Genomic DNA, 56,135 nt, shown 5'->3' on the forward strand with positions numbered 1-56,135 from the left:
TCTAATAAAATGTTTACCCCGAAAATAGGCAAATGTGCCTAGATTCGGGGTATTTTATTTGCCTTTTCCTAAGCTAATTTATTGAAAGTTAATCACCTAGAATTTACAGGGATGGCCGATGTAGTCATTTCCAATATAATTATAGCCCTTTAGATCTTCTTCTTCTATTATCGAGGCAGGGACTTCAATAAACGCATTGACATAGTTTGCAAAATGCCGCCCATTATTCCTCGCATAGATGTGTAATGTATAAGAAGTTTTGGTCTTTTTTATAGGCGATCTTCTTGATAGAGGATCAAAAGTTGGCGGAGTTAAAGGATTATATGGTTCATAGGTATAGACTTGAACTTCAAACTCTAAGTCTATCTTTGGATAGGTGCCTCTATTCATAATATCTCTTATCTCATAATCATTCATTGGAACAGACACGAAATTAAATCTCTTATAATATCTTAAATCAGAAGCTTGATGAGCAGTTTCACTTTTGGGAATATCGATGACATAGACCACATTGTTTTGATTGGTCGACAACTGCACCGAAAATATTTTCACACCATTGATTCTGGGTGAAATATTACTATTTATCACCTGTTCAATCCATTCCTTGGAGAACTCATTTCTATCTATCGGTGTAATTTTCTCCGGTAGGTGATTCCTTTCTTTATCATCAAATTCCTTTATTCCATAAATAATCCTTCCCCCATCTGAGTTAGCCATTGCTGAGATATCTTTCGATATTTCTTTTTTCTTTCCATCAGATTTACCTAAGGCATCAGCTGCTTTATAGTCGAGATGCAAGTTTTCCTCAATTTGGTTCCGGATCATTTCATTCAAGACGTTTTCGTTTATTTCCATTTGAGGTAGGAGTTAATCTATCAAATTCGTTTTTAACTGATCACAAACAACCTGCAATTCAGTCGTCAATTCCAAAATAGTATCCTGGTCAGAATCTTTAGATAGGCAATTAGATAGTTGTACCTGGAGCTCTTGTATACGCTCCGCGAGAGTCGTCGAATTATTCATGAGGATAGTTTTGCTATTTGGTCGATCAAATTAAAACAAAGTGTTTGTTTTAATAGCAAAAACTATACCAATTGTTTTGTATTTAAATTGATCTTGCACCAACAATTTGGACATGACCACTTTTCCTAAGTGCTTCTTTCAGACTCAATTGAATTCTATAAGTTCTATCAGCACCTGGTCTAATTGGACCAGATAAAGTTTCCTTTTTTTGATCCACTAGTTCATTTCTTGAATCGAAAAATTTGAAAAGTAATTCTATATCGTCATAAGTAGAGAATTGAGCATAGTTTTTTAAAGTTAGAGTATAACCTATTTCGATTTCTCCTATATCAAAATAAGGATCCTGATCATTTAACTTGATATACTCTTGAGGTTTTTCTGTTTCTCGACTACTGACTCTACTTTTTTTTAGGTACTCATTCACGAAAAGAGCACCCAAAAATGTGAAAACTACCGGCAGTACGATAGCAAAATATGATCTCATTATGAGTTATAGTTTGACTATTTGAACAATAGGGTTTATTAAAGTTCTTTCTAAATGTTTACTTGTTCTCAATCTTCAAATACTTTCCCAATTCCGGAGCCTTCTCCAAAATGGCCCGTTTCAAATTTTCAATCTGTTGTTTCTGCAAGGCGATGATCTCATCTTTCATCGCCACTATGTCTTCTGGTGTTAAAGGAACATCGCGCTGTGCCGGCACATCTGGTTTCCACATCTCGCCCTTGCCAGCGATAAACCAATCTAAATTCAAATTAGGGTATGCTTCAGCTATGGCTACAATGGTTTCTCCGTTCAATCCAGAACCTTGATTTATGATTCTGTTGACTGCTTGTTTCGACAAACCAACCTTTCGACAAAACTTAGCCTGGGTTCCTTCATATTCTACCAAGTTCTTAACTCGTTCGGAATAAGACATATACGTAGTAAAGCTAAAAAAATACGTAAATAAAGTACTCAATTGTTGACTTAAATTGATGTATTGAGTACTTTTGTTGAATCAGAATTTACTTTTTCTTATAAAAGAAACTTAAAATTCTGTCAACACAAATGTACAAAATGTAAGGTAAAGAATCCGCACATTCTTGCCAGGGGAATTGAATGGCCTAAAATAGGGCCAAAAGGGCTGGAGGGAATAGGTGTTTGCATGCTGTAGAATTGTGTTGTTGAAGGCCCCAAAATAGAGACATTTACTCAATATCATATTAAAAAACATCAGCTATGAATGAAGAATTCTGGGAATACGTCAAAGTGAATCTATCGGCTAAAGAATACGAGGAACTACCCCGTTTGATTGGCTGCGCTCCCAAACGCCTGGCATGGCTGAAAAGCGGTAGTACGGAGTTTGCCCTGGAGGAGATCCAAAAACTGGCCCAGCTCCTTAAGCGCAACCCACTCGATCTGATTATGGAATACCTGCTCGGCGAAGGCAACATCTCTTTCAAAGAGCTCCGCCAGCTAGCCGCTGCTCAGGGTTACGAGATCAAACTATTGGCCCACGCCGCCTAAACTGACTATCATGGAAAACGACGCCCTCATCACTGCCATTAAAGAAAACACCGCCGTCATGCGCGAGCTGCTGAAGCTTGAGCGGGCCAGGATCACCCGGTCCGAGTGGATGACGCCCGAGGAAGTCGCTCAACTTATCGGATTAGATACCAACACGACCACCAAGTATTACCGCCGTCAGGTCAGCCGGGCTGCCGATCGTTACGGCCTGCGGGTTACCGGTAATAAAAAACCCCGGTATTGGCGAGCGGATATCATAGAGTACAATCGAAAGCTATTAGCGGGCACCGCCGTCATACCCGGCGGCAACCGCTAGCAAAGAGACACCGCCAAAAGCGGCGGCAACCGTGTAACCAATGTACCTGCTGTTTGTATCCGACGTGGCCTGGAGGTCTGGCTATTTCGTAGCCAAGGTAGAGCGAAACCCTGCGTCGGACTGGCTATAATTCTCCATAAGAGAGCTATTTGTTGATGCGCCCGGCTTTGAGCGGTCGGGCGCCTTTTTAAGCAGACAGCAATGATTTTCTCATAGTATGTGCTGACCGATAGCGTCAGCAGAACAGGTCGTCCAGGCCGGTCCGCGTTCATGAGAGCGGGCCGGCCGATCTGCCGGGCCATTACTACATACCAGATAACAACAGAAATCCGGGAGCTATTACCCTTCGGTGGTTCCCTTTCCTGAAACTACATCAAGAATTCCCGCTGCGGCTCTATTGGGGTTGAGCGAACGAAGCGGGGGCTATACTGCGAAGCGTGGCGGGGAGATCTCCGGATCTTCCCGACCACCTTCCGGTCACCGTCGTGCACGTGGTGCCCGGTCAGGATCCGTTCCTGCCGGCAGTCACCCGAACGCGTGCAGGCTATTCCGACCGTTGCTTCGCAGGCAGCCCGAAAAGAACCCCCAGACAACAATCGAATCTTATGAACCAGATTACCATCAAGTACGAACTGAATTTGTGGCGCCAGCACGAAGTCACCCTGATCCATCCGGCCCTGTCCGGGCCGATCAGTGTGATTGGCGATGCGCCCGGAGCCCTCACCCGGGAGCTGGAAAAGAAGCTCGCGAAGGCCACCAAGCAGATCCTCTTCAAATTTCTGACGAAGGTCAACCACGGCAAAGGCGCCTACCTGGTGGGAACGGACCGCCAGTATCTGCGCGATCTGGAAGAACTCCGGAGGCGCCTGTCGAAGCGAATGCGCCTGGTCACCCTGCAGGAAGCCCTGTCGGCACAGCTGCACAAGATCCCGGTCATGATCCCCAACCGGGCCAGCCGGAACTACCCCTCGCAGCTGCTGAAGTATCAGTTCTTCCAGGCAGTCACCGCCTTCCGGCTGGAACAGATCGATCACCTGATCAGCAGTACCGTTTAAACCGCGCGCTAATGTATAATTATAGTCCCTTCCTAGATAGTAAAGAAACGGTCGGAATGATCACCGCCGAACCCACCATCGGGTTCACCGGAAATTTCGATCCCCAGGGCGTTCCCGGCGAGTCCGTACCGCCCCACCGGCAGCGGGCCAACTACAATCGACGCCGTTGCCTGGCCATGCGCCGGCAATTGAGCCAGAACCAGCGCAATTACACCGATCTGCACGAATGGCTGAAGGAAAAGCGGCGTCAGGGGCAGATGGTAATGGGGCCGGGCTTTGAATACCTCATGGACTTCCGGTACAAGATCAATACCTGCTGTCACCACGCCCTTTTCCGCGAGCATCTGAACAGCAACTCGAAGGAATTCATCGGCGCGCACACCTGCAAACACAAGCTTTGCGCGGTTTGCAACGCCCAGCGGGCCAAGAAAGTCCGCCGTACCTGGTGGAACTTCTTCGAAGCCTACCCGGATCTGATCCGTCAGTACGACTTCATGCACCTGACGCTGACGGTCCCGCACGATGAGGCCAACAGCTTTCGCGGCCGGCGCTGGTACGCCGACGAGCTGATGAAGGAATTCAACTACATGCGGAAGAAGGCCTTCTGGAAGAAAATGGTCTACGCCGGTGAGTTCGGCGTGGAGGTCACCAAGAATGAAAACGGGCTGCACATCCACATTCACGCCCTGTTGCTGGTGCACAAAAGCCTCCAGAACCGCAATTCCCTTCACCGTCAGATACTTCTGGCCTGGAATATGCAGACTGCCGGCTCCGGACAGCGAAACGCGCTCACAGCGGCTGAAAAAGCCTCCATTTTGAAAGGCAACAGCCTGATGACCCAAGCCGATGTGAATGGCCTGTCTCCGGACGGTGCCACGCTGATCGGTCTGGAGAGCCTGTATCTGCGCTCCGATCAGGAAAAGCGCGGCTATCGGTACGACGAGCGCTCCGGAAGCTGGAAAAGATACGTCCGGCCCGAAGACGGCTTTGACACCTTCCTGGGTGGGATCATGGAGTGCATCAAATACCATTTTCAGCCCATGGCCATGTACGAAGACGGCACCCTGGACTTTGAACTGATCACGGAGATCCTGCCGGCCATTAAGGGCAAACCGCTCTACCGGAAGTTTGGCGCTTTTCACGCCGGTACCAAAAACGCCCATCCGGGGGCTAAAACGCTCAATGTCAACTACAAACCCGACGAATCTGGAGCGGAAATGGCCGAAGATATGGCCAATCTCGGCCACGAAGAAGTGATCGATCCGGAAAGCGGAGAACCCGTACTGCGCGAAGAATACCGCTACCTGGTGGTCAGTCTGGCCAAGGTCCGGGTAGATCCCAACGATGATCTCCGGATCAAATTCGATAAGAACGTAGCGCCTAAATACCTGGATAACGCCTACACCGCTTTCGATGCCCTGGTCGAAATGGACATGATGGCAAGGGCCAGGCAGCGGGCGATCAAGAATAAATTCATTAAACCAAAAAAAGCGAGATCATGCTTAAAGCAGAAATCATCGGCAACCTCGGCGCTGACGCCGTAGTCCGCAACGTAAATGGTACCACCGCTATCGGTTTTTCCGTAGCTCACAACGAGAAGTACAAGGATTCCAATGGGGTCACCCACGAAAAGACCCTCTGGATCAATTGCACCTTCTGGCGCACCAAAGAGACCCGGCTGATTGAATACCTCAAAAAAGGCCAGATGGTGTTTGTGGAAGGCACCCCGTCGGTCGGTGTCTACAAGAACCGGGACGGCCAGCATGTCGCCGATTTTCAATTGCGGGTCAACCGCATCGAGCTCATCGGCAGCCGATCCGACAACGATCAGCAACCGACCGCCGGCCAGCAAAATGGCCAGCACCAGCAAAGACCACAGAACGGCCGGCAGCAGCGCCCGCAGGCCCACACCAACGGCAACGCTCAGCAACACGCCAACACTCAACAGCCGCAACAAAACGGCAACGGTCAACAACGACCCATTCAGCCCCTGCAGCCCGTACGAGTCGACGACGTAGATACCTCCTGGATCGACGATTAACCTTCACCGTTCGCGCCCCCCAGCGATAACCCCAATCAGGTCTGGCGGCAAAGGCCGCCGCCCTGATTAGGGAAAACTACACAAAACATTTTCCATGAACAAAATGAAAAAACCGGACCTCCGCTTTCGGCTTTTTTCCTGGCTCGGTAGGATCTTCTACCGCTTCCGGATGGAGCTGGAAGAGTGGCAATTCTGGATTGATGGAATAGCCAGTCGGTATGATCCGGATGAAAACTAAAAGGGTCCCACTTTTCAATCGCCCAAAAAAGTGTGGCGCCCGCCCAACGAGCCACCGGCAACCTTGAATTATCAAAAGCGCAAACCGTTGCCGGTGTGGTCCCGCCTTAGCGAAAAGCCGTTAAGAAATTTCAAGCTCGGAGGCGATCGGAGCGATCGACGAGTGACGACGCAGGAGGAACGGCTTGGGTCGTGACAGCCGAAGAGCTTGAAATTTCAGGCTTTTCGGTATAGCCTGGGAACGCTTGGTGCAGTGCACCAAAGAGTGAAAGCAGCACTTTTTTTGCCAACTTTTTTTGTTGCTGCAGACAAAAAAAGTGGGTCCATTGAGAAACCGAAATGATCATCACAAACCAAAGCAATGAAGATCCACAAAACACTACCCGAAGAAAACATCCAATGGAAAGCCGATTCCCCCAGCGTCCGCGGCATGCGTCTGATCCTCCCCATCGCCGCCCTCTTATCCGCCGTCAGTCTGGCCGGAGGCATTGCCGCCTTTCTCGAGATCGAGCTCAGTTCCACGCTGGGGATCCTCGCGGTGATCCTGTTCGCCGTTGGCGCCTGGTACTTCGATTCCCTGGCGGTCAGTAGTGGCCAGAGCGTCGTCCGGGATTTCATCCTCGGCAAAGGCGAGCAGATTGAAATGGGCACCCTCTTCTGGATCAACGTCGCCTTCGCGGCGATCATTTCCCTGGCGATGGTCTACGGATCCTTTCAGATGTCCCGCAACGGCATTGCCTATCTGGTCCTCGAAGTGCGATCCGCCCGGGCCATCGCCACCCAGACCGACACCGTGCTGACCGAAAGCGTCACCGGTGCCGCTGCGCAGAACGACGCCATCCTGCAGGCCAAGCAAAAAGCCTACGACGCCCGGGTAGCTGCCGTCCAGGCCACCTATGCCGGCCGGATCGAAGCCCTGGAAGCCGAGATCGACCGCCGCCGCCGGCAGCGCAACCAGGAGAACCGCTACCACATCGACAATCAGGTCCAGAAGTTAAAGAAGCAGATCGGCGAAGTCAAAGCGGAGCAGGGCGCGGAGCTGGCCAAACTCGCCACCGCCTTCGCCGCCGAGCAGGACCGTTTACTCGCCGGCAACGAAGATCTGCAGGAAGTCGCCGTAGAAGACGCCAAAGCCGCCAGTATGCGCCAGAAAGAGCAGCAGGCGGTCAAAGACCGGATGGATCGATCCCTATCCACCCTGGTCAGTTCCATCTTCAGCTGGTCCGTCGTCCTGATGCTGATCATCGGCCTGCGGCTCACGATGCTGGAGACCCGCAACGGGATCCTCCCCAATCCCATCCTTACCAACGCCGACGTCTCCGGCCAGGCGATGCTGTTCCGCTTTCTGCTGGCCGTGCCGCACTTCATCTTTTCCTGTCTGGCCTGGTTAAGCGAATGGCTCTACCGGAAAGCCCCCAAGCACCGCACCCCGGTGGTGGACAATGACCTGGTCGATTTCAAGAGCGCCCAGGCGAAGGTGGTAGCCATCCGGAAGGAGAGCAAGGCGAAGCCGAAAAAGGCCGCTGCCGCCTTAACGGAAATTGGTTTCAAACGATCCGGCGAGCTGGCCGCCCAGGGCCCGGAAGTTGGTTCCGGAAAAGTTGGTTCCGGAATGGTAGAACAAGAAAAGTTGGGGTCAGCAAAAGTTGGTTCCAGTGCTGCGGAACCAGAAAAAGTTGGTTCCAAAAAACCTGGTTCCGACCCAAAAAAGTTGGCGAATAAAGGGTCCAGGTTTTTTTCTGGTACCAAAACCCCAAAAAGTGAAACCGGCACTCCGGCGAAAGTTGGTTCCGAAACCAACTTATCCGAAGCGGAAAAAGAACTGATCCGCCAGATCAGGTACTCGAAAAAGGAATTGACCAAGTACAAGAAACGGGTCGCCTCTTCCTACCAGAAGATCAAGGCCGATGAAAGAGCCGGCAAGACCCCGAAGACCCAGACCCTGAACGCCTACGAAAACCGCAAAAGCAAAGTAGACGAACTCACCGCCGAGATCGAGCAACTGGAAGCCAAACTAAAATCAATGTCTTGAAGATCTACGCGATGGGCCTGCAGATCACCTTTCGCCTGCCCGTAGGTCGAAAGCGGAGGCCGATAGGATTCTATCAGAAGCCGGCGCCCTGGGTGCTGCGGTGGCCCATCGTCATCCGACGGACGAGATAATACTATCTAAAATGAAAGACAAGAAACTAGAAGACCTCTTAAGAAGCTGGGAAGACCGGCAAGAGCGTCCGGAGCCCCGCCGGCTCCTGGCCCAGCTCGGGCAGATCGCCCTCATTCTCCTGCTGATCCTACTGGTCGCCTGGGTCTACGAACGCATAGACGAAATAGAAGACGGTCTTAAGACCAGAGAAAGACCCATCGAGCGGATCTCCTAAAGCATTATCCTGCTGTTTTTGTCCTCGCCCGGCCGGCACTATTCAGGTGAACCTTCGCCGGTCGGGCTTTTAAAACCCCGGTCCCATGATCTACATCATCCATTTTGACGAACCCCTGGCCCACGCCCGGCACTATGTCGGGTATTACAAACGCGGCAATCTGAAGAAACGTCTGAAGGAGCACCGAAGTGGGAGAGGGGCGAGGATCCTGCAGGTGTGCAATGAACGTGGCATTAGCTACCGGGTGGTCCGCTTAATGCCCGGCGACCGGAATCGGGAGCGGCAGATCAAGAATGCGAAGTGTACGCCGCGGTACTGCCCGGAGTGTAGTAAAATCAAAAAACGTAATGATATGAAAGTTGTAAGGTTCGCAGAAACCATTGGTAAAAAGAAGATCTCATTTACCTACAAATTAGCTGATCACCGGAAGGGTACCTCCTGGCCGATTTACGGCCGGGTAGTTTTTCAGGGAAAGAACACCGAGTTCCGGAGCTGGGCCATGCCGGATCGCTATCTATCCTTTGCCGACCTGGAAAGGGAGCAGGAGAAATTGTTCAAGGAAGCGCAGGCAATCACCGACCTGGTACGAAACCATCCTGATAAAGACTTGAAATGGGGCGTGAATCAGTATTTGAATGATGAGAATGTCATAAGGCACAAGTTGAAAGATATCCGGGCGTTGAATCAGAAGCTTTGTGATAATCTGAAGAAAGGAATGTCGACGAGTGAGGCACTAACAAGTTTCGTTAAGCAAGCGGAAAGTATTTTAAAATGAGTACAATAACAATTTTCAACTGCTTTGGCGAGCCGGAACAAATTAACCTTGAATCTAAACCTAAAATTCGACCCGTCAATGATTACATTCCTACAGACCTTAAGACGGTCAATTCTATGTCCGGTGGTAAGACATCGGCTTATGTCGCTGCCCACTATCCAGCAGGCTATAATGTTTTTTCACTGGTCCGCATTGAAGATTCAAATTGTCGATTTAAGGATGAAAAGATCCGACGTCTGGTAGAGGATCGCATTCAAGCACCTTTTATCGGTACTGCAGAAGATGATACGATTATCTATACTATACTGGATCTGGAACAATACCTGGGAACGCCTATCCATTGGGTTACCGGACCCACCTTCGATTGGATCGTAAAAAACGCCGGCGGTTGGCTTCCGAATAAACTTCATCGTTATTGCACTACCGAAATGAAGATTCGACCTATTTTCGAGTGGGTCTGGCGCACGATCGGAGAGCCAGTGACCGTCCGGATTGGGTATCGAGCGAATGAGACGAAACGAGCCCGCAAAATGATCGATCGCCTTAACGAAAATGGACTGTTGACTATAAAACACAGCTTCCGGAAATGGGAAACCGGTATACACAAAGGCAAAAATCGTTGGGAGCATTTTCAGTGGCAGCGACCTGAATTTCCATTGATTAGAGATCGGATATACAAATGTCAGATTGAAAATTATTGGGAGTTGAAGCCAGTGCGCTTTGCTCCTTTTAATAATTGTGTGGGCTGTTTTCATCGTAACCCGGTCCTCTTAAGAAAACAATTTGACTGGCATCCGGAGAAGATGAATTGGTTTCAAAGTCAGGAGGGGGGTAAAAATGGGTATTGGCGGTCTGATCTGAGTTATGAGACCATTGGTAAGCATAATTTGCAGGTAGAACTGGATGTGTCGGCTTTTTCGGAGTGCGATTCTGGGTTTTGTGAGGGGTAGATTAAAACATACGATCCGCAGTTGAAATAATAAAGCATATTTCGAATTTACTAAAACTATCAGATTAAGTCGTAACTACTTCACTTTAGCTAAGAGGCCCTATTTCTAAAGGGGGATCATCCTGCTTTGGATTAGAGCGACTAGCTTCTAATCTTCTTTCTTTTTCTTCACGGATGCTTTTTCTAATATTAAAAACGTTAGCAACTGCTCCCAAAACCAATGCTACGATTGAGACGAGTACAAAAGCAATCACCTTGAATGGAGTATCTTTTTTCCCTCCATTGGTACTCTGTTTGACCTCTGCTAATTTCCCTTCAAGATTTTTTATCCTTTCTTCTAAATGGTCTATTCGATTATGCAGGGCAGCTTTTTTAATAGTTTTAATTTTATATTTACTACTTGATTCTCCAACCACGATATAAACTAGGCTTGTATCACTTAAGGCCTTAATACCTTTTGTTAAGTTTTCGCTGCTACTTTTGTCAATTATCACGGTGGAATCCAATAATAACTTATTAGTATATCTCCTTGTGTTAGAAGTCATTTTTAGAAGTGCAATTCCATCTTTTTTAAACAAGGGATCTTGTCCCCAGTACCTGAGTTCGTCTTCAATTGATGCTATCTCTGCATTGATTAAAGAGATTTTAGGATCATCATTTATCATTTTTTCAGAAACAGTAATTGTTCCGTGGAGAAACATAAAAGCTAGGATTATAAAATATTGAAGTGGACTTAACCTTTTGTAAGAGGAATTTCTTTGATAGAAAAACAGGATTAGTAGAAATACTGTTAGAGTATAAAAAGAAAATTCTATCAGATTCATATTTAGATGATTTAGTTGATCTATTTCGATAATATAGATGATTTGTAGGTTTTTTTTCCAATATTTTTGACTAATGGGGTAAATGATTCTATGAATATATTTCTTCGCTGTCCGGAGCTTACCTCAAGGCCCATAACTCCCGCTATTCGGCGTTTGCAACGCCTAATCCCTATCCTACGGCTGCACCAACCGAAAGATCCCATACTGACTCCCATCATTCCGCTGCTGCGCTTCCCGAAACTCCCGGTTAACGGCCCGCTGAGCCTCGATAATCCGCTGGTAGCTATCAATTTCCTTCGTATTGAGCAGGGCATCCGTAGCGCCAATAAAAGCATTGCTGTAAAATGTCCAGACCTGTTTCGGCAGCTGGGTAGGGGAGTGCGCGATAAAGTAGACATCCAGCATCAGGTGCCGGAAATCGATTAGCAGCCGCTTCAGGTATTTATCGTGATCGATGTTCGAGGAGATATAAGAGCGGCAATCATCCAGCACCAGGTTACCTTTGCGGAAGTGCCAGTAAATGTGGCGGAAGGTCTCCTTTTCGTGTTGCATGTAGACCACCTGGCGGATCCCCTTTTCAAATTTCCAGCTGTCTTTCCTGGCGGGATCGATGATCGGGTAGGGCTCCCAGATCTCCGGGATCCCGTTCATGGTCACGGCGATGGTGCGCCCGCCTACGCCCTTAATGATCTTTTCCACCAGGGTACTTTTCCCGGTACCGTTCTTACCCAGGATGATGGTCACCTGCGACTGTCGGACCGTTTGCGGTTGGTATTTCCTTCTTTTAGCCATCAGACAATTCTTGCAGAGCGTTCACGATTGCGGATCTTTTCTTCCATTTCTTTTTCCTTAAGGATCTTCCGGTCCTGTTGGATTGTCGCAACGGTCGGGCCGTAGACCATGCCCAGGGCCGTGAGGAACATCATCTCCAGACTCATCCGGGCGTGGTATTTCTTAACCATGGCCGCGGCGCTATCCACGTAGAAATCCGGTGGATTGCTGTTGGCAAACTTCTGGTAGCGTTCCGGTTCCTGCCCGGTGGCGTACATGCCCAGCCAGCCCATGGCGCTATCCAGCAGGCCGATAAAGAACAGGGCCGTGTTGCGATGATCCGGACTGTAGTTCAAATGCTCGAGGTTCGCCTCATCGTCATCGGTGATCGGCTCGCCGTCATCTTCCGGATCTTCCGCTTCGGCCATGGCAAACGCGCGCTTATTTTCCTTGCGGGGTGCGCTCATCCGCTGGATAAAAGCGTCAATATCATTACCGGCATCCGGAGCAGGATCGGTCTTGACGGTCTTAGAGGGCTCTTCTTCGGGTAAAGACCCGGTCTTAGCCTCCGCTTCTTCGACCTGGGGATCGGTGATCGGCGGCTTTTCCGCCGTAGCAACATTACTTTCCATCGGTCAGCTTGTTAAAATCGCTCATGGGAATAAAACGGGACACGATCATCTGATCCCCTTCCAGCCGGTAGGTGATGATATCGATCCGGATCCGGTCCTTCATGGGGTTCAGGCTCAGCATGGCGTGGGCTTCACCTTCCTCCAGTACGCCGCCTTCACATTCCGGCTTGTTCAGTCCTTTGACCTTTTCCATCAGACCCGGGAGCATCGGTTTGGCCATTTTCAGGATGGCGTTCATGGGACTCAGCTGGCTGGCCATTTCCCTTAAGTAACTTTTCCCTTTCATCGCTTGCGTTTTGATTGATGATAAATGAGTATTTCCAGCAAAAAAGATTGTTGCCCGTACGCTGTTTTTCCTTAAGGACAATGCCGTCGAAGACGAGCTGGTCGGCCGCACGGCGGACACGTTCCCGCAGATTGGTGATATTGCGGGTATCCATGGAATCATCGCTTAACAGACCAGTGATTTCCTTAACGGAAAGCGGGGAGATTTGGCCTTTAATGGTTTCCTTGACCAAATGGTCGAGATATGTTCCGTATTTGACCAAAATATTTATATTTGTAGCAAATATAACTAATTTGATTACATAAAGAAACAGGACTATGGCCCTTAAGATCGAATCCATAAAGGAGAGTCCCACCGGCAAGCGCGTTGATGCGGTGGTTCGGAAAACCAGTTTCTGGGGAAGCGATGAGCGTTTCGAGATCCGGATCATCTCCGGAAAAGAGATGAAAGATCCGGAAGATCTCCTTAAGGAAATTGTGGAGCAACGGGAAGACTGGCAGCAGGGCAAAAAGAACCGTTATCTGAAGCTCTACGGCATCAACGGAACGGCCTATATCCTTAAGGAAGAAACCATCGAATCATGAATGCAGAAACGATAAAAAATTTTTTCAACGGCCAGTTTTTTTCTGACGGTAAGGCCCGGGAGGTCCAAATGTCCTTAAGGTTCACCACGGCCGACGGCAAGATCTGCGAGGTTCCCGGGGTGAGTATCTGGGAAAAGACCACGATCGGAGAGATCTTCCATACCTACCACGATTTCCTTAAGGAAAGAGTAGGGGAGGAGCCGGCATTCAAAACGGATCCGGCGGTCGACCGGGTCAGCACGGTAGACTACCGCAACAACGAATACCTGGTGCAGTACTACACGGACGGCACGCAGCAGATCCGCAAATCCGACGGTAATTTCCTTAACCTGGACAGCCCCACCGCCAAGGCCATTCTGAAGAAGGCCGCCGGCGAAAAAGAATAGGTAGTCTTTAGGAGACTATTTGGTATGTAGTTGAGCTTCGGTCAGATGATGGCCGGAGCTTTTTTTGTGGGTATTCGGGTCAACCTTAACGTTAAGGTCGGCCTTAACGTTAAGGCAGATCCCAACGTTGGGGTCTGTCCGAATACCTTTTCCGCCTTTCCGATTTGGTCTAAAATTGTGCTCAACGAATTTTTCAACAAGCAAACTTTTTGACCAAAAATGGAAGCAAATGGTTAATAAAAGACTACAGCAGCGCCGCCTGAAAATCAATTCTCCGAAGATGCACGGCGCGCCCACGGTCAATGTGATCTCCGGACCGGACGGTGCGGGTCAGACGGACGTGGAGACGGCTCCGTATTTTTCCCTTAAGGTCGACACCACGGCCCGGGCCGCTGCTACCGAGATCATCCTGCTGGATGCCGAGCAGGGCTATCAGCTGCACAACAACAAGCTGAATCCGGTCGATGTGGTGATCGAAGGACTGACGGACAACTACCAGTTCCTGCTTAACGACCTGGCGCACATTGCGGCCGTGATCGATATCGTAAAGGTAACGGTCAGCGACAAGGCCAAGGCCCTGGCGCAGTACGCCCGTAAGATCGAGATCTACGACTCCGTTCGCGGATCCGGTTCCCACAAGGTGAAGACCATTCACCCGGAGATGGGCGTGCACGAAGGGCAGCAGTTGATCGAGATCAACACCTTCCCGTTTAACGCCAAGTTGACCGGCCGTTCTGCGATCGTGTACGTGCAGGAGCCCGGCATCATTATGACCTGGGGCTTTTACCAGAAGGCCGAGCTGGGGCGCAAAGCTTAAGCGGCTATGGCACTGGATCAGTTTAATACTTCACCAACCGATCGCTGGCTGTCGCTGGGTCCGATGACGGACTACGGCACGGCGGAAGATTCGGCACCCGGAGCCCGGCAGGGCAAAGGCTGGGATTGGGTACTCGAGCATGGCGATGACGTCATCGGCGGGATCCATTCGGCCCTTTGCCTGGCCAATCCCCGGCGGCCGGGTTGCCCCGGAGATCCCAACCGGCAACCGGTGGTGGTCAACCAGGGCGTTCCGCTGTGGGTCATCATCGGCCTGCTGGTCCTGTTCCTGCTGATCCTATTATTCATTTTCAAACCAAGCAAGTAATGGACGCAGCTACGTACAAGAACCGGGCGGTCAGCCGGCTGGTCAGCCTTAAGGACGGGTTCCAGTCGACCATGTCGCGGCCCAAGCTGACCGTTGACCAGGTGGCCGCCATGAGTGCCTTACGCGGCGGGGATGCGAAAGCAATTGAGCAAACGCTGCCGCAGAAGGAAAGCGAGCACAAGATGCTCCTCAAGAGTGCCGGCATTGCGCTGGCCCTGATCCTGCTGTTCGTACTGGCAGTTAAATACAAATTCATCAAACTCTAATACACATGAAAGTATCCGGTGTACAATGGTGGATCTTCGCCCTGATCATGATAGCTGCCGTAGCCGGCGGGTTCATCCTGGGTGATCTCTACCTCGAGCAAAGGGCTAAGAAAGCCATCAACGAATAAGTTATGGAAAGCTCCATTTTCGAAATTGGCGAAGGCGGGGTTAAGGCCACGGTTTACGTGGGCATATCTCCCCTGAACGCTTTTTATCTCAGCATGGCCATTTTTGTCGGGATCTTCCTGGCATTGGTCCTTTCAAAACGATTTTAGCAATGGCACAAGCAGTGATTTCCAGTGTATTGGCCAGCGCCCACCAGACGATGGTCCAGCGCGATGACGATTCGGTTGTCAGTCTGGGGGAGCACATGCGCGCACCCGGCGGAACGGCGATCGTCGGTGTCCTTCAGGGCGCCCACGCTGCCGTGGTCCGCAATAGTGCCGGCGATGTAAAGGCCCTGGCCGATCACATCCGGGCTGCCGGCGGCGAAACGGTCGACCTGGTATTATCTGGAGCCTACGCGGGCCTGGTCCAGACGGATCAGGGGATCCTCAGTGTGGGCGATTACCAGGTCAACGACGAGGCCAATCCTTAACCAGTAAGCTATGAATTTTAAGAAGATACTACCGTACGCGGTCCTGGCGATCGCGCTGATAGGATTGTGGTTTCAGTACCAGTCCTATTCCAAGAGCAAAGGGTGCAATTGTGGTGGCCACGCTAGTGGAATGATCGACTAGCAATGGTTGATCGTTCCATTTTTTACAGTGCCGGTACGGTGTTGGTCCTGATCCTGCTGATCCGGATCTCGGGCCGGTTGCACGCCGGGAAATGGTGGCTGATCGATCTGCGCACGAAACTGCCAGTCCATCCGGAGCGGAAATTCAGTCGAAGATCCTTAAGCCAAATCGACACCATAGTGGTGCACCATACGGCCGGACCGGTCACCCAGACACCGGCGGACATTGCCCGTTACCATACCGGTCCGGGCAATCACATCTGCGCTGAGGGCTGCCCGGGGATCTCCTATCACTTTTTGATCGACCGTGCGGGACTGGTCTACCAGGTCAATGATCTGGAGGCGGTCAGTTTTCACGTATCGGGCGCCAATACGCGCAGTGTCGGGATCTGCCTGATCGGTAACTACAGTCAGATCGAGCCGACGGCCACCCAGCTCCGGCGCCTCCGGCAGACCATCCGGCTGGTGGAGCGAAAAGCCGGCCGCCAATTAAACCTAACTGCCCATCGGGACTATAAAGCCACGGATTGCCCCGGTGACAACATCGTATTACATCAGGTATGAAGATACTGACGCAAATATTCCTGGATCCTTTTTACGACTGCGATGACCGGCCCGAAAGTGCTGTATGCAAGGCTGCAGAAGGCGGGATCTACGCCGCGGAGGCCAGACGGGCGGAAGCGGGAATGGAATCCGCATTTGCCGGTCTGCAGACCCTGGAGTTCCATCCGCAGGGAAGCATGGAGCAGCAGCTCGGTATTGGCCAAACGCCGACTCTGGTATTTTTCGATGCCACCGGCAGTACGGCCCTGACCCGCTTAAGCAAAGGGCAGATCACGAAGACCAGGGTAGAGCAGATCTACACTTTCCTGGCGGATCTGGAACCGGCCGGCGACGGCAGTGGCGGCTTTGTCACTTCCGACGGCGATACGGTCTTTCAAAGAGATCTGTGGGAGCAGACGGAAGGCAGCTGGTTTGGTATGGGCCTGGGGCCCGCCCTGGGCGGATGTCCCGGTTGGCTACCGAAGATCATCTGCAATTTCCCCGTCTGGGTAGTGCTCCTGGTCGTCCTCCTGATGGTCCTGATGATCTTTAACAGCTTAAGAAAATAGCATAGGTATGGCCTGGTGCTTCAACAATAAAAAATGTCAAGCGAAGGATGCCTGCAGGAAGCGTTGTAAGAGCTTTTTTCCGGGCCAGAAGACGCTGCGCAAAGGCTGCGAGAGCCTCTGTAAGACCGGTTTTACCGATTTCGGTAAGGAAGAGTACCTGTGTAGTGGAAAATACGTCGATGAGGCCGCAGTGATGCTGGAATTCGGTTACGATCCCTGCTTAACGAGCGGACCGACTATCCCGGATATACTGGACCCCACCGATACCGCCGGGCAGGCCGAACGGAATTACGAGCGGCTGGAGCCGGTATACATCGGTCTTGGCCTGCTGATTGTAATCGCCCTGGGCGTATTGTTTTTCAAAAAATAAGGTATGGATCCGGTTAGTGCCATAGCAAATGCAGTCGGGCAGGTATTCGGCCCAATTTTTAGCCGGAAGCGGCGCGGCGATGTGCCGGACTGGTTATCCCCGAAAGATTTCCAGGTAGAGGACAACACACCGGTAATCATCCTGGGTGCCGGCAGTCTGATCCTGATCATCATCATTATTGCCATCATGTTCAAAAAATAGAAAGATGCCTGGTCTTAATGACTTACAGAATATCAACATCTCGGGGCGCCTCTACGGTGCTTACCAGGACGAGCCATCTTTTCAGATCGCGGGCCTGGACGGCCTCACCGGTCTGACCGAACTACTGCAATACATCCTCGATACGCTGGCCGGCGGCGGTGCGGCGATCGCCGTGTATACCACCTACCAGGAAGACTTCACCGGTACCGATTTTGCTCTCCCGCTGGCCGTCAACAACGGCAAATTACCCGCGGACAACGATAAGATCTTTGTGTTCATCAACGGCGGTCTGGCCTATCCGGACCTGGACTACGGCATCATCCGCAACGGTGCCGGCATCGCCGATCAGATCCAATTCTCAGTAGCCCTGGATACGGAAGATATTCTAATCCGCTTTATCGCATAAGCCCATGAAAAAACTACTTATCCTATCGATCTTTTTTTTCGGACTCCTGAGCTCCTTAAGCGCCCAGCGCCGGATGAATCCGGCCAAACAGCTCTACCGGGCTCCGGATAGTCTGATGGTGCTCTATTCCGATCAAAACGGCGAGCTCCAGTTTGCCTACCTGGCGGACCTGGTGCCACCCTTTGCCGCCGATCAGGATACCATCCAGGTCTTACCCGATGGGCAATACGTGATCATCGATGAAGGCCGGCGGGATACCATCGATACCCGGGCCGATCATTCCCAGATCACCACCACGATCAACGTCGACGGCCAGACTTTCAATGCCGGCGATGTGGTGCAGGATGTGCTGATCGCCTTAAGTCGCAACAAGGGAAGTAGCTGCAATACGACCATCAACCAGGCTGATCACGGATTTTCGGTCGGTGACCAGCTCGCTCAGGATACCACCGGTATTTACTTTATAGCCTCCTCGGCCGTTGCCGATTCCTTTCCGGTAGCGGTAGTCTGTAGCGTGATTGATCAGAATACTTTTCAGACCAGCATCGACGGCCGCATGGCCTGGACCCACGGCCTTCCGCTGTATCGCGACTACTGGCTGCAGGACGACGGCAGTATTGGCGTTACCCCGGCGGATAACCCGGTTTTCGCCTTTCGTACGGTCAAAGCGGATAGTGTCGATATCGATGTCCCGGAAAACGTCACGGTCGGTGCCGGCATTGGTGCGGGGGATGACTGGGGCAATCAGACCGTTGTTTCGGATGAAACCCTGACCGGTGATGGTACGCCCGCCAGTCCTCTGGGTGTAGTTCACGATGCCGACTGGCTCACCTCCGGCGGGGATCCTGCTCTGGATATCAACGAAAATATCTACACCAATGGCTATGTGGCCATCGGCAGTATTCCCCGGCCGCACAATCTTTTTGTGTCCCTGGCCAGCGGTGGCAATGATGTCCGCTTCGGGGATTCCAACAAAGAGAACGACCTGAACTTTGTCAAAAATATTAGTGGGGTCTGGATCAAGAACGGCAATGATTTTGGCTCCAACTACGCCGGCATTTTCTTCGGCGGCAGTGCCGGATCGGTCGCTCCGACCAACGGCTATCTCAGCTTCTTTTCCGGCGGTATTCAAACCTTGCGCCTGAACGACGGTCGGCTGGTATTGGACAATGTTCCGGATTACGCCTCCGATGCGGCCGCTGATGCCGACGGTGGACTGATCACCGGTTCGGTCTACACCGTGACGGCCGAAGATCGAACCTTAAGAATTAAGCCATGAGTATGAAGAAGCAACTGCTATTTTTTTTGGTGCTGATCCTAAGTTTACCGCTTTGGGGACAGCGGCGGTTAAATCGCTTATCTGAGGATACCACTACGCAGAAAAAGACTTTAAATTATTCTGTAGTAGCTGATACCTCCCTGAGCGCAACTACCGACAATAGGAATTACAGCATTGACCTTAAGTATCGTCGGACAATTGCTGACCGATTTTCTACAAATGGTATTTACTCGGTCAGGAACATCAATTCATTCTACAATGGGCCGGTTTTCGATGTAGTCAATGATAGTGATTCGACCGGAACTATTTACTACCGGAACGGAACCGTAGATACCGCCGCCATCATGGGCTTTGCTGTAAATCCTAACGAAAATGTATACATCTCCAAATGGTACGACTCTTCCGGTAATGGCTTGCACGTCAGGCAGTCGGACAAAAATAAGATGCCTAAAATTGTCATCAATTCTACCCTGCAAACCCAGAACGCAAAACCTAGCGTTCGGTTTGATGGTGGAGATATCCTGCTGCGAACAAACACGACATTTGAAACGGACACCCTTAGCCTAATGCTCGTAATGCGGGTTTCCGCTACTTTTAATATGCCGCTTGCAACCGGCGACCTTTCGAGCACACTGGGAGCCGGTATGCGCTACACATCAACCGTTATTCAATTGTCCGGCAACTCCGGTTACGGTGGTGCACAGGGATCCACACTATTGGCATCCACCGATTCATTGGACGTAGGTGAGTTGGTAGATGTTCACTTCACCATGTCGGCCGATACCGGTGCACTGTTCATCAACAACAGCTTTATTTCACCCACTACCCTAAACAAGGGTGATTACAACGGACAAACATTCCACATTGGTGGACGCGTAACCGGGGGCGTTGAAACCCCGACATTCAATGGGTATATATCCGAGATCATATTATTCAAGAATGATCTAATCGCAGAGCGCAATAGTCTGCACCAGGATGTAAATGGATATTTTAACATTGATTCTGAAGCCAAAAATACCGTCCTCAATGATGGCCATTCCGTCACTTTGCCTCCGCTCAATACGCTCGAATTAGGCGTGCAGGTAGTTATAAACACGACCAGTAACGGCAAAAATGCCTCCGTAATATCTTCAGATTCTATTTATGCAAAAGGCAATCTTTATGGCTCCATATCTACCGTTGGTAATAACAGTTATACTTTCCAGGTGGTGAAAGATAGCCGTGATAGTTTGTCCTGGAAACTGATCGGTTCGACTGACATTGCTTACACGGACGCAGATACGGTCGGAGTGATCAACTTATTGAGCGGAAAACACCTGAGTTCTAAAAACTATGAAACCGGGAAAATTATAAAACTGTCCAACGGAGCAGAGTATGAGGTTGTCGAAGGACTCATCGATGGTACCAAGGCTGACGGGATTGGACAGGTCTCACTATCCAACAATAAATACGCACGGATCAGGCCAGACGGTAGAATGATCCGGTTTTCCTGGTTTGAACAGACAACTTCGGATGCTGACTCCAACCATTTAGTCGGACAGGCTGCACTGGACTATGCAAGATCAGCGCCGGATATTGACGAAGTATTATTCGACTATGATACCGCCACTTTTAAGAATACAATGTACATTCCTCCACACGTTACCGTGATTGGTTTGAGTAATACGGGTGCTGCATTTGATAACGATCAGCCACAAACCACTTTTGTGGATATGCAGGATTCAACCAAATTTCTTTTCACTCTGGAGCAAACCGGGGATTTCTATGTAATGGGCGGCGGGATAAAAGATTTCTATATCAGGGGAGTCAGTGCTTCATCCGGCATATTCATGGATTCCGGTTGGGGCAATCATGCGGAAAACATCTACATCGATGGCACCGGCAATACCTACATTTATGAAGGATTCGCCGTAAAGGGTGGCTTGCATTTTAGAGGTGAGAACATCTATGTTGCCGATTGTCGGCGGGGCTTCTCCGGACTGCCTGGGGCTACAAACGGGGGAACCGGCAGCAATAATACATTTACCCGTTGTGGTGCGCAAGGTGGCGATTTTGGCATCTGGAATATGCCGCGCTCAACTTTTCTTGAGATCAATTTGGAAAACCAGGACACCGTATCGATCTATATGGATAACGGGAATCGACTGAATATTTACAAAATTGAAGGGGAGAGGAACCGGCAGTTGTTCGATATCAGGAACGGCGAACTGGTGGTGTACGGAGGTAAGTATTCACCCGGGAACGTTTCTACTGATCTTAACCTTTACCATCCCATTGCGCTGGGAACTGTTGACACCGGTAAAGTGATTTTGGAAGAGGTTTATTTAGGTGCATTTAGGTTATCCAAAAACACGACAACGGCGAATACCTCCAAATTTGAACTTAGCGGCGAATTGTACTTCGATCAATTGAGTCATATAGAAAACTATTTCTACGACATGTCGGACGTGAAGATCGAAGCCACTGGTTTTGATGGGGACGGAGGCAGCGATGACCTTTGGCAGTACGATAGATCTTCCCAACTGGAAGAATCCAGGATTGACAACAGCCACATTACCAATAGCAATCTATCGGGGTCTTTGACGGTGAATAATGTAACAATCAGGAGGGAGGCAGTTAACCTCATGACGCTCTCCAATTACTTTACTACTCCAGGGAGTCTTGACGGAGGGAATGTTATTCTCTCGGATACCGTTCTGACCGATATCAACGGGGATACTACATCGGCATTGATCATTCATTATGTAGATGACATCTCTGAAGGTCTTGAGTTTATTGCCAACCTGAATGTAGATTCAAGCATTCTGGCAGGGACGACCTACAATGTGAGTTTTTACGCGAAGAAATTAAATGACAGCGATGGCACAGCATCGGTAAAGTTCAATTTGTCAAGTGACACGGAGCAGATGACTTTCGCCCCCATCATAAATACGGAATGGGCTCGATACCAAAACAGCGCAACGGCAACTACCGGGGCCGGTGCAATGGCGTTCAGGATTACCAATGGGGCAGTTGCGGGCGATTCTATTGCAATCTATGGCCTTCAGTACTCCGTTGGCCGATGGGCAAAGACTTACCAGAAAAAGCCGGCCACGGAAACGGATAACCCCAGGTTTATAGTCGAACAAAACAGAAAATTAATTTTTGATGGTTCGATAGAGGTAACCGGTACCCTTACGGCACAGCAGTATCGGCAGTTTCATCCGCTGCTTTACAATGCGGTAGATACTTTGCCGATTGAGCGCCTGGAAAGCGGCTATGAAGCCCTTTTCATCAGTGATGAGCTGAATGGCCTGGATATCCAGCTGATTACTTACGGGACCGCCCGCAACGTGACGGCGGATACCCAGGTTCGGCTCAGCTATTTTGATGTATCGGCCGGCACCTATTCCAGTTTTGGTAGTGCTACGATCCCGAATGGCAGTAATCAGGTCACCGTGCAGGGACTGAGCCAGACTGTAGAGCAGGGCGACTGGATCTACGCCGAAGTCATCACCGGTGGCGCAGAAGCCAATGGCCTGTCCGTTACCCTTCGCCTCCAGTAGTGACGAAATGAAAGGCATCCTTTGGGGAGCCTTTGAAAACAGATGTTCAGGTTAGGCGGGCGAGGAAGCGGGCCATTCGGTGGGTGCGGGAGCCAGCCTCGAGTTGGGCATTGAATGGTCCGGCGTTTTTGGTCCTTTTTGAGCGCCAAAAAGGACATTAAGATTTGAGAAAACTAAAAGAGCCCCCAAATCATAATCCATGAACAATGAAAGAAATCCTACTAGCCATCATGGGCTCCGGGGCCTTAATGTTTACCCTCAAATGGGCCAAAGAGATCTGGCAGGCACGCCGGGTAAGATTGCATCCGACCAGCGCTGCCGCTGAATTTGAGCTCGGTATCGAGCAGTTATTGGAAGAAGCGCTGAGCAGCACCAATGCCGACCGGGTGTTGCTGCTCCGGACCACCAACGGCGGTGGACCGATCAAGCCTGGTAAACCGATTTATATTGAGGTCTACCGGGAAAAGCACACCTACGCGGTCCGGTCGGTGAAAGCCGACTTTCAGGGCGTGGAAATGGATACGGCCTACGCCGAGATGATCCAGCAGCTGATCCGCGAGCAAAAGATCAGCTACCGGACCGAGGAAATGAGCAAGGGCAATATCCTGCACGACACCTATTTAGCCGATCGGATCCAGGAGAGCAAGATCCGCTATGTCTGGGAAGCCGATAACTTTTGGTTCCTCAGCTTTTCAACGGTGACGGCCTTTAATTCCCACGACCGGCATCGCTTCGAAGTGATCACCCGGCGGATGCGGACCCTGTTCCGCCGCAAACTATGACTACTATTTTTTCAAACATAAAACATTAGCGAAATCATGAGCAATGAAGAAAAGTACGGCATTCAGGAAACCGAAGATCTTTTTGATCTGGCGGTAAGTCTGAAGGAAGCCGTAGCCAAAGCCAAGGAAGGCGATGGAAAGATCGACATCAAAACCGATTTTATCCACTTCTTCCAACCGGTAACGCGCATTCCGCGGGCCTTCGAGGGTGCCGGCAACATTCCCAAAGAATGGAGCGATCTGAGCGAAGCGGAGATCATCCGCCTACACGATCGCTTCGGCGATATCGTCAACGACGAGCGCTGGCAGCGGGCCTTCATCGGCCTGGCCATCGCCGGCGATGCGATCTACGAGATCGTAAGCGAAGAAAAGGCGGCTTAAAAAGCGCCCTTAGATACTGAGAAAACCAGAAAGACCGGACCCCATGGTTGTTCGGTCTTTCTTACACCCCCTTACCATGAACTATGAGACGCTAAGAATGAAGCTTGGTCAGATCCTCCTGGACGAAGGGCGATTTCAGAACCGGGCCGAGCTGAACCAAGCCATTGTCAACGAGATCGCCGAAAACTTCGATCCCAACCAATTTGATCCGGTAGTGATTTGGAAAGATCCCAAAGATGGAAAGATCTACTTGCTCGCCGGCCATCATCGCTACGCCGGCATTAAAAAAGCCGGGCGAAAGAAAATAAAGGTCCGCTGGTTCAAGGGAAGCGAAGCTGAAGCCATCACTTATGCAAAGGAACTATCCAACGCCAACCGCACCCTGGAAACGCCCCTCGAGCGCGCCGCTATCTACCGCGAAAAGCTGAAACGCGGCGAAGATCCAAAGCAGGTAAGAAAGCAGGCCGAAAAGCTGGAGGGCAAAAACTGGCGCTACATCCTGAACCTTGCCCGCCTTAATCCGGACGGGAAAACCGTCAACGCCCTGCTCGCCCTGGTCGACAATTCCGATAAAGTCACCCAACAGAACCTGGAAAAGATCGCCGACTGGATCGGCGAGGCCCGCCGACAGTTTGATCAGCTGACCAATACCCACGAAAATGAAATGTACGACTTCCTGCTGGACAACTTCAAAGCTAAAAAGCCGGCCATCAGCCGGAAGGACGTCTGGATCGAGCGGGTACGGGCTATTGTGCAGGCCCTGGACTTCAACGCCGCCAATCCGCTGAATCTGAAACGAATCCAATACAAAACGCAGGGAGAAAGCGAATATGAGGCCCAAATGCGGGAGATCGATCAAAAGATTGACCAGGCAGAGAAGAAGAAGCAGGAGCTGCGCGATCGCTTCAATAAGCCCTCCCACAAATAATACGTCTCTCCGGATCTTCCGGACTACGATAATCTGCAAAAACGGGCAGACGACCAGGTCGATAAGCTGGACCAGGATCTAAAGGCCCTTCGAAAACAAAAACTGGAACTGGCCCAGAAAAAAGGCAAAATGGCCAGTGGCGGACTTGCTCAAATGGATATCTTTTCAGCTGCAGCCCAGGCCGTCAATAAAAAGGTCGATGAGATCCGCACCAAGCAAAATAAGCCGGAGCGCAAAAGAACCCTCCAGCGGGCGGATGATCTGGCCGACACCTATGAAAAAATCTACACCGAAGCGGAGTATATCGGCTCTATCCGAAAAAAACTGGATCTGGCCCGCCAGGATAAGCTGAAACTAACCGAGGCTGAGATCATCGAGTTGGGTATCCTGATCCGGCCCCTGGTGCAAAGTTTCCGGGGCGCTCTGATTGATATCGGCAGTACGAATAAGCGCGTATTAGCGCCTACTTTGAATAACCTCTTACGCTGGGCGCAAAAGCCCGGCCATTATGACCTGGTCGGCGTGGATATTGCCGGTGGGGTAAAACCTACGGTACTGGCCCGAAAGGTCAAACGAGCACGAATTTTTAATTTACTTGGATTAAAATAAAATCATCATGGAAAATCAGACGAACATCAACAATTTTCAGGCATCTATTGGACCAGCTTTGCTGGTTATTGCGGCGGGAGTGGCTTTGGGGGTTTGGATGGCTAATCGGCTGGTGTGAAATTTACTCACAGGTTTGTAAATTTCACTACAAACTGCTTGATTATTAGAATATTTATAGAAACCACTAGTTAGATTGATGATAATTCGAAGTATTGGGTAAGTGTTACCATCAGCAGAACTACTGCTCCATACCATGAAATTCGTGAAGCTGGATCCTTAAATCGGCCAGTTCTTAAATCAACAATGATTGCAAATATTAATGAACTAACTACTTGGATAAATGGTTCGGATTTTCCATCCAGTAGGTTGAAATTAGAACCTGAATTGATCGATAGATAAAACACAAACATTACGAGTAGGGAATAAATAATTGAAATTCCTATTAGGTTATATGTAACTCTATTAAATTCAGATAGAAGACTCGTTCTCTGGTCGGTGTCTACTAATTTACTCTTGTTGATATTTTCATCATTAGGCCTAAGTACAAGAAGGAAAATGACGACTGCTATAATAAGTGCAAAAAAACCGGCAAAAGAATTAAATTGATTCGGATTCGATAAGACTTGAAAAACCGCCAAATTGTGAGCCCAAATAAGCAGTGCGAAAACAAAACCTACAGCAACGATTTTAAAATATTTCATTACAGATAACCGATTTTTTGTTTTTTAGGAAAAAATTCGGCGCAATTTAAAAGCTTTATAGTTTAATAACATACTCTAAATTAAAATTTATCTACATGTATTATATTTTGAATTCGAACTGATATTCAAATACTTATTTATGATAATCAACTAAAGAAATCAAGGTCCACAGCCACCTGCGCCGTATCCAACCCACTAGCTCGCAAATAAGTCCGTAAACTTTGCAGATCCTTCCATCCTCCCAGATCCCCAATCATTTTCAAACTCACGCCTTCCAAATACAAATTAGTTGCTGCACTGCGCCGAGCGGTATGCGTAGTCACAAACATACTTTTCGGACCACTTTTGCCATCCTGGGAGGTAGGCGTGTTAATGCCGGCCATGGCCGCAATAGTTTTCAGTTCTCGGTTCCCCTGAACATTCCCGGAAAATGAAAAGTCGTATAGGTGCTTTCCCATTAGAGCCAGCGCACTGGCCTTTATCGGAAGTGTAGCCTCCACTTTTGTCTTGGTACTGGTATATCGCAAAAACTGTTTGCCTTGCAAATTAAACAGCCATTCCCGTTTCACCCGACACACATCCGAAAATCGCATTACGAACCAGTAAGCCAGCAAAAAGCGATCCCTTTCCCGTTCCATATTCGGTTGGCTGGACAGATCCAACTGCTCCAGCTGATCGATTTCATCAGTAGTAAGATAAATCTTCGAAGAAGCCTTCATTCGCGGCTGTTTGAACGCCGGATCCCGATGCGACAGGTTAGAGTGGAGTTTTTCCTCCAGCCCCATATTCATCAGTCTTTTAGTGATCTTGATGTGTTTGCCGAGGCCCGGAAGACCGCAGCCGGCATGCGTGGTGAGGTAGTCCGAGAATTTCCGATAAAAGGCCATATCGATATCCTCAAAATAAATATCCTGGAGGCCGTAGAATTGGCAATATTCCTTCATCCTGCGCAGTAGACCGCGGTAGCCTTTCAGTGTCCCTTCTGCTAAATTGTACTGACCATTATCCGCCCGCTGGAGGACTTCTTCGCAAAAACTAAGGAGGCTTGCTTTCTGCTCTTCCTGACCGAAATTGTCAAAGTTGCCGCCGCTAAAAAAGTGTTCTTCCAGCTCGAGGTATAACTTTCGGATGCGCGTATTGTAGACCTTATGGTTTGGATGACTTCTTTTTACGATGCCGTTGCGCTCATCCCATTCTTTAGGCAGGACGGCCAGGCCGGTGGAGTAATGGCGCTGCTTGCCTTTCTGGTATACGTAGATCTTGATATCGCAGCGACCGTCTTTATGTGGGTCATACTTCCAGAGGATTTTCTTTAGCGACATGGAGGGCGTTTTTTCTAAAGAGTTGATAAAGAAAAGTGACGCCTTAAAGCTACTTAATGCAACAAAAAAGTGCAAATAAAACAATGAGTTTCTGTCGCTGAATCCCTTGGAATACAAAGAAAAAAGCCTTGACAGCTGACCGTCAAGGCTTTTTAAGAAACATTATGTTTTATAATCGGTGGTCTCGCTAGGAATCGAACCTAGATCCCAGGCTCCGGAAACCTGTATACTATCCGTTGTACTACGAGACCGGAATTTAGTGGTCAATCGCGGGCGGGGCACTGCTGCCTTTTGGATGGCGAATGACGAACTGTATCCATAACGTTTCGGGCATGCAAAAAAGTTCCTTCGCCCGAAAGCGGGGCAAATCTAAGGGCTTTCTCTCATTTATCCAAGTCTTTTTTTGGAGGAAACCGGAGAAAATGAAAATTGTAGCGTTGGGGTGGTACAGTTGAATAGGGGAGGAGAAGGGCTAAAATGAGCTTTCGGACCATAAATACCGCATGCCGAAAGCTGCGGTTGGGCGCGCCGCGGGCCATTTGTCGGGTAATTTGTCGGCTGGCTTAGGAATCGTAAAAAAGAATGAAAATAAACTTGATTTTAAGGCAATGTGGGAACAAATTGAAGCGTTCGACCATTATATTTATTAGCCTAACACGCTTTTTACAACACGTTTCTTTATTTTTTTAACACACGTAAGTAGACGACCACTATTTACACCCAAAAACATAAGTGAATCATGAGTTGGATAGAGAGATTCAGATCCTGGCGCGGCCAGGACAATGCAACCGACAAGCCTAAATCCGATAATCTGAAAGTGGCCGAGGCCGCCAAAAAGAAAATCGAAAAGGTAATTGATCAACCAATCGTAAAAGAATTGTTCCAGACGGACGACGATCTGGGATATTGCTAGCGCAGTCGCAAATCTGTAAGTCATAAGTGTGGAGCTTATGGCTTACGGATAAACGACTTTTTCGTTTACCAGAACAAACGCAGCGCCGCTATGAAGGTCATGATGATCACGAAGTAGCGGAATTCTTTTTCCGGCAGATGCCGGATGACTATAATGCCCAGCCAGATGCCCAAAGCGATGGCGGGCACAGCGAAAAGATTGATTTTCAGACTTTCCCAACTGATCGTTTTCCAAACCCAAAGGTGAAAAGGAAATTTAAAGAGGTTAATGATCAGAAAATACCAGGCTCCGGTGCCGATGAAATTATTTTTGGGCAGTCCCACTGCCAGTAGATACACAGCCATTACCGGACCGGCCGCATTCCCGATCATCGTACTAAAACCACCCAGGAGGCCGAACAGGGCCCCGAATACGTAGCTTTGCGTAATGGCCTGCGGTAATGCTTTCCTTTCCTGTGCGACCATCAGGATCAGCCCACCGATCACAATGATCCCCATAACTACTTTAAACGTATCGTCATTGATGTAGAGGCCGACGAACAGGCCGATCAGAACGCCCGCCATGGCGGCGGGTAACAATTTCCAGATGTAGGACCAATCGGCGTCGCGGTTGTAATATAACACGGCGAAGACGTCCGCCACGATGAGCATAGGCAACACCAGACCGGCGGAAACCATGCCGCCGAAAATGGCTGCCATAATGGGTACGGCCAGCATTCCCAATCCCCGCAGACCGGCTTTGGCGCCACCGATCATGATGGCACTGAACATGAGCCAAAGCCAGTCGCTGGTCGTGAGGGTAGGGAGGGTGTCCAGTAGCATTTTTAGGCAAAGAAAGGGTATTTTTCCCTATTCCCCGCCTCCTTCCTTCTCCGTCTTTTTCTTTTTCTTGAACGGGTTGAACTTATCAAGCTGGTCCTTAATCTGATCCGTCGTTTTGGTAGTATCTTTTTTCAGCAGATTGTCCAGCAGCTTCTGGGCCGCCGTGTCCGCTTTTTCGCCCACCTGGTTCTTCACCTGATCGATAGCTTTGTCTTTCGCCTTGTCCAGCTCTTTCTGGGCCGCAGTTTTGGCCGAATCAACGGCAGCATCTACTTTTGACTGTACCTCCGCTTTCGCGGCTTCTTTCTGCTTCTCGATCTCGGCTTCCAGTTTTTCCTTTTGCTCGGCGATCTCATTTTTCACCGTCTCTTTGGCGGCGTCTTCCAGCGTTTGGTTGCCTTCGCTACCCAGCAGACTGTATTTCACGCTCGGATCGGTCATGGAACCGCCCAGATTGATACCGACGTTCACAAATTCACTTTTCTTGATATCAAATCCGATCTTATTCGCCTCTGCGGTCAGTCGGTCCAGGGCGCTACCGGCGGCCCGGCCGATGCCACTTTTCTCGAGCATTTCCCGCGGGATCTTGGCTTTGATACTGTAATCCATCGACTGGTTCAGTCCGTGGCTACCGGCGATGGTCATGCCGATACCCTTGATATTTATATCGAAGGGTTTAACGGCGATTACGCCATCCTCGATGGTGAACCAGGTCTTGATATCGTCCAGCTGGATCTTGTTTTTCAGTTCTTCGATGTTCAGGGCATTACCGATGGCATCGAAAGGCTGGAAGTCCGCCAGGAAACTGTTGATGGTCTCCAGGAATCCCTGCGCGTTGATAGTCTCCAATTTGGGCATCAGGTCCTGACCGAGTTCGCCCTCCATGATCAGCGAGGAGGTCAGGTTACCGGTAATGTATTTCCCGATCGGCGCCAGTTTGGCGTAGCTGTTAAAGGTCTTGAAGGTTTCCGCAAAGCTGAGTTGGTTGAGGTTGTATTTCAGCGTGAAATACGGTTTTGCGGGATCTTCCGTACTGTAACTGCCGCTCAGCCCGATATCGCCGCCCAGCCCTTTAGCCGTAGCGTCTTCCAGTACGGCCACGCCGTTCTCCATATACAGTTTGCCCACTACATCCCGCAGTACCAGGTTGGTGTATTGTACCTGGTTGACTTCGGAAAGGATGGTCATATTGATATTCTTGGGAATGACGATCACTTCGTAGGCTGCGGCTTCTCCACTACTTGCGGTGGTGGCGGTAGCATCTTCGTCACCCATGAAAGAGTTCAGGTTGAACAGGTTCGATTTTACCTGAATGTCTCCACCCAGCGTGCCGCCGTTGAAAACGTAGTCGAACATATTGGTGATGGTACCGGAACCGGCCATATCACTGTCTTCGATCACGGTGCTGAAACTGGTAGCTTCCAGGCGGTTGGGCATCATTCGGCCTTTGGCCTTGGTGTCTTTCAGTTCGTATACATCGTAGAGAATGGAACCGACTTCCGCATCGATGTTGAAATCAAAGCGGTCGAAAACCTCGTAAGCGGCGTTTTCGTCGGCTGTATTGGCGGCCAGACTGACCGTATCCACCTCTTCTTCGGCGATCCATTCGTTGGCGTCAAAAGTATTGGAACGCAGCACTACGTCACCCTTCATGGTCTTATCCGGTGAAAAGTAGGCCATGATATTGGTAATGTTACCCTGGGCGCGAATATCACTTTTACCCAGTTGGGCGTCAAAATCCTCGATCACTACCCGCTGGGGCGTGAAAGTCGCTTCGGCCTTGCTGATGGTGGTAGGCGGTAATCCGGCGGTCTCGTAACGAAAACCGCTCATACTGACATCGCCGCTCATATTGATGCGATCGTACTGCTCGCTCTCCACAAAGGAATAGCGGGTATCCACGTCCATATCCGCTTTGATCAGCCCGGTCAGTACGTCGATACCTTCCATCGGGTAGGCTCTCACCAGATCCGCCAGATCAATCGTACCTTTGGCGCTGGCCTTTACGGCCGGATCCGACATGGGCGTCCGCAGTGAAAAACTGCCGCGGAAAGGATTATCCCCCAACTGCAGGCTGAATCTCGGAAGATCAACTTTCAGCTGATCCAGATCGCTGCTGGGACTTTGTACATTCGCCTGGGCGAAAATATTGTCGATGGACAGGGGCAGGTCCGGGTATTTTACCCGTCCGTCCGATACGTCGAGATTGATGGTAAAGGTAGGCAGTTGCTCCCGCTCGGCGTTGTAGGTACCCTTAACTTCTCCGTTCAGCACAAAGCCACCATCCACCTGCACATCCTCGTATCCGGCGATGTAAGCGTTAGGGATCAGGGAAAACAGGTTTTTGAATTCGTTCTGCGGAGAATTGAAACTCAGGTCCAGCAGAATATCTTCCTCCTGTAGTTGGATCGTACCGTCGGCGTTGACGATCAGGTCGTTCACTTTCAGTTCGTTGTCCTTTAGGGTATACAGGCTTTCCGTTTGCTTGATGTTGAAGATCGCATCCAGGGTAGTATGGGCAGACTTCAGGTACGGGATGCCGGCCTGACTGACGGTCAGGGCCGCAATGTCCGTTTCCGTATCGAGGTCGAATTCTTCCAGTGTGAAGTTACCCGAACCGCTGTGGTTGATGTTTTCCGCAAACACGTAGGTATCCGCGCTGCGGTCGTCGTAGGTGAACGTACCATTGGTGATGCTGTATTCATCCAGTTCGATCACCATGCCGCTGTAGTCGGTTTCGCTGGCCGTTTCCTGGATGCGCTCGTCCGTCGGTACGGCGATATCGTAATTGGCGCTGCCGTCGGACAGCACCAGGATGTTTACGTTGGGATCTTCCAGGTGCACCGAATTGATCCCGATGGTGCCTTTCCCTTTGATCACGGACATGAGGTCGAGTCCGAAATCGAGCGTTTTACCGCTGGCCAGTGGAATGCCTTCGAATTGTTCGATGCCTTCTACTGTGAAATTACCCAGACTCATATTCAGGTCCGGAAAACTGCGCAGCAGGGAAAGATCCAGGGTCTCAAAATCGACCTTGGCGCGCACGTTCTTATTGATCTCTTCTTTGGTCAGTGCGACCAGTTCATCTTTAAAGATCATCGGTAGGGTAATAGCGGCCGCTACCAACAGCACCACCAGTACCAGAATTCCTATCAAAATGCGTTTTACGATTTTCATGCTTATTCGCTTTGTATCTTATGTAACCCCCTGCGGAGGGGTATTTGTTTTGTTTTAGATCTTGCGTGTTGTCTATGGTGTTCCGTATCGAATGCGATATTAGTGTTTTCTTTTATATCGCACCCCCGGTTCGTTTGTTTTAAAACGCAACTTGCGTCAATTTATGCAGAAGTTGCGCTCCGGCGGTACAAAATGTTTTTCCCGGAAGGATTTTTCCCTCCCGGCGGCCCGCAGGTACCGGTCGGAATGTTCCGCTGCGGTACCTCTATGTAAACGTTTATTCGGGTGCAATTGATTTTTAGTCCTCATTCTTTCTTTGGTATCGATCAATACTTTTATTTTTGTCCGGTATAAAACTCCCCTTGTAGCTGTTTGAATTTGGCTTTTAAGCTCTTTTTGGGATCATTTTTGACTCCCGGATGTTTAAAAACCGTGCTAAACGAAAGGTCTAAAGACAAACAGCAGGTAGTCTCTTACTTATGGATGATTGACAGCACATACTTACATAAATAAAGAGGCATATTAAATATTCTTTAACTATTAATGACATATGCCATCAATTGATGCATCGTACCAGCTACTGGAAGATCTGGATCGTTTAGAAGACTTTTACCAACAAAACAAACACACTTCCTGGCTTGCCTTTGACACCGAATTCGTGGGAGAAAAACGCTATTACACCCTCTTGTGCCTGATCCAGGTGACTACTGAGTTTGGGGTGTATCTGATCGACCCCATTAAAATTAAGGATCTTCGGCCATTTTTACGACTTATAGAGGACCCAAATATCGTAAAGATCACCCACGCGGGGGATAACGATTACCGCCTGCTCAATACGGCCTTCGGAACGGTACCCCAAAATGTTTTTGATACGCAGATCGCGGCCGGATTTATCGGCTACCGCTATCCGATCTCTTTTCAGAATCTGGTGGAGGGTGAACTAGGCTTACGCCTTAAAAAAGGGTACGCCGTGGCCGACTGGGAATCCAGACCTTTTCAGCAAAGACAACTGACCTACGCCCTGGATGACGTTATTCCCCTGCACGATCTGTGGACGCATATCCGCAAAAAGCTCAGCTCCCTGAATCGGGAACACTGGGTAAGCGAGGAACTAAGCGCCTGGGAAACGCCCGAATTCTACGAGCGGGATCCCCACCACGAATTACTGACCAGCAACCTGGTGCGCTCCCTGAAAATGCGGGAACGGGTCTTTTTACTCCGCCTGCTGGCCTGGCGCCGAGAAACGGCCAGGCAAAAGGATTACTCCAAGGAAATGATCCTGCCGGGTAAACTGATCAGCCACATCGTTCGCGGTATCGCCTCCGGTAAGGACGCGCTGAAGAAGAACCGCCGCATTCCCGACCGGTATACCGATCGCTACGGGAAAATGTTTCTTCAGATGTACCAGGATGGTCCCACCCCCGAAGAAAAGGAAGTACTGAGCCGCCTGCCCTCCAAGAAGAACGGGGAAGTAAGTGATACGGACAATATCATCCGTGATCTGCTGTACCTGCTGATCCAGCACAAGGCGCAGTCCAAAAATGTAGCGCCGTCCCTGGTAATGCCCAAAAATATGCTGGATAAAATGAAGTCGGATCCGGAACTCAAGTCCGTGATCACGGATGCCGGCTGGCGGCAGGAACTTTTGGGCGATACCTTCGTACACTGGATTGAAAATATCAATAATCTGGAGTTGGAAATAGAAGGTGGAAAAATTGAGCTCAATGTCGAATCCCAAGGATAAAGTCCTGTCGGTTGACGGCCTGCGCACTTATTTTAATACAGATAACGGTTTTGTAAAAGCCGTGGACGGGATCAGCTTCGACCTAATCCGCGGCGAGACCCTCGGCATTGTCGGAGAATCCGGTTCGGGCAAGTCGATCACGGCCCTGTCCCTGATGCGACTGGTGCCCGCACCCGGCGAGATTGTCGAGGGGCGAATACTCTTTTTCCCGGCCGACCCGGATCAGTCCGTCGATCTGGTGGCACTACCGGAGGCCCGGATGCGTACTTTCCGTGGCAAACGCCTTTCCATGATCTTCCAGGAGCCGATGAGTTCGCTCAATCCCTTGCTGCGCTGCGGGGAACAGATCGCCGAAAACCTCGGCATGCATACCGCCGGCAGCGGAAAAGACCTGCGGGAGGAGGTGATCGGCTGGCTTCGGAAGGTGCAGCTCAGCGATCCCGAAAGGATTTACCGTTCCTACCCGCATCAGTTATCGGGCGGACAGAAACAGCGGGTTATGATCGCCATGGCGATGTGCACCCATCCGGATATTCTCATCGCCGATGAGCCCACCACTGCTTTGGACGTTACGGTCCAGAAGGCTATACTGGAATTAATCGCTTCCCTGCAACAGGAAATGGGCACGGCCGTGATCTTCATTACCCACGATCTGGGGGTGATCGGACAGATCGCCGATCGCAGCCTGGTGATGCACCGGGGGCAGATCGTAGAGCAGGGTAGTGTGCAGCAACTTTTCGAAAATCCCCAACATCCCTATACCAAAGGATTGCTGGCTTGCCGGCCGCCGCTGGACTATCGCCTGACGCGCCTGCCCGTAGTGGCCGACTTCTGGGCCGGGGAGGACGCCGAACCGCCGGTGCCGCCCCAACTGGAAAAAATTGACCGGACGGCTACCCGGCAGCGACTGGAAGAGTTGGAGGCCCAGTCACCGCTTCTGGAGGTCCGGAATTTAAAGACCTGGTTTACCGGTACTACCTCTTTCTGGGGGCAACCCAGATCTTATGTAAAAGCCGTGGATGATGTCAGTTTTGTTGTTTATCCCGGCGAAACTTTGGGGCTGGTGGGGGAATCGGGCTGCGGAAAAACGACCCTCGGACGGAGTATCCTGCGCCTGGAAGAACCCAGTGCCGGACGGGTGGACTTCAACGGTCAATCGGTGACGGATGCCGATGAACGTGAGCTGAAAGCACTGCGCAAAGAAATACAGATCATCTTCCAGGATCCCTACGCTTCACTGAATCCCCGCATGATGGTCGGGGCGGCGATCATTGAACCCATGCTGGTCTACGGCATCGGCGAAAATGAAAAAGATCGAAAAGACCGCACCCGGCAGTTGTTGGAGCAGGTCGGATTATTACCCGAGCATTTCCACCGGTATCCTCACGAGTTTTCCGGCGGTCAGCGCCAAAGGGTTTGCATCGCCCGGGCCCTGGCGGTCAATCCGCGCTTTATCGTTTGCGATGAGGCGGTTTCAGCCCTGGATGTTTCGGTGCAGGCGCAGGTACTCAACCTGCTTCAATCCCTGCGGGAACAGCACGGACTTACCTATATTTTTATATCGCACGATCTGTCGGTAGTCAAATTCATGAGTGACCGGATACTGGTGATGAAGGACGGAAAGATCGTTGAATCGGGACCGGCCGATGAGATCTATTTTCACCCCCAGGCGGACTATACACGGGAGTTAATTGCGGCCATTCCAAAATAATTTGAAAAAAAGTGACTTTATTTGCAACCGCTCGAAAAAAAATCGCGTCTATACTGTTGAATTCGTCCGGTAAAATCGGCTGAAAGTCGAAAAATCGGCGGAGTATTTAGAATTTAACGTAACTTTAAGGAGTTATCGACCCATCATCGATGAAGATGATTCGAAAAGAAGACTGTAATGAAAAAACAAACTGCCCGTACCGTTCTCGTCGCTCTAGTAGTTCTCGCTAGCCTGGTTTCTTACATTTATCTGAATACGGTGGAACTGAATACTTCCTCAGAGAAGGCCACTCAGTACCAGCTTATGGAAAATGAAGAACAACTGGATGAAGAAACCGTCACTAACACTAAATTGTACTTACCGGAAGTAGCACTGATCAAAAAAGTGATCGAAACCGGAAAGAGTCTGATTCCCGGTAGTTAAACGGTTCTCCTTCGGAACAAAAAAAGCCCCCCGAATTTCGGGGGGCTTTTTTTGTTTATAGGCTTTCCGCTGCCGGATCATTTAATGGAAACCCGACTACCCTGGGAATGACTCGTGAATTCCGGCGCATACATACACTGGATACTCGTGATGCCATTTGAGAACTCGCCTTTGTAGGTTACCCGCAACGGATATTCAAATACATAAGTACCGGCCGGGAGGTAGTCAAAGAAAAAGTTGGTAGCGGCATCACCGGGGCTTTCGTAATAGCCGAGGCCGTCCTGCCAGCGGTAGCGGCTGAGGATGTTAATCGGTTCCAGGCCCGCCGCGCGGGTATCCTTCATGTGTACGTATTCCATAGCCCGGTCGACCCTCAGTTCCAATCTGACCACAAGTTTGTCGCCGGGATGCAGGGCCGCGTTGGCCCCAAGGGCTTCCAGCACCGGTCCGCGATCGCCGGACCTTTCGATGAATAAACCTTTTTTCAACGTGAGGGGCGTTTCTTCAAAAATATCGATCTTGTCAAGGTCCTCGAAATACTGCCAGTAGGCTGCTCCCCAGGCCGGTCCCTTGTTGGGATTCCTCACCTTGATCCGGCTGATACTTTCATCTACTTCCGATCCGTCCCATTTCACCTGGAAATATCCGGTACCCGCTTCGGCACTAGCCTGAGCGGCTTCGATCTTGTCGTCATAGTTTTGTTTGTTCCAGCCGGGGAAGCGGATCTTCACTTCCTGACTTTCGGCCAGCCAGTTATCACCGGCATTCAACAAGGCATAGACGGCGGCTGCGGTAGAGGTGGTGGTCGGCCAGTGATTGGTCTGCTTGTTTTTCAGCAACCATATCTTCAGTGCATTGATGTCTTCGATCGGAGCGTCCAGGGAGCCGAATACTTCGATCATCAGCGCGTGCGTTTCGATGGGGAGTTGGTGCCAGAACCAGCTGTTCGGTTGCTTCCAGTACATGCCCAGTTCGTCGTTCCGGAGGGCTCTTTCCCGCAGAGAAGCCAGGATCTTTTGCGGGGTAGCCATTTGTTGACGATTGGCCAGGGCGAGGGCGATCAGTCCCTGTTCGTAGAGGCCCTTATCGAGCCAGTATTTTTCACATTGTCGCAAATAGTAATCAATGATGGTCTGCAATTCCTCTTTGGCCGGCACCTCAAATAGGGAGCGGGTGTACAGGTAATGAATGGTGAGGCTGTTGAGGTGGTCGTCCTCCCATTCGGCGTTCTGCCGATCCACCTGTTCCTTGAGTTGATTATATTGCTCGACCACTTTTCGATCAATGTACTCGATACCATTCAGGCTGATTCGGTCGGTAATGCCGGTATAGGCGGGATCAGATACATTCAGTTTTTTCAAACGGCCGATGCCCTGCACAACGTACTGGGTTATGTGCCAGCTCGGATTCCCACCGGGGAACCAGGAAAAACTCCCGTCCGACTGCTGCCGTTCATCCAGTTTAGCCAAAGTACTCTCTTCTTCGCGGGACATGCGATCCAGATCAAACAACAGCCCGATATTCTGCTTTTGTTCTTCTTCATTCTGAGCGTCCAGTACCCAGGGCGTTTCTTCGAGCAGCAAGGCTTTCAGGTCCTGATTTTTCCGCAGATTACTCAGCATGGCATCCTGGGCCTGATCGCGCCACTCGGTAAAAACCTGCCGTACTTTGGGATACTGATTGGCCGCTGAACTGGCCAAGGCATTGGCGTAATAACGGTTAAAGATCTGTTCGGTGCATTCGTAGGGGTACTCCATCAGGTAAGGCAGTGCCTGCACGGCGTACCAGGCGGGGTTGGACGTAAATTCCAGGGAGAACTGATGGGCTTTGGCCGTTGGCGAACTCAGCGCCTTACCGAGAGCCCCCAGCTCAAAGGTCTTGGATTCTCCTCCGTTGAGCGCCAGCGGTTGGGATTCGGTAACCAGCATGCGATTGGTCAGCACCGGGAGGGCGGCTTCTTCGCCGTCTGTAAAGGAGCCGGCGCGGGCGGTGACCCGGTAGATGACCGCAGAGGTACGTCCGGTGGGGATTTCCAGCTTCCATTCTAGTCCGGCGGAACCACCGGCTTCCGTTTGGAAGGATACATTGGCCTGATCATTGCCGAAGGCCACATCGATGGATTCCCGGGTGCGGGCGTCGAAGAGTTCGAGCCGGGCCGATCCCGATAGAGGACCTTCGCTCAGGTTACTCACTTTAGCCGCAAAAACGATCTCGTCGCTTTCGCGGAAAAAGCGCGGTGCGCTCGGTAGCACCATTAACTCTTTTTGCGTAACGATCTCTTTTTCACTACTGGCGTAGGCCAACTCCGGCGTGTGGGCGAAGGCCAGGAATTTCCACCGGGTCAGCGCCTCGTTCATAGTGAAGGAGATCAACACATTGCCGTCCTCATCGGTCCGCAGATCAGGCAGGAAGAAAACCGTTTCGTTTAAATTGGTCCGGGGAGTGATGGGGGCATCCTGGTCGGTATCCGCGTCGGCCTCATCTCCACCGGTGGCATCATCGTAAGGGGTCGGCATACCGGCTACATTGGCTACCTTGCTTTCCGCCATGGCCATGTCCATTTCCACGGATTCCTCTTCTATTGTTTCCATCCGGGGAGCGGCCGGTGCCGGTGCCATGGATCGGGCGGAAAATAAACGGACTACTCTGCTGGTCAGGATCAGGCGGCGGTAAGTGCGTTCGGGGAGTTTATCCCAGTCCTGTTGGGGCGTGTTGAGCATATTGCCGTTGGTCTGACCGAAACCGGCGCCCTGCCAGCGACGGTGATCCATATAATAATTGGGAAAGGCGGTAAAGTTCCAATTGTTCTCCGCAAACTGATCCAGGGAGGCATCGTACATGGCGGCCACCAGTTCGGCGGCTACTTTTTCCCCACCGGGACCACTGATCTTTAACTGCCATTCTTCTTCCGCTCCCGGTCTTAGTTTATCCCGAAAGGTCTGATATTCAATTTGCAATTCCTTGTTGCTCCAGGGAACGACCACGGTCACACTGGGGGTGAACACCCGATTGTACCGGATAGCAGCGATCTTAATGTGAAAACTACCGCGATCTTCTTCCCGGACCAGTTCGTTCATATCCAGCCACTTCTGCAGGTCTACCCAATGGGGTTCTTCTTTTTTGTCCCGACGATCTACTTCGTACAACAAATGCCAGTTCTCCAAAGAAGAGGCAATAGCCAGATTAGCCAGATCTTTGGGCTCGTACACTTTCTGGTCCAGTTGGGTCCACAACCATTCATTGGTCGGTATCTGCTGATTGACCCGGTCGTACAACTGGAAAAAGCCCTGGGCTTTGATCTCATGCCCTCCCTGATCCTGGGTGGTAAAGGTATAGCGGTAGTGTCCCACCGGCCAGTCTTTCACTTCCAGTTTCAGTGATTGGGAGGTTCCCGTATTGATCTCCTGACCGTAGATCTCGCCCACTACGGGCCAGTTTTGCGGCTCGTTCTCGTCCTCGTACGGCATTAGCGGGAACTGCTGGCTGAACGTCTCCTTATCGATCACGTGGTAATCCGGTTTTTCCCAATAGCGCTCGAGATAGGGGTGGGCCGGAGCGACCAGTCGTTCTATAACCAGGGATCCGGTAACGTCCTGCGGCTCACCGTCCAGGTTATTCGTATTTACTTTTAATTCCAACGGTTTTTGGCGATCGGAAGCATCCGGAACTACCACTTCGGCCTGAAGCCCCAAACGAGCGAGTTGTATACTTTTTTCCCCGCTGTGGGTTTCCCCGGTTATATCCGTGACATCGGCATAAACAGTGAACACGAAGGCGGGATCTAACTGGCGGTTGACCGTCGGATCGGCTTTGGCCGGGAAACTGATCGTAAAGTTACCGTCGGCATCCGTTTTGGTAGTGCCGTTGGCGACCTCCATGCTGGCCGAACGGCCACCCGGGAATCGCATACTACTGCGACGCCACCAGGGTAGCCAGGGGTAGCGGACTTCCCGAACCACCCGGTAGGTTACATTGGCATCCTGGACCTGGTCTCCGGCAAAACCTGCGGCTGTTCCGGCAACGCTTACTTCCGTATTCAGTTGCGGCTGGCTGTCCAATTTATCGAAGGTGACCTCAAAACGCGGCCTCTTGTATTCTTCGACCCGAAAATAATGGGTACTGCCGTTGCCGGCCCGGAGGAACATCTGTCCGAGTAGACCGGAAGCGGGCGCCACAAAACTGCCGCTTATACTGCCGTAGTCATTACTGGTCAGTTCAAGTTTCTTGACTTCCTGCCCGTTGGCATCGTGAAAGCTGACCGTGGTTTTTTCGTTGGGCAAAATGCGGGGTTGTTGGGTTTCCCCGTCTTTTTCCAGCAAAATGGCCTTAAAATAAACGGTCTGTCCGGGGCGGTAGATCGCCCGGTCCAGAAAGAAGTGCGCCATTTGGCGGTTACGGGGTTCGTTACTGGAATTGTAATTACTGTATCCGTTCTCAAGGAAAAGGATATCCTGGTCGAGGGTCAGTTTCACCCGGAAGTAGAGGTTTTGGGTGACGTTGTGATGGACAAAACCGTCGGCATCCGAAACGGATTCGCCCACCTTATTTAATTCGTATTGCTGCTTCTGTCGGTTGTACATGCGGGTGAAGAACTCTGCCTTCACACCTGGCATCGGAGCGCCGGAACTGCGGTTCACCACTACAAATTGCATCTGATTTTCCGGGGAATGCCGGTGCAGATACGCCAGTTGGGAAACATGGGTCTCGACGAAGGCCGCTCTGCTGACCTTGGGCTCGATGGACTCCGTATCGGAAACAACGATCACGTAGTGACCGATATCCAGTACCGGAACGGCCAGTTCTACCGAATGCCCCTGATAATCCCCTTCATCGGGTATCGCCTGGGACCAGGTCTTGACGGGTTTTTGCCGTTTGATGTAAGCGATCCGTTCGTTGTAATTCAGCGTGGAAAAATCCAGTTCACTGTCCAGGCGGTAAACCTGGAGGAACACCTTATCAATATTTGTGTAGCCAATCCAGAGCAGAGAAGGCTGAACGGGAATATTCACCTGTTCGATCTTCAGTTCCAGTTGCTTGCTGCGAATGGATTGCTGCAGGTTTTTACATTTGATCGCTCCGTAACTATCCGGGAATTTCTCAATAGCGGTTTGGCACAATTCGTAGGCTTCCTTGATCAGCCAGCGTTTTTCATCGTCGGTACCCGGCTGGTAGGTTCTACCCAGTCGAAGTTTGAATTCAGCGATCTGAGCCAAAATTTCCGTGTAGACCGGCTGGGAGGTATATCGTTCGGCCATTGCCTCGAGCGCATGCAGGTACAAACTGTCTTTTTGCGGGAGAACGGCTTTCTCGTGAACGACCTGCAGCCGTTTGAGATCGGCATCGACCAGGGCCGCGGGCTGGTCATCTTCCAGATGCTGACCGAGTACCCGTTGGAACAGGCTCAGGGTCAGGTAAGGAAAGGAGGTTTCGTCTTCGGTAACGAAAGTATGGGATACAAATTCCGCTGCCGGGTCGAAAGCGGCCGGATCGTCGATCGTAAACTGGTAGACCGGCTGGGTGATGTAGGTTAGTTCATTGGTAAACTGGTCGATAGCCCGGTGGGCCAGAAAATCAAAAAGCGTAGGACGTAAGTCGTCCGTATTTTTGGTAGCCGGAAAAAGTGGATCAAAGGTGCCGATGGGAACGGCGAGCAGCGCCTCGGGATCTTCCACAGAGGCCAGGTAGTATTCGGTGCTTTTTTGGAGTAACTGCTCGGCGGACCAGGTTTTGATATCCGTTCCCGGATCGCCGCTTACGGATTCCCGTTGGCGAATCCGCCAGATCTGGTCCCGGAGGTAATTCATGTATAACTCACCGAGTACCGACTGGAAAATGGCGTCTACAGGAAAATCAACATTAGGAAATTCCGTTTCTAAATAATTTATGGAAGCCACCGTCCCGTCTTCGGACAATTCCGGCAACAGAGCGCTGACCTGTATCGCAGCCTTGGCCTGGTGGGCGGCGTTTTTATCATTTTTGGCGCGATCGTATAGTTCGAGCGCTTTACCCAGGGCGGAATTGGGCAAACCCTGCTCCTGTAATGAATCAATTGCTTTCCATTCTGCGGTGTAGGGGTCGTTATTAACTGGCATAGACCCTGGGTTTTGGGAGGTAAGTGGGATGTAGGCGAACAGTATCAGCACCAAGGCCCATGGGATAGTCCTCTTTCTCATATTTCGTGTTTTGTGGGGATATTGTTTTTATAACCATGTTAGTGATAGAAAAATTATGACAGAAGCCTTTTATTTAGAGGGATTTAGCCCAAATCGGCCAATATCGACCCCGGGATCAATCGGTACACCGCGGGTCAGCACGTCTGCAAGGTGTTGAGCCCAGTAGGGACCGAGGGATGCGCCTTTGGTACCCAGTCCGTTAAATATAACCAATTGTGGGTGTTCTGGGTGCGTTCCCAGTAGCGGGCGCCGGTCTTTGATGGTGGGGCGGATCGCCGCCCGGTGCTCTTCGGTGCGATAGGGGAGCCGGAGCAGTTCATCGAGTTTTTCCGTCAGGTATTGCCGGCTTTTTTCCGATGGGAGATCATCCGTATGGAAATTGTTGCTGGTCGATCCGATCCAGTAGCGGCCGTCGGCCAGGGGAACGACAAAGATCCGGTGTTTGAGAATACGTTCAAAGCCGGCTTCCGGAATGGACGTGATCAGGGCTTCGCCCTTATTACCCTCGTAGGGAAGGTAGGAGAAATAGGGATTGGCTTTGGATTTTGCCCCCTCGCAAAAAACGACCACACGGGCTCGGATACCCCGGTATTCAACGCCCTGGTCGAGTAATTGGAGCTGAGAAAAATCAAAAGCTGCTTCGGTTAACAAGCCTGCATTTATCAGCCATTGCCGGTAGTGTTCCGCGAGGGTGCCGATCTCTACCTGCGCTCCTTCCCGCAATTCTCCGTAATCAAAGGCAGGGACCGTATGCTCTGCGTAGCGACCAATATTGACTTCATCTCCCGGTACCATATAGGCCTGGTAGGCGGGATCAAAAGCCCGGGCCTGCCAGTCATTTACCTCCCGGTTATTAAAAAGAGCCCGCAGCACGGGGCGCGGATGGTAGATCTGGATATTCAGCTTCTGTTCGAGTTCCCGGTAGGTTTGCTGGGCTTTGGGGATGAGGTCATCGATCCGCCAGGATTTAACGTAGCGTCGACCCGTAACCGGATTGATGATACCGGCCGCCACTTTGGTAGCCGCCCGGGGATAATTATCGTCGATAAGATGAACGGCCTGGCCGGCTTCCAGTAAAAAATGAGCGATCAGGGTGCCGGCCAAACCCTGCCCAACGATCAGATAATCGGTAGTAATGTTCAATTGATCAGACAAATCTCAGAAACTGTTTTAAAAATGGTGCTGCAGTTGGGAAGCCCGCATTTTGCGACTGATTGAGGCGTAAAAAAGTGAACATAGCCTTAGCTACGTGACCTTTTTTGTAACGATGAGCAGGCGGAAAATGCGCGCTTCTTAAACCAGTATTTATTTTTAAAACAGTTTCTCACGGTAAATTATTCAATTCTTCGCGCAATTTCTTCGGCATTTTCTCAACCACCAGATCGTAGGAGTGATCGATCAGCTCGGTCAGGAGTTCGTTGTCCAGTCCCGTTTCCAGTTCCACCGTATTCCAGTGCTTTTTATTCATGTGGTAACCAGGGATGATCTGCGGGTGACTTTCACGAAGCTCGACCGCCCTAAGCGGGTCGCATTTCAGATTGGCAGTCGCCGTTTCACTGTCCAGCCCGGTGAGGGCAAACATCTTGCCCATCACTTTAAACACAAGGGTTTCCTCGCCGAAGGGAAAGGTTTCTTCCACCCCTTTTTTGGACAGGCAGTACTCCCGGAATTCTTCTAGGTTCATAATTTGGTGATCGTCGGGTTATAAGGTAGCCGGCAAGCGGCGGTTCAATTCATAAATACGGCAAACTCGCCCGCTTCCTGGATCTCTACGTCAATATTTTCCTTCAGGGTAGTGGCCAGCGACAGCCCCACATAATCGACCTTAATGGGGAACGATTTATGCTGCCGGTCTACCAGTACGGCCGTTTCGATCTTTTTGGGTAGGATGGTCATCAGTGGTTTGCAGGCATAAAACATCGTGCGACCGGTGTTTGCGACGTCATCTACAAGGAGGATCGTCTTCTGATTGAGTTCTTCGACCGGCATTTCCAGTTCGATCGGACTACCCAGCGGATCGGCCGGGCTCAGACGGATGCGGGTCAGGGTAATGGGTAACGGTTTGAGTTGTTTTAGTTCCTCGATCAGCAACAGGGCCACCTGCATACCCCGGTTGTTGATCCCGATGATAATCAACTCCTCTTCCTCGTAATTGTGCTCGAGGATCTCAATCGCCAGCCTTTTAACTTTCTGCCGGATCTTTTTATGGTCTAGTATTTTCATGGTATATTCCTTGAACTACAAATTTATTACTTTGGCGATGAATAAAAATTAAATTTGTTGAGTTTTGTACAATCGCGGTCGAGATGTTATTTTAGCGAAAATTCGCTGAATTAAATTGTCTTTTAGCCGGTGATCTTTCGCACGGATTAATTCCGGCAATCAGTGATCATTCATTCGTTGTGATTGTTCAGCTACTGCCGAGCCCCATAAACCGCAACTTAAGCATTTTTATGATACAACAGATTATATTCATCATTGTCGCCGCCGCCGCACTGGGCTATGCCGCCCGGCAATTCCTTCGGGTGCGCAGAAATATCCTGCTCGGGCAGGACGAGGCGACCACCGGAGACCCGGGCGCGCGCTGGAGCAATGTACTCCTCGTTGCTTTCGGGCAAAAGAAAATGTTCAAGCGCTGGATCCCCGCCGTCTTTCACTTTTTCATTTACGCAGCTTTTCTCATCACGCAGATCGAACTGATCGAGATCTTTATTGACGGAATTTTCGGCGTACACCGCTTTTTCGCCTCCGGTCTGGGTGGGTTTTACACCTTTGTGATCAGCTTTATTGAGATCCTTTCCCTGCTGGCTTTCGTGGCGACCATCATTTTCCTGGCCCGTCGGAATGCGTTGAAATTACCGCGTTTTCACAAACCCGAAATGAAGGGATGGCCGAAGCTGGACGGTAACCTGATCCTGATCTTCGAACTCATTCTCCTGGTCGGTATTTTCAGTATGAACGGTGCGGATATGGTGCTGCAGTCCCGCGGAGTGGAGCATTATTCGGATACCGGTAATCTGGCGGTGAGCAGCTGGCTCGGTCCGGCACTTTTCGGCGGGTTGAGCGACGGGACATTGGTCGCCGTGGAGCGTTTCGGCTGGTGGCTGCACCTGATCATGGTATTCGTCTTCCTAAACTATCTGCCCAAATCGAAACACCTGCACATTGTACTGGCTTTTCCGAACACCTATTTTGCCCGGCTCAGACCGCGCGGCGAAATGGAAAATATGCCGGAGATCATGAATGAGGTGAAGAGCATGATGGGCCTGGGAGATGATACAGGCGAAGCGGATCTGAGTATGGAAGAGGAACTGCCCGAATTCGGTGCCAATGATGTATTCACCATGTCCTGGAAAAATGTGCTGGGCGCTTACGCCTGTACCGAATGCGGTCGGTGTACCGCGGTATGCCCCGCGAATATTACCGGTAAAAAATTATCTCCCCGGAAGATCATGATGGATATCCGGGACCGGGCCGAAGAGATCGGACAGCGACTGGATAGCGGCAATAAGGAATTTGCCCGCGATCCCGAGCAACCGCTTTCCAAAGAGAACTACGAAGACGGCAAATCACTCTTTGATTACATCAGTCGGGAGGAGATCCACGCCTGCACGACCTGTAATGCCTGTGTGGAAGCCTGTCCGGTACTGATCAATCCGCTGGAGCCCATTCTTAAGATGCGTCGCTACGAGATCCTTACGGAATCCGCGGGACCATCCGACTGGCTGCCGATGTTCAATAGTATTGAAAACCAGGGAGCGGCCTGGGCCATGAATATCGACCGGGAACAATGGACCAGAGAATAATGCCGGGATTTACGATCTGTATCGGAGATCCTCCGGCATGTTTCACTCACAATTGACAATTATGCAAGAACTGAATATAAAAACGATGGCGGAAATGACCGCCGAAGGTACCAGCCCGGAAATATTGTTCTGGGTGGGCTGTGCGGGTAGTTTCGATGACCGGGCCCAACGCATCACCCGGGCTTTTGCCACTATCCTGCAGGCGGCGGAGATCTCCTTCGCTATTCTGGGCAATGAGGAATCCTGCACCGGGGACCCGGCGCGGCGGGCGGGTAACGAATTCCTTTTTCAGATGTCGGCCCTGCAAAATATTGAAGTACTGAACCGCTACGAGATCAAAAAGATCGTCACGGCCTGTCCGCATTGTTTCAATACCCTCAAAAATGAATATCCGGCGCTGGGCGGAAACTACGAAGTGATCCACCACACGCAGTTTCTCCAGGAACTGATTGATCAGGGACGCCTGAAACTGAAAGAGGGGGGCACGTTTAAAGGCAAGAAGATCACCTACCACGATTCCTGTTATATGGGCCGGATCAACGGCGTTTACGAAGCACCGCGCTCGGTACTGGCACAGTTGGATGCAGATCTGGTAGAGATGAAGCGCAGTCGTAAAAACGGCCTGTGCTGCGGTGCCGGCGGAGCGCAGATGTGGAAAGAGGATGAACCCGGTGACAAGCGGATCAATACCGAAAGGGTAGAGGAGGCTTTAGGTACGGGGGCGGAGGCCATCGTGGCGAATTGCCCGTTCTGTATAACCATGCTGAACGACGGCGTGACGGCCAAGGAAAAACAGGAAAGCGTGATGGTCTACGATCTGTCGGAAATGATCGTAAACAACCTGCAATAAGAAAGGCCGGTGTGCCGCCCTTTACAAGTTGCGGCACACCGGCCTAAAAAAAACGCACAAGTATCAGGAGCGTTTTGGGCCCCTATATGACAGGTTTAAGGCAGCTGCGGTGGTTCGGTAATCCCCTTGTCCTTCCGAAGAAAGAATCCTTGCGGATTGAGGCCCGCCCTAGACACCATAAGTCTGACCTTTATTATTATCGTGTTGAGCCAAAACTTATTTTGATACTTGCGCGTTATTCGTTGCAAAGCCGGTTGCTTTGCGCTGCTAAGTTAGGATTTTTTAGCATACGAAAAAAGTGGTTTAACAATTTTTGAAATTTGATCATGGCCTATACTAAATCACAATTATTGGAAAGTTTACCTCAGGTAGGAAAAGTAGAATGGATCGGTATCCGGGCGGAGCGCCGCGCTGATGTGGAGCCCGTTTCCGAGATCACGGTTGATGTTGAAGCTGGCTTATCCGGTGACCACTACAGCCGGAATGGTGGTAAACGGCAGATCACCCTGGTGCAGGCAGAGCACATCGAAGCCGTGGAAAAGATGCTGGCCCGTTCGGTTGACCCTGGCGCATTGCGTCGGAACATCGTTATTTCGGGCATCAATATCCTGGCTTTTACCGATCGTAAATTTACCCTCGGTGAGGTAGTTTTGGAAATGACCGGTCTTTGTTATCCCTGCTCCCGGATCGAGGAGAATGTCGGTCCCGGCGCCTACAACGCCATGCGCGGCCACGGGGGGATCACCGCAAAAGTAATTAAAGGAGGAACGCTCCGTGTAGGTGACGAAGTACGCTTGTACCAGGAACCGGAAGCGGTGGAAGTTTCCTAAAAAATAGCTGATGGCTGAAGTAAGAATTGCCTGCCCAAAGTGTGACTGGGAGCCCGATGGAAAGCCCTACTGGTCGTGCACTTGCGGCCACGTCTGGAATACTTTTGATACCGGCGGACGTTGCCCTGCTTGCAAAAAACAGTGGGAATGGACCCAGTGCGTGGTGCACGCCGGCGGCTGTCTAGCGATGTCACCCCATTTGGACTGGTACCGCGGACTGGACGAATGGCTGGAAGAAGAGATCTCAAAAATTGAAGTGATCGTCGAGACCTCCTGAGGCTGTGGGCTTTAGCTAAAAGATCGATTCTGGCCGAGTGCCCGCACAAAATCACTGACCAGATAAGCGATCAGTTTTCCCGTCGTAGGGTCTATCAGGCCGTTATCCAGACGTACCGCTCCTTCGCAAATGTGTAAATAGGCAACCGGCGCTTTGCTCCCGCAAAGATGGAGGTATTGCCGCGCCTGGGTGCTGGTAATTCCCGAAGGGCTCATGGCACTGGACAATACACCGGCTATGGCGTCCAGATCCAGTTCAATGCCGGTCGTGCCGGATCGCGTAAAAGCGATAGCTTCTAGTACTGCTTCCTTAAAACTGCACCTTTCTTCCAAAAATATCTCTTCCCAAAAGCAATAGTGGATGTTCGCTTCTCTAGCCATCTCATCGATGACGTTTGCCGCATTGTAATTGCGATGCAGGCCGATCATGGCGTATTTTTCCAAAATGCCCTCATCAAACGCGTAGCGGAAACCGTTGCCACTGTGCCTTCCTTCCCGCCGGCGAAAATCGGAATGGGCATCCAGATTGATCGCATCGAGCTTTTCCGCCGCTATCCTGCCGGTGCGATGGTAACCGCTGGCCGCTCCCCGCAAAATGGGATAAGCATTGTTGTGCCCACCGCCGATCACTACCGGGAAACACCCGGCGGCAACGATCTCATCAACCTGCCCGGCGACTGCCTGGTCAATCAAATTGACGGCTTCCCGCAATGCTGAAACCGATTCGGAATGCTTCAGATGTTGCAGATCACTGCAATCGAGATATCCATAAATACAGGTCTCCGCACCGCGGAGTGATTGGGTAGATTGAAGGTTGAGATAAGCCGGAAGAAAGGCGTTCCAGGCGGTAGTGGCCCCGCCGGTGCCCAGATTGGCCCGAATGCCGATGTCTTCCGGAATGCCGATGATGGCCAGGCGGGAATGATCCAGCCCTTCCGCGCCGGCAGAAACGATTTCGCCGATCTTGGTTTCCCCGGGGCGGACTTTGGTGAGCCGTTTAACATCTTCCTTATCGTAGATCTTCCACTTCGGCATAAGACGGATAGCTTTGGTGTACGGTTTTACCATTGATGATCACCCGGTCCACCCAATTGTTCCCGAAGGCATAAGGCAGGTAAGCCAGACTGGGTACAGGTTTACTCAGGATGAGATTGGCCTTCTTCCCCGGGGCAATACTGCCGAGTTCATCCTGCACCTCCATGGCGCAGGCGCCGTTCAGGGTCAGGGCATTAATGCCTTCTTCCGGCAGCATGCGCATCTGAATACAACTTAGCGCCAACAGATAAGGAATGTTCCCGCTGGGTGCGGATCCCGGATTGTAGTCGGTAGCGAGGGCCACTCCCAGTCCGGCATCGATCATTTGCCGGGCCGGCGGATAATTCATGCGCAGGAAAAAGGCGGCTCCGGGTAGTAAGGTCGGAATGGTATTAGAGTCCCGCAAACTCGCGATCTCTGCTTTCCCAATATTTTCGAGGTGGTCAACGGATAAAGCGTTTTCGTCTACGCCCAATTGAACGGCACCGAAATTATTCAGTTGATTGGCGTGCAGTTTCGGTCGCAGACCGAATCGTTTCCCAGCCTGGAGGATCCTGCGGGTTTCCCGCAATTCGAAAAATCCTTTTTCACAAAATACGTCGATGTAATCAGCCAGACCTTCCCGGGCGATGACCGGCAGCATGTCTTCGATGATCTCCCGGATATAGGCCTCTTTATCTCCCTGTAGACGGGAGGGAATAGCGTGGGCACCCAAAAATGTGGACTTGATCGTTATTTCGTGATCGGCACGCAGGCGCTTGATCACCCGCAACATTTTTAATTCGTCGGCTACCGTTAGCCCGTAGCCGCTTTTGATCTCCACCGCTCCGGTGCCGGTCCGCATAATCTCCTGCAAACGCTCTTTAGCCGAACGGTAAAGCTCTGCTTCGGAGGTTTGTTGTAAGGTGCGGGCCGAATTTTGGATTCCGCCTCCCCGAGCTGCGATCTCGGCGTAGGTTAGCCCCTTAAGCTTGTCGACAAATTCCGACTCCCGGCATCCCGCGAATACCAGATGCGTATGCGAATCGCACCAGGCGGGCAGCACCAGGCGGTCCAGGGCATCCACAACCTCCTCGTCCAGCTGATCCCGCAATTCTGACATTGGGCCAAAATCTGCGATCCTGCCGTCATGGATGCGGAGGTAGGCATTGGGGATGGTGGGAAGCTGAGCCATTGCCTCGCCCCGGAGAAACTGATTTGCGGTGTGGGTCCCGAGCAGCTGTCGGATATTGATCAAAAGCATATTTTGCGGAACTTATGGGTGGTGATAACATGAGTAATCCTGAATTTTTTTAGGACTCAAAAATGTCCTCGTATAGGTTAAACATTCGTAGAAAAATAGTAGAATTCCTTGTTTCTACCTCAGCGAGGTCGGAAAACGCTTATCCAGGCTAAATTCTACGAATATTCGACCTCTCTGAGGTCATAGACTGCCTTTTATATAATCCGGGATGATTCATGTTATACGAATGATTTAATGGTCCAGGCGGCTGTTCAGATCCAGGCGATGCGCTTTGGCGGTCGTTTCCGCCAGCTTATAACCAGCATCAGCATGACGGATCACTCCGAGCCCCGGATCGTTGCGCAGCACCCGGCTGAGTTTTTCGGCGGCGGCATCGCTACCGTCGGCAACGATCACCATTCCAGCGTGAATGGAATAACCCATACCTACACCGCCTCCGTGGTGGAGGGAAACCCAGCTTGCACCACCGGCCGTATTCATCAGGGCATTCAGGATGGGCCAGTCGGCTACTGCATCCGAGCCGTCGAGCATGCCTTCTGTCTCGCGGTTGGGAGACGCAACCGAACCGGTATCCAGGTGATCCCTGCCGATGACGATGGGGGCTTTGAGTTTGCCCTGGCGTACCAGTTCATTGATAGCGAGTCCGGCACGGGCTCTTTCGCCCTGTCCCAGCCAACAGATCCGGGCGGGTAGTCCCTGGAAGGCTACTTTTTCCCGGGCCAGTTTGATCCAGCGGTGCAGCGATTCGTTTTCGGGGAACAAATTTAGCATCAGTTCATCCGTGGTGTAGATATCTTCCGGATCTCCGGAAAGCGCGGCCCAACGGAAAGGACCTTTGCCTTCGCAGAATAAAGGCCGGATAAAAGCCGGCACAAAACCGGGATAATCGAAAGCGTTTTTAACGCAGGCTTCCTGGGCTCCGGCACGCAGATTGTTGCCGTAATCAAAAGCAATACTGCCCTGTTGCTGAAATTCCAGGATTAGCTCAACGTGGCGGGCCATCGACTGGGCCACCAGCTTGCGGTAAGCTTTCAGATCCTCCTCCCGCAGTGCCAGGGCCTTTTCGGCGCTGATCTGAGCGGGGTAATACCCGAGATCCGGATCGTGGGCGGAAGTCTGATCCGTGATCAGGTCCGGAGTGATGTTTCTTTCCAATAGCTGTTCCAGCAAATGAATGATGTTGCAGCGCACGCCGATAGAACGGGCTACGCCGGCCGCTTTAGCTTTCAGCGCTTCATTGATCGCCCGGTCAATGTCGTTGTAGGCCACATCCAGATACTGGGTTTCCAATCTTTTATCGATCCGCCAGCGGTCAACTTCTGCCACCAGGCAAACCCCTCCGTTCATGGTAACGGCCAGCGGTTGAGCACCACCCATGCCTCCCAGACCGGCGGTAACGCTCAACGTGCCCTGCAGGCTGCCCTGGAAATGCTGGCGCGCCGCTTCGGCAAAGGTTTCGTAGGTCCCCTGCACGATACCCTGGGTACCGATATAGATCCAGGAGCCGGCCGTCATCTGGCCGTACATCATCAGTCCCCTTTTTTCCAGTTCGTTGAAATGGTCCCAGTTGGCCCATTTTGGTACCAGCTGCGAGTTGGAGATCAGCACTCTAGGTGCTGCCGGATGGGTAGGAACCATGGCCACCGGTTTGCCGGATTGGACCAGCAAAGTTTCGTGATTTTCCAGGACCTTAAGGCAACTCAGTATCCTTTCGAGGGATTCGTGATCGCGGGCCGCTTTACCACGTCCGCCGTAAACCACCAGGTCTTCCGGTCGTTCGGCGACCGCCGGATCAATATTATTGAGCAGCATGCGATAGGCAGCTTCCTGTTCCCAGCCTTTGCAGGTGAGCTGAGAGCCGGTCGGGGTCGTATGTTTTACTTTATGCGGGGTGGTCGACAGGGTGGTTTCCATATTCTGATAATTTTAGTGCGGTGATAAATTGACGGCTACGTTCGATATCTTCGGACAGGATCCGGTCTTCGGCGATGAAGGGCACCTCTTCCCGAAAATCCTGTAAAAGTTTTTCCAAAACCGGAGCGGTCCGGCCCGGACGGCGGAAGGCCATGGCCTGTCCGGCGGTCAGCAATTCAATGGCCAGTACCCGTTCTACATTTTCTATGATCCGGAGGCATTTGGTGGCGGCATTGGCGCCCATGCTCACGTGGTCTTCCTGGCCATTGGAGGAAACAATAGAATCCACGGAAGCCGGACTGCAGAGCTGTTTGTTCTGACTGACTATGCTGGCGGCGGTGTATTGGGGGATCATCAGGCCGGACTGTAGGCCCGGATCCTGTACCAGGAAGGCGGGCAGACCACGCTGGCCACTGATGAGTTGGAACGTTCTTCGTTCGGAAATGCTGGCCAGTTCCGCCATGGCATTGCCCAGGGCATCGAGACTGAGCGCCAGCGTCTGCCCGTGGAAGTTTCCACCGGAGATAATCAGGTCCTGCTCCGGAAAAATACTCGGATTGTCGGTGACACTATTGATCTCGCGGATCACCACTTCCCGGCAATGTTCGAAAACATCGCGGGAGGCTCCGTGCACCTGGGGGATGCAGCGGAAAGAGTAGGGGTCCTGTACCTGGGATTTGGACCGCTGGCTAAGTGGACTTTGCCGGAGCAGATCCCAAAGTACGGCCGCCACCCGCTGTTGGCCGGGATGGGGGCGGATCTGGTGAATAGCCGGATGGAAAGGCTCCGGACTGCAGTCGAAGGCATCGCAGGATAGGGCGGCAATCCAGTCGGCAAGCGCAAGCAGCTGGGCCGCTCGTACCAGGCAATAAGCGCCGTAAGCGCTCATAAACTGGGTGCCGTTGATCAGGGCGAGTCCTTCTTTAGCCCTAAGAGCAATCGGGTCCAGGTCCAGCAGATCACTCAACTGATCGGCGGGGATACAACGCCCCGCCGGATCACTTACCCGGCCTTCCCCGATTAGCGGTAGGCTGAGATGGGAAAGGGGTGCAAGATCTCCGGAAGCTCCGAGGGATCCCTGGGTAAAGACCTGCGGATAATACCCGAAATTGTACAGATCGAGCAGGCGTTGAACGGTTGCCAATTGTACGCCCGAATGTCCCTGGGCCAGGGAGTGAGCCTTGAGCAACAACATCAGCCCCACGATCGGCCGGGGCACTTCATCTCCGGTACCACAGGCATGAGACCGCAAAAGGTTGTATTGCAACTGCTCGATCTGCTGCCGGTCGATCTTCACGTGCTGCAGGAAGCCAAAACCGGTATTGATCCCGTAGAATGCCCGATCGGTGGTTTTCAGTTTTTGGTCCAGATAGTTCCGGCAGTTGCTGATCTTTTCAACAGCATTCTCGGACAATTCTACGGAATAGGAGTGTTCCAGCAGAGACCTGATCCGGCTCAGATCCAACGGCTGGTGTCCAATAGCGTAAATGCCGGCTTGTTGTTCAAATTGGACCATTCGTTATTTGGTTAGGTGAGTACGGCCATCGGGAGGCTTCCGGCCGTAGTCAGGTTCTACCGGCAAAGTTCGATTTATTTTTGTATAACTGAAAATAGCATTAAATTGCTTTATTGATAACTAAAAGTGATCAATGGAGCTTAGACAATTGAAGTATTTTCTGGTGCTGGCCGAGGAGCTGCACTTTAAAAGAGCGGCGGAAAAGTTGTTTATCGTACAGCCCGCCCTGAGTAAGCAGATCAAAAATCTGGAAGAGGAAACGGGGGTGAAATTATTCGATCGGAGCAAACGAAAAGTGGAGTTGACCGAAGCCGGCAAGTATTTTCGGGACGAAGTAAGCCGGCTGCTGAAGCAACTGGAACAACTCAATAACCGCGTCCGACTGGTGAGTGAAGGAGAGTTGGGAGAGATCCGGATCGGATATGTCGGGTCCTGCATCCATACCTTTTTGCCCGATATCATCAGCCGGCTTCACGAAAAATATCCCAACATTCATCTCTATCTCGATGAAATGACCTCGAGCGCACAGTTAAAAGCCCTGCGCAGTGGTGCACTGGATCTGGCCTTTTGCCGAAACCCGGACCTGCCGGGACGTTTCGGTCGGCAACTCGTCTTCGACGAAACTTTTTCGATCGTTTTACCCGGAGGGCATCCGTTGCGAAATGAAGATTTTCGTTCCGTTGCCCAACTGGAAAACGAAGCCTTTATTCTACCTAAACAATCCGATGGGAACGATTACTTTCGCCTGCAGTTGAGTATTTGCGAGGAAGCGGGTTTTACGCCCAATGTGGTCCACGAAACGGTGCACGGTCATACGGCGCTGGCACTTGTTGATCAGTCTTTCGGGATCTCCATTCTGCCTACTTCCTTTCAGCGCGTAACTTCCGCCGATGTGCGCTTCCTGGAACTGCGGGACATTTCCCAACGTTCGGAAATAACCGCCGTCTGGGACCGGCAAAATCCCAATCCGGCATTGCGAAAACTACTGTTGCTTATACAAGAGAACATTCCTGGAGAGAAACATTAACTACCGTCGCTCTGCACCTCCAATTCTACCAGCGTTCCGCTTAGTACAAAATGCACAAAAGTGCGGACTGAGGGCTGATTGAAAGCGATCTGCAGGGCGGTTTTAGTGAGATAGAGCCAGGGAGCCAGTTCAATGGCTTTATTATCCCGGGCCCGCCCGTCTCCGGGAAAACCGCTGTATTGGATTAGGATCAGTCCGGATGGGCTTTCCAGTACCAGGTCGGCAATAGTCGTGAAGTTCCGGCCGCCGTGGTGGTGCCGGATCGGGTATTTCCGATGATCATTTCCCACCCGAAAACCTTTGTCCAGAAATTCCCACCAGCCATCAGCCCGCTGGATCAATCGCTCACTTTCCAAAATATCCTCACTAATATCGAATCGCGCCAATAATTCCGCAGCCATCAGCTGGCGATCTTCCGGAGCATACTTATTTCGGTCGGCGGTCAGGAAGGCTTTGACCGCTTTGGCGATAAGGTAGGCATTTTCTTCCTCAGCGAGGTCCAGTGGTTTTTGATAGACCTTGGTATTGATGATGCGGCCGTTGGCCGTGATGTCGTTGTTGCCGGCATTGAGATCGATCTCGTAGGGGATCTGTGGCTGCCGTCCGGCCCGGGGCGCCTGAAAATTAAGTTGAGTTTGCTGTGTTTCCTGGTAGCCGAAATCACGGGGATAAGGCCAGACCCGGGTGTCCATATCCAGAAAGTGGCCTTTCCAGTCCCAGGGGGATTCGTGGGTATGGTGATCCAGGGTAGGAAAGTCTTCCCGTCCGTCGTGCCACACCCGGTTCAGCCACTGGGTAGGGCGGTGGCCGCTGGGGAAGATCAGGTAGTCGCGGGCGCGGGTGAGGCCTACGTATAGTAAGCGGGCTTCTTCCTGCAGCGCCTGCTGGGTTTTCTGCGCTTTATCCGTACCGGCATCGATCTTTTCAGCCAGCGGAGTATTCCGGAATTGGTCGGCGTAGGGATTCACCCAGTAACGCAACCAGCGATTGCCGAGAATATTGTCCAGATCAACGGTGTCCGTTTCGGGAATGATCTCCACGCCCCAGACTTCCGCGCGAAGTTTCCCTTCCAGGCTGTGGCAGAGTACGATGGGCCATTCCAGGCCTTTACTTTTATGATAAGTGAG

The 56,135-nt window shown here is 51.1% G+C and carries 61 protein-coding genes and 1 tRNA gene (1 of these 62 running past the window's edge); 40 read left to right on the forward strand and 22 right to left on the reverse strand.

What is annotated here, in order from left to right; translation table 11 throughout:
* Positions 1-96: 96 nt before the first annotated feature.
* From CRP01_RS11145 to CRP01_RS11155, 3 genes are all read right to left on the reverse strand, one after another.
* The gene (locus CRP01_RS11145; protein ID WP_099150124.1) at positions 97-855 is read right to left on the reverse strand and encodes an AlbA family DNA-binding domain-containing protein; all 759 of its coding nucleotides are present in this window, start codon (positions 853-855) and stop codon (positions 97-99) included.
* A 250-nt stretch (positions 856-1,105) separates the two neighbouring features.
* Positions 1,106-1,507 carry a hypothetical protein gene (locus CRP01_RS11150; RefSeq protein ID WP_099150125.1) on the reverse strand — a complete coding sequence of 134 codons (402 nt, stop codon included), beginning with the start codon at positions 1,505-1,507 and terminating at the stop codon, positions 1,106-1,108.
* Between the two features lie 58 nt (positions 1,508-1,565).
* Positions 1,566-1,982, reverse strand: a complete 417-nt coding sequence (locus CRP01_RS11155) for a helix-turn-helix domain-containing protein (RefSeq protein ID WP_099150126.1) — start codon at positions 1,980-1,982, stop codon at positions 1,566-1,568.
* Positions 1,983-2,242: 260 nt separating this feature from the next.
* Between CRP01_RS11155 and CRP01_RS11160 the strand changes: the two genes are divergently transcribed.
* Together CRP01_RS11160 and CRP01_RS11165 are read left to right on the forward strand one after the other, a co-directional pair.
* A complete protein-coding gene (locus tag CRP01_RS11160) occupies positions 2,243-2,530 on the forward strand; it encodes a hypothetical protein (protein WP_099150127.1) in 288 nt (95 codons plus the stop codon).
* A gap of 10 nt (positions 2,531-2,540) precedes the next feature.
* Positions 2,541-2,846 carry a hypothetical protein gene (locus CRP01_RS11165; RefSeq protein ID WP_099150128.1) on the forward strand — a complete coding sequence of 102 codons (306 nt, stop codon included), beginning with the start codon at positions 2,541-2,543 and terminating at the stop codon, positions 2,844-2,846.
* A 368-nt stretch (positions 2,847-3,214) separates the two neighbouring features.
* Here the strand turns inward: CRP01_RS11165 and CRP01_RS41865 are convergent, their stop codons facing one another.
* Positions 3,215-3,439, reverse strand: coding sequence for a hypothetical protein (locus tag CRP01_RS41865; RefSeq protein WP_143473351.1), 225 nt, complete (start codon positions 3,437-3,439; stop codon positions 3,215-3,217).
* A gap of 12 nt (positions 3,440-3,451) precedes the next feature.
* On the opposite strand from CRP01_RS41865, the gene CRP01_RS11170 reads away from it, so the two are divergent.
* The 9 genes from CRP01_RS11170 to CRP01_RS11200 all read left to right on the forward strand — a co-directional run bounded on the left by CRP01_RS11170 (position 3,452) and on the right by CRP01_RS11200 (position 10,282).
* Positions 3,452-3,901 (forward strand): hypothetical protein, encoded by a 450-nt coding sequence (locus CRP01_RS11170; protein ID WP_099150129.1) that lies wholly within the window; start codon positions 3,452-3,454, stop codon positions 3,899-3,901.
* 11 nt (positions 3,902-3,912) lie between these two features.
* Complete coding sequence (locus tag CRP01_RS11175; protein ID WP_099150130.1) at positions 3,913-5,445, forward strand: protein rep; 1,533 nt, start codon at positions 3,913-3,915, stop codon at positions 5,443-5,445.
* Complete coding sequence (locus CRP01_RS11180) at positions 5,400-5,942, forward strand: single-stranded DNA-binding protein (protein WP_099150131.1); 543 nt, start codon at positions 5,400-5,402, stop codon at positions 5,940-5,942. The genes CRP01_RS11175 and CRP01_RS11180 overlap by 46 nt, the downstream gene beginning before the upstream one ends.
* Before the next feature lie 94 nt (positions 5,943-6,036).
* Positions 6,037-6,180 carry a hypothetical protein gene (locus CRP01_RS42265; protein WP_170110326.1) on the forward strand — a complete coding sequence of 48 codons (144 nt, stop codon included), beginning with the start codon at positions 6,037-6,039 and terminating at the stop codon, positions 6,178-6,180.
* Positions 6,181-6,540: 360 nt separating this feature from the next.
* The gene (locus tag CRP01_RS11185; protein WP_099150132.1) at positions 6,541-8,211 is read left to right on the forward strand and encodes a hypothetical protein; all 1,671 of its coding nucleotides are present in this window, start codon (positions 6,541-6,543) and stop codon (positions 8,209-8,211) included.
* The gene (locus tag CRP01_RS43145; RefSeq protein ID WP_262510318.1) at positions 8,208-8,342 is read left to right on the forward strand and encodes a hypothetical protein; all 135 of its coding nucleotides are present in this window, start codon (positions 8,208-8,210) and stop codon (positions 8,340-8,342) included. Before CRP01_RS11185 ends, CRP01_RS43145 begins: the two co-directional genes overlap by 4 nt.
* An 11-nt stretch (positions 8,343-8,353) precedes the next feature.
* Positions 8,354-8,557, forward strand: coding sequence for a hypothetical protein (locus tag CRP01_RS11190; RefSeq protein ID WP_099150133.1), 204 nt, complete (start codon positions 8,354-8,356; stop codon positions 8,555-8,557).
* Between the two features lie 85 nt (positions 8,558-8,642).
* A complete protein-coding gene (locus CRP01_RS11195; RefSeq protein ID WP_099150134.1) occupies positions 8,643-9,332 on the forward strand; it encodes a hypothetical protein in 690 nt (229 codons plus the stop codon).
* On the forward strand, positions 9,329-10,282 hold the full coding sequence (locus tag CRP01_RS11200) for a hypothetical protein (protein ID WP_099150135.1): 954 nt from the start codon (positions 9,329-9,331) through the stop codon (positions 10,280-10,282). The genes CRP01_RS11195 and CRP01_RS11200 overlap by 4 nt, the downstream gene beginning before the upstream one ends.
* Before the next feature lie 85 nt (positions 10,283-10,367).
* Here the strand turns inward: CRP01_RS11200 and CRP01_RS11205 are convergent, their stop codons facing one another.
* The 4 genes from CRP01_RS11205 to CRP01_RS11220 all read right to left on the reverse strand — a co-directional run bounded on the left by CRP01_RS11205 (position 10,368) and on the right by CRP01_RS11220 (position 12,794).
* The gene (locus CRP01_RS11205) at positions 10,368-11,105 is read right to left on the reverse strand and encodes a hypothetical protein (protein ID WP_099150136.1); all 738 of its coding nucleotides are present in this window, start codon (positions 11,103-11,105) and stop codon (positions 10,368-10,370) included.
* 174 nt (positions 11,106-11,279) lie between these two features.
* On the reverse strand, positions 11,280-11,897 hold the full coding sequence (locus CRP01_RS11210) for an ATP-binding protein (protein WP_099150137.1): 618 nt from the start codon (positions 11,895-11,897) through the stop codon (positions 11,280-11,282).
* The gene (locus tag CRP01_RS11215; protein ID WP_099150138.1) at positions 11,897-12,508 is read right to left on the reverse strand and encodes a hypothetical protein; all 612 of its coding nucleotides are present in this window, start codon (positions 12,506-12,508) and stop codon (positions 11,897-11,899) included. Before CRP01_RS11215 ends, CRP01_RS11210 begins: the two co-directional genes overlap by 1 nt.
* Positions 12,498-12,794, reverse strand: coding sequence for a hypothetical protein (locus CRP01_RS11220; protein WP_099150139.1), 297 nt, complete (start codon positions 12,792-12,794; stop codon positions 12,498-12,500). Before CRP01_RS11220 ends, CRP01_RS11215 begins: the two co-directional genes overlap by 11 nt.
* A 317-nt stretch (positions 12,795-13,111) precedes the next feature.
* Between CRP01_RS11220 and CRP01_RS11225 the strand changes: the two genes are divergently transcribed.
* From CRP01_RS11225 to CRP01_RS11310, 20 genes are all read left to right on the forward strand, one after another.
* Complete coding sequence (locus CRP01_RS11225; RefSeq protein ID WP_099150140.1) at positions 13,112-13,378, forward strand: hypothetical protein; 267 nt, start codon at positions 13,112-13,114, stop codon at positions 13,376-13,378.
* A complete protein-coding gene (locus CRP01_RS11230) occupies positions 13,375-13,764 on the forward strand; it encodes a hypothetical protein (RefSeq protein ID WP_099150141.1) in 390 nt (129 codons plus the stop codon). The genes CRP01_RS11225 and CRP01_RS11230 overlap by 4 nt, the downstream gene beginning before the upstream one ends.
* Positions 13,765-13,993: 229 nt before the next feature.
* Positions 13,994-14,581: a hypothetical protein gene (locus tag CRP01_RS11240; RefSeq protein WP_099150143.1), complete on the forward strand. Its 588-nt coding sequence runs from the start codon at positions 13,994-13,996 to the stop codon at positions 14,579-14,581.
* Between the two features lie 6 nt (positions 14,582-14,587).
* Complete coding sequence (locus CRP01_RS11245) at positions 14,588-14,908, forward strand: hypothetical protein (protein ID WP_099150144.1); 321 nt, start codon at positions 14,588-14,590, stop codon at positions 14,906-14,908.
* The gene (locus CRP01_RS11250; protein ID WP_099150145.1) at positions 14,908-15,174 is read left to right on the forward strand and encodes a hypothetical protein; all 267 of its coding nucleotides are present in this window, start codon (positions 14,908-14,910) and stop codon (positions 15,172-15,174) included. Before CRP01_RS11245 ends, CRP01_RS11250 begins: the two co-directional genes overlap by 1 nt.
* A gap of 5 nt (positions 15,175-15,179) precedes the next feature.
* Positions 15,180-15,302 (forward strand): hypothetical protein, encoded by a 123-nt coding sequence (locus CRP01_RS43150; protein WP_262510319.1) that lies wholly within the window; start codon positions 15,180-15,182, stop codon positions 15,300-15,302.
* Between the two features lie 3 nt (positions 15,303-15,305).
* Positions 15,306-15,449, forward strand: a complete 144-nt coding sequence (locus CRP01_RS42270) for a hypothetical protein (RefSeq protein WP_170110327.1) — start codon at positions 15,306-15,308, stop codon at positions 15,447-15,449.
* A gap of 2 nt (positions 15,450-15,451) precedes the next feature.
* Positions 15,452-15,772, forward strand: a complete 321-nt coding sequence (locus CRP01_RS11255) for a hypothetical protein (protein WP_099150146.1) — start codon at positions 15,452-15,454, stop codon at positions 15,770-15,772.
* A 10-nt stretch (positions 15,773-15,782) separates the two neighbouring features.
* Entirely contained in the window at positions 15,783-15,914 is a 132-nt protein-coding gene (locus CRP01_RS43155; RefSeq protein ID WP_262510320.1) for a hypothetical protein, read from the forward strand.
* Between the two features lie 2 nt (positions 15,915-15,916).
* Positions 15,917-16,477: a peptidoglycan recognition protein family protein gene (locus CRP01_RS11260; protein WP_099150147.1), complete on the forward strand. Its 561-nt coding sequence runs from the start codon at positions 15,917-15,919 to the stop codon at positions 16,475-16,477.
* Complete coding sequence (locus CRP01_RS11265; protein ID WP_099150148.1) at positions 16,474-17,025, forward strand: hypothetical protein; 552 nt, start codon at positions 16,474-16,476, stop codon at positions 17,023-17,025. Before CRP01_RS11260 ends, CRP01_RS11265 begins: the two co-directional genes overlap by 4 nt.
* A gap of 7 nt (positions 17,026-17,032) precedes the next feature.
* Complete coding sequence (locus CRP01_RS11270; RefSeq protein WP_099150149.1) at positions 17,033-17,395, forward strand: hypothetical protein; 363 nt, start codon at positions 17,033-17,035, stop codon at positions 17,393-17,395.
* A 3-nt stretch (positions 17,396-17,398) separates the two neighbouring features.
* Positions 17,399-17,596, forward strand: a complete 198-nt coding sequence (locus CRP01_RS11275) for a hypothetical protein (RefSeq protein WP_099150150.1) — start codon at positions 17,399-17,401, stop codon at positions 17,594-17,596.
* Positions 17,597-17,600: 4 nt separating this feature from the next.
* Positions 17,601-18,002 carry a hypothetical protein gene (locus CRP01_RS11280; RefSeq protein ID WP_099150151.1) on the forward strand — a complete coding sequence of 134 codons (402 nt, stop codon included), beginning with the start codon at positions 17,601-17,603 and terminating at the stop codon, positions 18,000-18,002.
* A gap of 4 nt (positions 18,003-18,006) precedes the next feature.
* Positions 18,007-19,281: a hypothetical protein gene (locus CRP01_RS11285; RefSeq protein WP_099150152.1), complete on the forward strand. Its 1,275-nt coding sequence runs from the start codon at positions 18,007-18,009 to the stop codon at positions 19,279-19,281.
* A gap of 2 nt (positions 19,282-19,283) precedes the next feature.
* Complete coding sequence (locus tag CRP01_RS11290; RefSeq protein WP_143473352.1) at positions 19,284-22,826, forward strand: hypothetical protein; 3,543 nt, start codon at positions 19,284-19,286, stop codon at positions 22,824-22,826.
* A gap of 206 nt (positions 22,827-23,032) precedes the next feature.
* Complete coding sequence (locus CRP01_RS11295) at positions 23,033-23,608, forward strand: hypothetical protein (RefSeq protein WP_099150154.1); 576 nt, start codon at positions 23,033-23,035, stop codon at positions 23,606-23,608.
* Positions 23,609-23,644: 36 nt separating this feature from the next.
* Positions 23,645-23,989, forward strand: coding sequence for a hypothetical protein (locus CRP01_RS11300; protein WP_099150155.1), 345 nt, complete (start codon positions 23,645-23,647; stop codon positions 23,987-23,989).
* Between the two features lie 76 nt (positions 23,990-24,065).
* Positions 24,066-24,917 (forward strand): ParB N-terminal domain-containing protein, encoded by an 852-nt coding sequence (locus CRP01_RS11305; protein ID WP_170110328.1) that lies wholly within the window; start codon positions 24,066-24,068, stop codon positions 24,915-24,917.
* A 153-nt stretch (positions 24,918-25,070) separates the two neighbouring features.
* On the forward strand, positions 25,071-25,526 hold the full coding sequence (locus tag CRP01_RS11310; RefSeq protein ID WP_143473353.1) for a hypothetical protein: 456 nt from the start codon (positions 25,071-25,073) through the stop codon (positions 25,524-25,526).
* Positions 25,527-25,714: 188 nt separating this feature from the next.
* On the opposite strand, the gene CRP01_RS11315 is transcribed toward CRP01_RS11310, so the two are convergent.
* The 3 genes from CRP01_RS11315 to CRP01_RS11325 all read right to left on the reverse strand — a co-directional run bounded on the left by CRP01_RS11315 (position 25,715) and on the right by CRP01_RS11325 (position 27,800).
* A complete protein-coding gene (locus CRP01_RS11315) occupies positions 25,715-26,227 on the reverse strand; it encodes a hypothetical protein (protein ID WP_099150158.1) in 513 nt (170 codons plus the stop codon).
* A gap of 146 nt (positions 26,228-26,373) precedes the next feature.
* A complete protein-coding gene (locus CRP01_RS11320; protein ID WP_099150159.1) occupies positions 26,374-27,549 on the reverse strand; it encodes a site-specific integrase in 1,176 nt (391 codons plus the stop codon).
* Positions 27,550-27,728: 179 nt separating this feature from the next.
* Positions 27,729-27,800: transfer RNA gene (locus CRP01_RS11325), tRNA-Arg, on the reverse strand.
* 488 nt (positions 27,801-28,288) lie between these two features.
* Here CRP01_RS11325 and CRP01_RS42275 point away from each other — a divergent pair.
* Entirely contained in the window at positions 28,289-28,462 is a 174-nt protein-coding gene (locus tag CRP01_RS42275; RefSeq protein WP_170110329.1) for a hypothetical protein, read from the forward strand.
* Positions 28,463-28,527: 65 nt separating this feature from the next.
* On the opposite strand, the gene CRP01_RS11330 is transcribed toward CRP01_RS42275, so the two are convergent.
* Together CRP01_RS11330 and CRP01_RS11335 are read right to left on the reverse strand one after the other, a co-directional pair.
* Entirely contained in the window at positions 28,528-29,283 is a 756-nt protein-coding gene (locus CRP01_RS11330) for a sulfite exporter TauE/SafE family protein (protein ID WP_099150160.1), read from the reverse strand.
* Positions 29,284-29,310: 27 nt separating this feature from the next.
* On the reverse strand, positions 29,311-32,460 hold the full coding sequence (locus CRP01_RS11335; RefSeq protein WP_099150161.1) for an AsmA family protein: 3,150 nt from the start codon (positions 32,458-32,460) through the stop codon (positions 29,311-29,313).
* Between the two features lie 550 nt (positions 32,461-33,010).
* Between CRP01_RS11335 and CRP01_RS11340 the strand changes: the two genes are divergently transcribed.
* The 3 genes from CRP01_RS11340 (at position 33,011) to CRP01_RS11350 (ending at position 36,338) form a co-directional block, all read left to right on the forward strand.
* Positions 33,011-34,204: a ribonuclease D gene (locus CRP01_RS11340; protein ID WP_099150162.1), complete on the forward strand. Its 1,194-nt coding sequence runs from the start codon at positions 33,011-33,013 to the stop codon at positions 34,202-34,204.
* Positions 34,185-35,915: an ABC transporter ATP-binding protein gene (locus CRP01_RS11345; RefSeq protein ID WP_099150163.1), complete on the forward strand. Its 1,731-nt coding sequence runs from the start codon at positions 34,185-34,187 to the stop codon at positions 35,913-35,915. Before CRP01_RS11340 ends, CRP01_RS11345 begins: the two co-directional genes overlap by 20 nt.
* Positions 35,916-36,092: 177 nt before the next feature.
* Entirely contained in the window at positions 36,093-36,338 is a 246-nt protein-coding gene (locus CRP01_RS11350) for a hypothetical protein (RefSeq protein ID WP_099150164.1), read from the forward strand.
* A gap of 77 nt (positions 36,339-36,415) precedes the next feature.
* Here the strand turns inward: CRP01_RS11350 and CRP01_RS11355 are convergent, their stop codons facing one another.
* From CRP01_RS11355 to CRP01_RS11370, 4 genes are all read right to left on the reverse strand, one after another.
* Positions 36,416-42,430, reverse strand: a complete 6,015-nt coding sequence (locus CRP01_RS11355) for an alpha-2-macroglobulin family protein (RefSeq protein WP_170110330.1) — start codon at positions 42,428-42,430, stop codon at positions 36,416-36,418.
* A 150-nt stretch (positions 42,431-42,580) separates the two neighbouring features.
* Positions 42,581-43,666 (reverse strand): NAD(P)/FAD-dependent oxidoreductase, encoded by a 1,086-nt coding sequence (locus tag CRP01_RS11360; protein WP_233752667.1) that lies wholly within the window; start codon positions 43,664-43,666, stop codon positions 42,581-42,583.
* Positions 43,667-43,835: 169 nt separating this feature from the next.
* Complete coding sequence (locus CRP01_RS11365) at positions 43,836-44,195, reverse strand: MmcQ/YjbR family DNA-binding protein (protein ID WP_099150166.1); 360 nt, start codon at positions 44,193-44,195, stop codon at positions 43,836-43,838.
* Between the two features lie 44 nt (positions 44,196-44,239).
* Positions 44,240-44,734, reverse strand: coding sequence for a phosphoribosyltransferase family protein (locus CRP01_RS11370; protein WP_099150167.1), 495 nt, complete (start codon positions 44,732-44,734; stop codon positions 44,240-44,242).
* 230 nt (positions 44,735-44,964) lie between these two features.
* Between CRP01_RS11370 and CRP01_RS11375 the strand changes: the two genes are divergently transcribed.
* The 4 genes from CRP01_RS11375 to CRP01_RS11390 all read left to right on the forward strand — a co-directional run bounded on the left by CRP01_RS11375 (position 44,965) and on the right by CRP01_RS11390 (position 48,274).
* On the forward strand, positions 44,965-46,317 hold the full coding sequence (locus tag CRP01_RS11375; RefSeq protein WP_099150168.1) for a (Fe-S)-binding protein: 1,353 nt from the start codon (positions 44,965-44,967) through the stop codon (positions 46,315-46,317).
* A 70-nt stretch (positions 46,318-46,387) separates the two neighbouring features.
* Entirely contained in the window at positions 46,388-47,167 is a 780-nt protein-coding gene (locus CRP01_RS11380) for a (Fe-S)-binding protein (RefSeq protein WP_099150460.1), read from the forward strand.
* A gap of 350 nt (positions 47,168-47,517) precedes the next feature.
* Positions 47,518-47,997, forward strand: coding sequence for an MOSC domain-containing protein (locus tag CRP01_RS11385; RefSeq protein ID WP_233752669.1), 480 nt, complete (start codon positions 47,518-47,520; stop codon positions 47,995-47,997).
* Positions 47,998-48,007: 10 nt separating this feature from the next.
* Positions 48,008-48,274 carry a hypothetical protein gene (locus tag CRP01_RS11390; RefSeq protein ID WP_099150170.1) on the forward strand — a complete coding sequence of 89 codons (267 nt, stop codon included), beginning with the start codon at positions 48,008-48,010 and terminating at the stop codon, positions 48,272-48,274.
* Between the two features lie 11 nt (positions 48,275-48,285).
* Here CRP01_RS11390 and CRP01_RS11395 read toward each other — a convergent pair whose 3' ends face one another.
* From CRP01_RS11395 to hutH, 4 genes are all read right to left on the reverse strand, one after another.
* The gene (locus CRP01_RS11395) at positions 48,286-49,308 is read right to left on the reverse strand and encodes a formimidoylglutamase (RefSeq protein ID WP_222845709.1); all 1,023 of its coding nucleotides are present in this window, start codon (positions 49,306-49,308) and stop codon (positions 48,286-48,288) included.
* Positions 49,283-50,551 carry an imidazolonepropionase gene (gene hutI, locus CRP01_RS11400; protein WP_099150172.1) on the reverse strand — a complete coding sequence of 423 codons (1,269 nt, stop codon included), beginning with the start codon at positions 50,549-50,551 and terminating at the stop codon, positions 49,283-49,285. Before hutI ends, CRP01_RS11395 begins: the two co-directional genes overlap by 26 nt.
* A gap of 231 nt (positions 50,552-50,782) precedes the next feature.
* Complete coding sequence (gene hutU, locus CRP01_RS11405; protein WP_099150173.1) at positions 50,783-52,465, reverse strand: urocanate hydratase; 1,683 nt, start codon at positions 52,463-52,465, stop codon at positions 50,783-50,785.
* On the reverse strand, positions 52,434-53,981 hold the full coding sequence (gene hutH, locus CRP01_RS11410; RefSeq protein WP_099150174.1) for a histidine ammonia-lyase: 1,548 nt from the start codon (positions 53,979-53,981) through the stop codon (positions 52,434-52,436). Before hutH ends, hutU begins: the two co-directional genes overlap by 32 nt.
* A gap of 133 nt (positions 53,982-54,114) precedes the next feature.
* Between hutH and CRP01_RS11415 the strand changes: the two genes are divergently transcribed.
* Entirely contained in the window at positions 54,115-55,008 is an 894-nt protein-coding gene (locus CRP01_RS11415) for a LysR substrate-binding domain-containing protein (protein WP_099150175.1), read from the forward strand.
* On the opposite strand, the gene CRP01_RS11420 is transcribed toward CRP01_RS11415, so the two are convergent.
* Positions 55,005-56,135: the final stretch of a UvrD-helicase domain-containing protein gene (locus CRP01_RS11420; RefSeq protein WP_099150176.1), read on the reverse strand. It continues 2,121 nt past the right edge of the window; only the last 1,131 of its 3,252 coding nucleotides appear in the window; its start codon lies off the right edge, out of view; its stop codon occupies positions 55,005-55,007. The two genes, CRP01_RS11415 and CRP01_RS11420, sit on opposite strands and share 4 nt — an antisense overlap.

The sequence above is a fragment of the Flavilitoribacter nigricans DSM 23189 = NBRC 102662 genome, from assembly GCF_002646595.1.
GTDB classification, from domain to species: Bacteria; Bacteroidota; Bacteroidia; order Chitinophagales; family Saprospiraceae; genus Flavilitoribacter; species Flavilitoribacter nigricans.

Coding starts and splice junctions, on each gene's coding strand:
- CRP01_RS11210 (WP_099150137.1), bottom strand. CDS start 11,897: ATGGCTAAAAGAAGGAAATACCAACCGCAAACGGTCCGACAGTCGCAG.
- CRP01_RS11225 (WP_099150140.1), top strand. CDS start 13,112: ATGGCCCTTAAGATCGAATCCATAAAGGAGAGTCCCACCGGCAAGCGC.
- CRP01_RS11250 (WP_099150145.1), top strand. CDS start 14,908: ATGGACGCAGCTACGTACAAGAACCGGGCGGTCAGCCGGCTGGTCAGC.
- CRP01_RS11145 (WP_099150124.1), bottom strand. CDS start 855: ATGGAAATAAACGAAAACGTCTTGAATGAAATGATCCGGAACCAAATT.
- CRP01_RS11390 (WP_099150170.1), top strand. CDS start 48,008: ATGGCTGAAGTAAGAATTGCCTGCCCAAAGTGTGACTGGGAGCCCGAT.
- CRP01_RS42275 (WP_170110329.1), top strand. CDS start 28,289: ATGAGTTGGATAGAGAGATTCAGATCCTGGCGCGGCCAGGACAATGCA.
- hutH (WP_099150174.1), bottom strand. CDS start 53,981: ATGGTCCAATTTGAACAACAAGCCGGCATTTACGCTATTGGACACCAG.
- CRP01_RS11305 (WP_170110328.1), top strand. CDS start 24,066: ATGAACTATGAGACGCTAAGAATGAAGCTTGGTCAGATCCTCCTGGAC.
- CRP01_RS11150 (WP_099150125.1), bottom strand. CDS start 1,507: ATGAGATCATATTTTGCTATCGTACTGCCGGTAGTTTTCACATTTTTG.
- hutI (WP_099150172.1), bottom strand. CDS start 50,551: ATGCTTTTGATCAATATCCGACAGCTGCTCGGGACCCACACCGCAAAT.
- CRP01_RS11320 (WP_099150159.1), bottom strand. CDS start 27,549: ATGTCGCTAAAGAAAATCCTCTGGAAGTATGACCCACATAAAGACGGT.
- CRP01_RS11180 (WP_099150131.1), top strand. CDS start 5,400: ATGCTTAAAGCAGAAATCATCGGCAACCTCGGCGCTGACGCCGTAGTC.
- CRP01_RS11170 (WP_099150129.1), top strand. CDS start 3,452: ATGAACCAGATTACCATCAAGTACGAACTGAATTTGTGGCGCCAGCAC.
- CRP01_RS11345 (WP_099150163.1), top strand. CDS start 34,185: ATGTCGAATCCCAAGGATAAAGTCCTGTCGGTTGACGGCCTGCGCACT.
- CRP01_RS11275 (WP_099150150.1), top strand. CDS start 17,399: ATGGATCCGGTTAGTGCCATAGCAAATGCAGTCGGGCAGGTATTCGGC.
- CRP01_RS11270 (WP_099150149.1), top strand. CDS start 17,033: ATGGCCTGGTGCTTCAACAATAAAAAATGTCAAGCGAAGGATGCCTGC.
- CRP01_RS11175 (WP_099150130.1), top strand. CDS start 3,913: ATGTATAATTATAGTCCCTTCCTAGATAGTAAAGAAACGGTCGGAATG.
- CRP01_RS11160 (WP_099150127.1), top strand. CDS start 2,243: ATGAATGAAGAATTCTGGGAATACGTCAAAGTGAATCTATCGGCTAAA.
- CRP01_RS11315 (WP_099150158.1), bottom strand. CDS start 26,227: ATGAAATATTTTAAAATCGTTGCTGTAGGTTTTGTTTTCGCACTGCTT.
- CRP01_RS11285 (WP_099150152.1), top strand. CDS start 18,007: ATGAAAAAACTACTTATCCTATCGATCTTTTTTTTCGGACTCCTGAGC.
- CRP01_RS11165 (WP_099150128.1), top strand. CDS start 2,541: ATGGAAAACGACGCCCTCATCACTGCCATTAAAGAAAACACCGCCGTC.
- CRP01_RS43155 (WP_262510320.1), top strand. CDS start 15,783: ATGAATTTTAAGAAGATACTACCGTACGCGGTCCTGGCGATCGCGCTG.
- CRP01_RS11280 (WP_099150151.1), top strand. CDS start 17,601: ATGCCTGGTCTTAATGACTTACAGAATATCAACATCTCGGGGCGCCTC.
- CRP01_RS11290 (WP_143473352.1), top strand. CDS start 19,284: ATGAAGAAGCAACTGCTATTTTTTTTGGTGCTGATCCTAAGTTTACCG.
- CRP01_RS11330 (WP_099150160.1), bottom strand. CDS start 29,283: ATGCTACTGGACACCCTCCCTACCCTCACGACCAGCGACTGGCTTTGG.
- CRP01_RS42265 (WP_170110326.1), top strand. CDS start 6,037: ATGAACAAAATGAAAAAACCGGACCTCCGCTTTCGGCTTTTTTCCTGG.
- CRP01_RS11375 (WP_099150168.1), top strand. CDS start 44,965: ATGATACAACAGATTATATTCATCATTGTCGCCGCCGCCGCACTGGGC.
- CRP01_RS11260 (WP_099150147.1), top strand. CDS start 15,917: ATGGTTGATCGTTCCATTTTTTACAGTGCCGGTACGGTGTTGGTCCTG.
- CRP01_RS11295 (WP_099150154.1), top strand. CDS start 23,033: ATGAAAGAAATCCTACTAGCCATCATGGGCTCCGGGGCCTTAATGTTT.
- CRP01_RS11355 (WP_170110330.1), bottom strand. CDS start 42,430: ATGCCAGTTAATAACGACCCCTACACCGCAGAATGGAAAGCAATTGAT.
- hutU (WP_099150173.1), bottom strand. CDS start 52,465: ATGGAAACCACCCTGTCGACCACCCCGCATAAAGTAAAACATACGACC.
- CRP01_RS11350 (WP_099150164.1), top strand. CDS start 36,093: ATGAAAAAACAAACTGCCCGTACCGTTCTCGTCGCTCTAGTAGTTCTC.
- CRP01_RS11300 (WP_099150155.1), top strand. CDS start 23,645: ATGAGCAATGAAGAAAAGTACGGCATTCAGGAAACCGAAGATCTTTTT.
- CRP01_RS11335 (WP_099150161.1), bottom strand. CDS start 32,460: ATGAAAATCGTAAAACGCATTTTGATAGGAATTCTGGTACTGGTGGTG.
- CRP01_RS11365 (WP_099150166.1), bottom strand. CDS start 44,195: ATGAACCTAGAAGAATTCCGGGAGTACTGCCTGTCCAAAAAAGGGGTG.
- CRP01_RS11395 (WP_222845709.1), bottom strand. CDS start 49,308: ATGCCGAAGTGGAAGATCTACGATAAGGAAGATGTTAAACGGCTCACC.
- CRP01_RS11310 (WP_143473353.1), top strand. CDS start 25,071: ATGGATATCTTTTCAGCTGCAGCCCAGGCCGTCAATAAAAAGGTCGAT.
- CRP01_RS11370 (WP_099150167.1), bottom strand. CDS start 44,734: ATGAAAATACTAGACCATAAAAAGATCCGGCAGAAAGTTAAAAGGCTG.
- CRP01_RS11265 (WP_099150148.1), top strand. CDS start 16,474: ATGAAGATACTGACGCAAATATTCCTGGATCCTTTTTACGACTGCGAT.
- CRP01_RS11415 (WP_099150175.1), top strand. CDS start 54,115: ATGGAGCTTAGACAATTGAAGTATTTTCTGGTGCTGGCCGAGGAGCTG.
- CRP01_RS11205 (WP_099150136.1), bottom strand. CDS start 11,105: ATGAATCTGATAGAATTTTCTTTTTATACTCTAACAGTATTTCTACTA.
- CRP01_RS11200 (WP_099150135.1), top strand. CDS start 9,329: ATGAGTACAATAACAATTTTCAACTGCTTTGGCGAGCCGGAACAAATT.
- CRP01_RS11230 (WP_099150141.1), top strand. CDS start 13,375: ATGAATGCAGAAACGATAAAAAATTTTTTCAACGGCCAGTTTTTTTCT.
- CRP01_RS11190 (WP_099150133.1), top strand. CDS start 8,354: ATGAAAGACAAGAAACTAGAAGACCTCTTAAGAAGCTGGGAAGACCGG.
- CRP01_RS11220 (WP_099150139.1), bottom strand. CDS start 12,794: ATGAAAGGGAAAAGTTACTTAAGGGAAATGGCCAGCCAGCTGAGTCCC.
- CRP01_RS11215 (WP_099150138.1), bottom strand. CDS start 12,508: ATGGAAAGTAATGTTGCTACGGCGGAAAAGCCGCCGATCACCGATCCC.
- CRP01_RS11340 (WP_099150162.1), top strand. CDS start 33,011: ATGCCATCAATTGATGCATCGTACCAGCTACTGGAAGATCTGGATCGT.
- CRP01_RS11255 (WP_099150146.1), top strand. CDS start 15,452: ATGGCACAAGCAGTGATTTCCAGTGTATTGGCCAGCGCCCACCAGACG.
- CRP01_RS43150 (WP_262510319.1), top strand. CDS start 15,180: ATGAAAGTATCCGGTGTACAATGGTGGATCTTCGCCCTGATCATGATA.
- CRP01_RS11240 (WP_099150143.1), top strand. CDS start 13,994: ATGGTTAATAAAAGACTACAGCAGCGCCGCCTGAAAATCAATTCTCCG.
- CRP01_RS11195 (WP_099150134.1), top strand. CDS start 8,643: ATGATCTACATCATCCATTTTGACGAACCCCTGGCCCACGCCCGGCAC.
- CRP01_RS11185 (WP_099150132.1), top strand. CDS start 6,541: ATGAAGATCCACAAAACACTACCCGAAGAAAACATCCAATGGAAAGCC.
- CRP01_RS42270 (WP_170110327.1), top strand. CDS start 15,306: ATGGAAAGCTCCATTTTCGAAATTGGCGAAGGCGGGGTTAAGGCCACG.
- CRP01_RS11245 (WP_099150144.1), top strand. CDS start 14,588: ATGGCACTGGATCAGTTTAATACTTCACCAACCGATCGCTGGCTGTCG.